We start from the raw sequence: 56,709 nt of genomic DNA, 5'->3' as shown, positions 1-56,709 counted from the left end.
TGGAGTTGGTGCTGGAGCCGAGGCATTCCATCAAGGTTTCGACGGTCTCGACCGGAGTGATGATCGGGTCACCGGAATCGCAGCGGACCGCGACCAGCCCGGGGTAGGACAGTACCTCGTCCTTGAGCTCGGTGCCGATGATGTTCCTGACAGCGTTGTGGTGGTCGTAGGTGTCCGCCAGCAGGCCGACCACGCCGGCTTCCTTGTCTTTCAGCAGCATTCGGAATGCGTCTGTCTCATGCTCAGGGCCGAACGAGGACGTGTTGGAGTGCTCGAGGAACATCGAGGCGCCGGCGGGGGACTTGTCGGCGTTGTAGTAGTACTGGGCCGCGATGAACCCCGCCATGGTGTCGGACTGGTCGAAGTTGACCAAATGGGCCATACCGCCGAGCCCGGCGGATTCCATCGAGTTCGAGCCGCGGGCGCCGTAATCGTGGAGGTAGAGGCGCGCGGTTTCGGCGGGAGAGTCGGAGGTGCGCTCGAGTGCACCGTTGATGGCCTGCCTGGCCTGCCAGCTGATCGTGCCGACGGTGCATGGATACCAGAGGGCCCGCTGCAGTGCACATTCGACGAAGCTGACGAGCCATGCGTACTTCGGGTCGGTGTTGACGACCTGCATCATGACGTTGCGGATCGGCACGACAGTGCCCTCGGGCACTGCTTCGATCTCGAGGGGCAGATAGCCGCCATGGTCCTCGATGAGATCGAGCCACGCCTGCCTGGGGAACCGCGCGTTGTGGCCGGTCACGATCTTCTCGGCGGCCTCGACGTCCTCGATCGTGATCGGATGCGTCAGGTACTCCTTGAGAAACGCCTGCAGGCCGACGAACATCGCGGCGCCGTAGGGGCCGCCTCGCGACTCCAGATACGCCGAGGCGTACTCGGTGCCTTCGGGATACATGTAGTACATCGAGTTCTTGTTGGCGTCGGCATTCACCATGATGTTGCGAAACAGGTTGGAACCACCCATTTTTCTTGCCTTCCTGAGATTCGACGAGCCGGACAGTGCAGTCGACGCAATCGCGTCGGCGTTGTTGCCTTGACGCAGGGTATAGAACCGTTTCTATTCGAGGTCGGATTGACGTTGGACTCCATCGGCCACCGCCGTTTGACTGTTGGGAAGAAGCTAATCGAACCGGGTTACGCCGATGACGTCGATAGGCTTCGATTGCGTTAAATTGCGCCGGCGTGCGTGGTGATCTGGGCCCATTCGGGGGTGTGGAGGCCTTCGGGGCGGGCCGGGTTCGAATTCCGCTCGATCCATGTGGGATCAAGCCGCACAACATCTTCGCGCACTGTTCCGATCCCGTGAAGCCGGAGAATGCCGGCGAGGTATGGCAGTAGTGCAGGATGGGTGACGATCTTGACGCCATCGTCGCCGACGTCGATGACCTCGACCTGGTTGCTGGCTCGGACGTACACGATCATGCCGAACTCCGTTTCGTTTCTGTGGCGTCATCGATGTTCTTCGGGACCGCGCATCGGGCGCGCCGACCGTGGTGGTGAGCTCTGATTCGCATCGTTTCTACTGCCACCATCGACCGCCGCTTGGTGGCCGCGGTCGGTGCGCAGGACGACGGCCTGATCACCTGTCGAGGCAACCCGGATGGAACGGCGATCGGGCGAAGAAACGTTTCTATTGATCCCGTTCCACGCGATGGCGTCGTGATCAAATGGTAGGCACCACTTGCAGGGGCAACAAGTCGAAGCGCGTTTCGAGAATGTAAAACTGTCGACGGCAGCCGCAGGTTGCTTCAACTCTTGCGATGGGCCGCGCGGCAGAGACGCCGAGGCCCGAGCCAAGCCACGCGGAGACAGGAGAGACGGGCTACCGCGTAGCGGGTTTCGGCCTCTTCATGAAGCGATGGTGCTCGGCGCTGGGCAAGTAGTAGTCGCCCACGCCGCCCGCGCGGAGCAGCGGACGCGCACCGGCGGTGTCGAAGGTCTGGTCCTCGGTGAGGAGGTCGGTGGCGATGTGGATCTTGACGACCTCACCCAGCACCATCCAGGTGTCGACGGATTCCCCTGCAGCAGTGCGCAGTTGGAAGGACTGGCTCACCCGGCACTCGAAGCTGACCGGACTCTCGGCGACGCGCGGCGGCGTGACGAGGTCGGAGTCGAGTGGCGTCAGGCCGGCCACGACGAACTCGTCCTCGTCGGCCGGTACCGCGGCGGAGGTGGCGTTCATCTTTTCGCCGAGTTCGTCGGTCGCGAGGTTCCACACGAACTCGCCGGATGTGGTCGCGTTCGCGAGGGTGTCCTTGTATCCGATACTGGCGAAGCCGACGATCGGCGGCGTGTAGTTGAACAGGTTGAAGAAGCTGTACGGCGCAAGATTGCGGACGCCGTCGTCGGAGACGCTCGAGATCCAGCCGATCGGACGGGGCGCGACGATCGCATTGACCGGGTCATGGGACAGTCGGTGGCCCTGCGACGGCTCGTAAGAGTGGTACTGCGTCACCGAGGTCCTCCTGGATGTGGTGGGGGCGGCGAATCCGGCGGGTGATCGCCACGGTACGTCAGCCGCCGTCGGCCGGTGAGAAGGGCGCATGGGTATCGTGATGGGCGCCTCACCACTGCCACACGACGATCGGGAACGGTGTGACACTCTCATCCGACGCTGAGCTCCGGACCTTCGCCAACATTCGCGATCTCGGCGGCATGCCGGTCGCCGGCGGACGTTCCACCGCGCACAACGTCCTGATCCGCAGTGATGCGCCGTACCCCGGCGATGACGCCCCCGACGGGCTGCCGTGGCCGCCCGCCACGGTCGTCGACCTCCGCGACCCCACGGAGTTGGGCAGCATGGCGGTGACCTGGCCCCGCGGCGTGCGCGTCGTTCATCGCCAGGTGTCCTCGGGCGCCCGCATCGACCGCCTGGCGGACACGGCACTCCTCGAGATCTACACCGCGATGATGCGCACGGGCGGGCATCGCCTGACCGCGGCCCTCAATGCGTTCGATCCCACCGGCGCGACACTTGTGCACTGCGCCGCCGGCAAGGACCGAACCGGCGTGATCGTCGCCATCGCGCTGCTGCTCGCCGGCGTCGACGAGTCGTCGGTGATCGCCGACTACCAGCGCACTGAGGAAGGCATCGCGGGCGTCTTCGCACGGCTACGCGAACGCCGGCGGATTCCGGCCGGGACAACCCTCGATGCACCCATCCTGCGAACGCCCCGAGAAGCCATCGAACTGGTCGTCGAGGACGTCACCGGTGCGTCCGGCGGTGCCTGGGGATGGTTCGAGGCCAACGGCGGGGATGCCGAGCACTTCCGTCGGTGGGTGGACGTCTTCACACCGGCGACGGCCGCGGACGGCCGGTGACGGGGATGGGTCACGAGGTTGCCGCGGAGGGATCGTTCCCCGAGGACGTGGTCGCCGCCGTCCTGGCGCACATGAACGACGATCATGCCGACGATTCGTTACTCATCTGCCGAATGCTCGGCGAGCGGCCGGATGCCACCGCTGCGGTGATGACGGGGTTCGACCATGAGGCCGCGATGTTCGAGGCAACGGTGCCGGGCGGCGTCGTCCCCATCCGGATCGGTTGGGGCCGGCCGGTCCGCGACCGCGGAGATGTCCGCGTCGCGGTCGTGGCGATGTTCCGTGCGGCGCAGGAACGTTCGGGAACTGCTCCTTCCTGAGTCGTCACCCTCGGATCTGTGGAGGGGGCTCTCGAAGGTGCTGCGCCGGAGCGCCACGCGTGCCCGGGACAAACCTTTCCTGACATTCCTCGGTTGGTACAGAGGGGCGCTATTCGAGTGGATTCGAGCACTTTCTGATGCAGGTGGTTACTCCTGTGACGAAAACGGTCAGTATCGCACGTGTTTGTCTCACATCCCGAGATTCTGAACCTGCTGTGGCGCAACGGAATCCCTGTGGAGAGTTCTCACCATCGCTCAAATGTTCGGCTACCTTGGAGTCATGCCCGAACTCGCCCACCTCCTCGATTCCCTCATCGAGACGACGCTCCCCGCAGACGACTCCACCGGTCGCGCGACGTTCACCGAGCTGGATACCCTACGGTTGATGCGTAACGCGGTTGAGCACCAGATCGTGGTGCGCGCAGCCGAACTCGCGCGATTGCGCGTGGCTGAACGCAGCCACTCCACCCTGTCGAAACTGTTGATCGAGATGGGATTCGCACCCGCGGTCGCCGCGCGCATCGTGCGGAGCGTCGACGGGCTGGGTGGGTTGCCGAAGGTCGCCGGCCATGCTGCGGACGGGCGCCTGTCCAGCGAGATCGCCGACGCCATCATCCGAGGGATCGCCCACATCGAACATCGGTCCCCACAGATCTTTCCGACGACGAGGTGTCGGTCTTCGAGACCGAACTACTCACCCAGGCCCTGTCTGGGGCCACACCCGCCGAAGTGCTGGCCCGAGCACACACACTCGGCAACATTGTCGCCGACGCCCACGGAGGTATCCCTGCCGCCGAGGACCGCGCACTCAACAGCGTCTCCCACGCCCTCACCGACGACGGCCGCGTCGAGATCAACGCCGACCTCACCCAGGTCATCGGCGAGAAGTTCATCGCCATGATCGACGAACGCTCCACACCCCGACCCGAACCCGACGGCGCCGACGACCGCCGCTCACCCGAACAACGACGCGCCGACGCCTTCGAACTCATCCTCGACCAGGCCGTACTCGGTGCCACCCTCGACACCGCCGGAGCGCCACGCACCCAGCTGATCCTCACCATCCCCGCCGACGCCACAGACATGAGCGCGCTCCCGTGGACCGGCACCATCACCGACGCCACCGCCCGCGCCCTCTCCTGCGACGGGACACTGACCGAAGTCATCATCAACGCCGACACCGTCCCGCTACAGATGGGACACGACAAACGAATCTTCCCGCCTCACCTGCGCAAGGCCGTAGTCATCCGGGACCGATGCTGCATCAAATGCGGTGCACCACCGTCACATACCCAGGTACACCATCTGCGGCATTGGGCCGACGACGGGGAGACGTCCCTGGACAACGGATGTCTGCTCTGCCAGCGTTGCCACACCCAGGTCCACCACAACGGCTGGGACGTCGTCCTCGGCTTCGACCGGAATCCGTGGTTGATCCCACCGGTCGACATCGACCCACAACGCCGACCGCTACCTGCCTACAACCGCCGCACCATGAGACTCGACGACGCCGCCTGACAGACCACACTCTTGCGGCAGTATGAGCCGCATACCGGACCATACTGCCGCAACAAGCGTTCTCGAAAACCGGGACCGCGCACGACCATTGACAACTCCACAGCGTGAAAGAGTGCCCCGGGTATGGAGCCCGGGTCACCAGGTGGATTCGACACGGCTCAACCGGCCCGGGCGCGACCACTACCGCCCGCCGAACCGAGGCCACCTGACCGGCTCCACCGTCTGGGGCGCTTGTTGCTCGCGGCGTTCGTGGCGCACTTCTCCCCGGCATGGTGCAGGCACCGGCAGATCGGTGTGCAACGAGTCAGGCGGTCGTCCGTTCGAAGATCGCTGTGAGTCCTTGTCCGCCACCGATGCACATCGTCTCGAGTCCGAATCGTGCTTCGCGGCGGTCGAGCTCGCGGAGCAGCGTGGTCAGGATGCGGACACCGGTCGCGCCGACGGGATGGCCCAGCGAGATACCGGAACCGTTCACGTTGGTGCGGTCGAAGTCGGCGTCGGTGAACTCCCATTCCCTGGTGACTGCGAGTGCCTGGGCGGCGAACGCCTCGTTCAGCTCGATGAGATCGATGTCGGAGAGTTCCAGCCCGGCCCGCGTCAGCGCCTTGGCCGTCGACGGGACCGGGCCGATGCCCATGACCTCGGGTCCGACACCGGCGACGGCCCAGGTGACCAGCCGTGCCAGCGGCTGGAGTCCCAGCTGTTCGGCAACGGCGCGCGTGGTGACGAGACACGCTGCCGCGCCGTCATTCTGACCGCTGGCGTTGCCCGCGGTGACGGTTGCATCCGGGTCGCTCCTGCCCATGATCGGGCGGAGGCGGGCCAGGGACTCGAATGTGGTGTCGGCACGGGGGTGTTCGTCGCGGTCGATGATCTTGTCGTCACCCTTGCGTTGGGGGACCGGCACCGGAACGATCTCCTCGGCGAACCTGCCGCTCTCGATGGCTGCCACGGCACGACGATGTGACTCCACGGCGAGCTCGTCCTGCTCCTGCCGCGAGATCGAGTACTGGCGCCGCAGGTTCTCCGCGGTCTCGAGCATGCCGCCGGGGACCGGGTGATTCTTGCCGCCCGCGGTGACACGGCCGCGGGCAAGCCGGTCGTGCAGCGCGGCGGGTGCGCCCTTGGCCCCCCAGCGCATCGACTCGGTGTAATACTCTGCGCGACTCATCGATTCGACACCGCCGGCGATCACCACGTCGGCGACGCCGGTCTGGATTCGCATGGCGGCGTCGAGCACGGCCTGCAGACCCGACCCGCACCTGCGGTCGAGCTGCGAGCCTGGCACGGTGACCGGCAGTCCGGCATCGAGCGCGGCGACACGTCCGATGGCGGGCGCCTCACCGTTGGGGTAGCACTGGCCGAAGATGACGTCGTCGATCCGTTCCGGGTCGACCTTGGTGCGCGACAACAATTCGGTGATCACGTGTGCGGCCAGGTCGGTGGCCGGGACGTCGACGAACGAACCGCCGTAACGGCCGACCGGCGTCCGCAGGGGTTCGCACACCACCACGTCGTGGGCGCCGGGGGATGCGATGCTGGAGGTCATTGCGGTAATCCTTTGCGATAGTCCACTTCCTGTCCGGCCCACTGCTGCGCCCAGTCGCGCAGTTCGACGGCCCGGATCTTGGTGCCGTTCCCGCCGACCGTGGTCGGCATCCTCTCGATCACATGCACCGCGGCCGGCACCTTGAAGGCGGCGAGATTGTCTCGACACCAGGCCTTCAGCGCGGTGGCGTCCAGATCAGCGGTCGGATCGACCGGTACGACGAACGCGATGGCCTCGGTGTAACCACCGGGGCCGTTGATTCCGACCACCTTGGCGGTCTGGACCTCGGGATGTTCGGCGAGCCGGTGTTCGATCTCCGCCGGATCTACGAGGAAACCTCTCAGCCGCAACACATCACCCATACGGCACACATACCTGAACCCGCCGTTGTCGAGTGCGCGTGCCAGGTCGCCGCTGCGGAACCAGCCATCGGCGGTGAAGGCCCGTGCGGCCGCATCCGGATTGCCCAGATACGCGTCGACGACGTTGGGGCCGCGGAACTGCAGCTCGCCCTCCTCGCCGACGCCGAGGACGCGGTCGTCGATCGGGTCGGCCACGCGCACCTCGATGGCCTGTTCAACCGGCCGGCCACCCCCGTTCCAGCGCACCGACTCCGGGTCGTCGGACGACCACAGCAGGGCGAGCGCGAAGACCTCCGAGGAACCGAAGACCCCGGTCGTCTGTGCGCCGCCCTCCGCCAATGCCCATCGCGCGATGTCATGCGAGCGGCCGAGGAAGTCGGCGATTCCCAACCAGCGCAGCGACGTCAGGTCTGTACGCGGGCCGGAATGCCACGTGTCATACAGGCGGCCGAAGAGGTCGTCGCCGCCGACGATGTGGGTGACGCCGAGCGCCTCGACGCGCTCGAGTGTGGCCGCAGCGTCGAAGACGGGTTCCATGAGTATCGCGGCGCCGCCGGCGAGTCCGGCCAACGCCGTGCTGAATCCGAACACACCCGACACCGGCAGTACGCCGAGGATCACGTCGCCCCCGCGGACACCCATGATGGTGGCGTCGGCGTATGCGTGACGGGCCACGGCACTGTCCCGGTGCGCGGCGAGTTTGGGCGTACCGGTGGAGCCGGAGGTGGTGAAGGCGACCGCGAGCTCGCTCACATCGGCGGTGATCTGACCGGCAGGGGTGGGCATTGCCGTGACCGGCGTCGCGGGCACAAGACTGCCTGCGGTGTCGCCGCTTCCGGCCACCCAGGCGCCCGCCCCGAGGTCGAAGGCGCTGGGGTCCGAATTGCTCGGCTCGGCAGCAGTTGCTGCTTCGTGTGTACCGGCGGGACCCGGCACAACCGCGACGACGGGCATCGGGTCGGCAGCCGCACTCGCCTCGCGCAATGTGCCGAAGATGTCGAGACCGTGGAAGCTCGCCGGGACCGCGACCACCGCGGGCCGGGCGGCGGTGAGGATGTGGGCGACCTCGCCGACGTTGTAACGGGTGTTCACGCCGATGATGTGCGCACCGAGCGCCGACGCCGCGAACTGCCACACCAGGGCGTCGGACCAGTTGGGCAGGTACACCGCGATGCACTGTCCACGGCGGAGTCCGACGGCGGACAACTCGTCTCGTAGGGACTCGGCGCGGGCGGCGAAGTCGGCACGGGTGGTCGGCACGGTCTGGCCGGCGACGACGTCGTAGACAGCCGGAGCGTCCGGCGACGACTCGACCAGATGGGCCAGCATCCCGGTCAGTGAGTGGTGGGTGGTGGTGGTCATCGGACTGCCTCCGTTGTCGCCGCCCGCAGTGTGCTCAGCCAGTCGTGGGCGCGGGCCCCGAAATCGGGCAGCTCCTCCATCGGGTAGTGCCCGTAGCCCGCCAGTTCGGTGAATTGCGCCGGTGGACCGTCGAGTTGGTCGATCTCCTCGGCCGCACGGCGCGCGGCGTCGACGCTGATCCACGGATCGTCTGCGCCGCAGATCATGTGCAGCGGGCAGGTGAGGTCGCCGATCCGGTCGCGGACATCGTGGCTGCCCCAGCCGATGAGGTCCGACGACGAGATCTCGGGGTCCTCCCGCTTGTGCATGAGTCCGATGAGGTGCGCCTGTGCGGCCGGGACCGAACGACCCACCGAGGCAAGACTTCCCAGATAGGTGCGGTCGGCACGTGCCGGGGCGGCGACATCCTCGAGTTCGCGGCGCAATCCGGCGATCTTGACCCGACCGGGCCCGGCCTCGGCGGCCATCGCGATCGCGCCGGCCAGCGGGTAGTCGGGACGCATCGACAACTCGAGAGCGAGCTTGCCGCCGATCGAACATCCGATGACGTACGGACGCTCGATGTCCAGCCGCCGCAACAGGATCGTCAACCAGTCGGCGTAGTCGACGAGGCTGGTGACCGGTCCGGTGGGGCAGGGTTCGGACCGGCCGTGCCCGGGCAGGTCCGGCACGACGACGCGGTACCCGAGGTCAGCGAGTTGTTGTGCCGCGCGACGCCATTGGACGCCGCTCTGGCCGGCGGTGTGGATGCAGAGCACTGTGGGTGCGTCGGCGTCGGTGTCGGCGTCACCGGTGACGCGGTCGGCGCTGACGAGCTCGACGAATGCCAGTGCGCCCTCGATGTCGAGGTAGCGTGCCTCGATCATGAGTGCGCCTCCTGGGCCATCGCGCGTGCATGGTGGATGATCGCGTGGAGGGGTTTGGTGAGTCGCAGATACTCGTAACCGTTTCCGGACGAGGAGAACTCGCCGCGCAGGGCTCGCCGCATGAAGTCGTCGTCGACACTGAGCATCAGGTCCACCCACGTGTCCGCGGGTGCCTCGAAGGTGAAGGTGGCACCCAGCAGCGTGCGGCGGGTGACGTCGATGACCCGTCCTTTGTAGACCCGCAGGTGCACTTCACGGGCGCCGCAACGCAGGCCGATGGTGCCGTCCCAGGTGGAGACCGACGAGGTGAACGCGTCATCGGCATGCAGCCGATCCCGTAGGGCCGCCGCCCATTCGACGCTGCAGAAGTCCAGCGAGGGAACGGGTTCGACGCGAGTTGCGCTCCGCCAGGTCTCGGTCCCGGACTCGCGCACCTGACCGGCGTCGTCGATGAGTCGGATGTGACGCTCGATGCCGTCGACGGCGACGCGGGTCACGACGGTGGTGACCTGGACGCGATCGACGGTGGTGATCCGGTTGTCCACCGACCAGTTGAGAGTTGTTCGCTCCGCGTCGGGGATCGGGTCGGTGAGCAACCCGGCCAACACGATGCCGAATGACTGGGAGCCGGGGGGAACCGTCAGGCCGTCGCGTTCCAGGACGTCGGCGGCGATCTGGGGGCAGGTGTCGGAGCGATCGCCGACCCGGACTGCTGCGGTGGCGGTGCTCATGAGCCGGTCCGCCCGAGCAGCTCGTCGGAGATGATCCGCATCTGGATCTCGCTGGTGCCCTCGAAGATCTTCGTGAGACGTGCGTCGCGCCAATGCCGTTCGACCTGGAAGTCCGTGGTGTAACCGGCTCCGCCGTGGATCTGGACGGCCTCGCTGGTGACGCGTTCGGCCATCTCGGTGGCGACGAGTTTGCACATCGACGCCTCGAGCGAGCAGCGCCGGCCGGTGTCGATGTCGGTGGCGACGGAGTACATCAGCGCTCGTGCGGCCTCGATGTCGGCGGCCATCGTGGCGATCTTGAAACGCAGGTGCTGGAAGTCGGCGAGCTCATGACCGAACTGCCGGCGGGTGTGCATGTAGGCGAGGGAGTCCTCGAGCGCCGCCCGGGCCAGACCGATGGCGCGGGCGGCGGTGTGCGCACGGCCCACCTCCAGTCCGCTGACCGCGAGGTAGAAGCCCTTGCCCTCCTCGCCGAGCATGCGGTCGGCCGGGATGCGGAAGTTGTCGAAGGACAGTTCCCAGGTGCTCCAGCCGAAGTAGCCGATCTTGCGGACCTTGGTACCCGAGATGCCTTCGGGGAAGACACCGCGTTCCTTCTCGACGAGGAACGCGCTGATCCCGCGGTGCGGTTTGGCAGGGTCCTTGACCGGGTCGGTGCGGGCGAACAGCACGAGGTAGTCGGCCTCGTCGGCGTAGGTGCACCACATCTTGGTGCCGTTGACGACCCAGTCGTCGCCCACACGGGTTGCGCGGCAGGAGATGTTGGCGACGTCGGAGCCGGCTTCGGCCTCCGACAGTGCGTACGCACCGAGATAGTCACCGCGGGCGACGCGGGGCAGGAGTGCGGCTTCCTGTTCGGGGGTGAAGCCGCCGCCCATGCCGTTGCCGCGTGCGAGCAGGCCGGACACGCTCATCCAGGCGCGCGAGAGCTCCTCGGCGACCAGGCAGTACTCGAAGACGCCAAGACCGAGACCGCCGTACTCCTCGGGGATCATGATGCCGAAGAAACCGACCTCGGCCATCGCCTTCTTGAGGGTGTCGGGAATGGTGCCCTGGACCGGGTCGAGCTCGTTGGCGACAGGCAGGACCTGCTTCATCGCGAAATCGCGGGCGAGGTCGCGAATCGCGAGGCGGTCCTCGGTGAGGTAGCGCGGACTGTCGGTACGCGGTTGTGACGGCCGGTGGGTCATGGCCAGCTCCTTGGGACGTGGCGTCGGGACCAGGGCAGAGAGTGGGGTCCCGCTCGGATTAACGCTCGTTCACCATTAGAGCATCGGTCCTGCGTCGGGTCAATGTGTTGGCGCGGGTTCGCGGTATCCGACCAGGTTCAGTGCGTACCCGGCGTAGTCGGCGGCGACCTGCGCGGCCGACCGTGGGCCGTCCGGGCGGAACCACACCGGGATGCCCGCGCACATCAGCAGCACCGCGGTGACCGCCTGGTGTACGCGATCGATGTGAAATAACCCCTGTTCGACTGCGTTTTCGGCGATCTCGATGAACTGGGCTTCCTGGGCATCGCGGGATCCGACGACGCGCTTGCGGTCGATCTCGCCGAGGTAGCGCAACTCGGTGTTGGCGACCAGGCACTCGCGAGGACGTTCTGCGGTGTACAGCGCGTGGGCGTCGACCGCCGCCCGCCACTGCGCCACCGGATCCTTGCCGGCACGGCGGATCGCGTTGCGCGTCGCCGTGAACTGCTCGTCACTGGCCTGACGCAGGATCTCGACGAGCAGATCCGACTTGTTCTCGAAATGGTTGTACACGTTCGCGGCGCTGCAACCAGCACGATTGCCGATTGTGCGCATCGTCGAGCCGTGGAATCCGGCAGTGAAGAACTCGTCCAGCGCGGCGTCGAGGATGCGATCCCGTGAGGCGGTGGTCGCCGAAGGCGATCGGGTGTTCATGTTTACAGCGTAGGGCGGGGAGCTGTCACCAGCAACGACCCGATCCGAGGTGCTGTTGACGGCGGCGATCTGAGGCCTCTATGGTGCGAGTCACATGAACAAGCGTTAATAACCGGTGTGCCTGGCGGGCTGCGAGGCACCGAACATCTTGGAAGGACGTTCATGACTGGCATGGATGCGGACCTCGAGGCGCGGTTGACGCGCCTCGAAGACCTGGAGACGATCCGCGCGCTCGACGCCCGGTACTGCCGTCACCTCGACGACGGGAACTGGGATGACCTGATGACACTGTTCACCGAGGACGGGGAGTTCGACGGGCTGTCGAACCCGCGGGGGAAGGTCGAGATGCGGGCGTTCTTCGCCGGGCTCGCCGAAGGCGGGCTCACCTCGTTCTGGCATTTCATCACCAACCTCGAGATCGACATCGACGGCGACAAGGCCGTCGCGCGCTCGTTCCTCTGGCAGCCGTGCGTCCTCGACGGTGAGGCCTCCATCGCCGCCGGGCGCTACACCGACACCCTCGTCAAACGCGACGGGCAGTGGCTCTACCGAGTGAAGAAGGTTCGGTTCCATTTCTTCGGACCGCTCACCGACGGTTGGGACGAGAATCAGTTCGCGCTGGACTCGGCGCGCGCCGCGGCGGTGAACCCGTGACCGATCTGCACGTGCCGGAGGCTTCCCCGGCGCCATCGACCCAGAAGCCATCGATACCGGTGCGCTGGACCGACATGCTGGCTCTTCCCGAGATCGCCGAACTGCGTCGTCGACGCCGCACGGTCACGCTGGGACTGGGCCTGGCCACCGTCGGCCTGTTCGCCGCCTTCATCATCGGGTTCGCCTACTTCCCGGAGACCCTGGGGGCCACACTGATCGGCGGGATCCCGTTGTCGCTCTGGGTGGTTCTGGTCGAGTTCGTCGGCACCTGGGTGCTGGTGTTCATCTACTTCCGCCTGTCGCGCGGCTATCTGCAGCCCGCGGCCGACGCGGCGAGCACGGCGGTCACCTCCGCCATCGCCGCCTCCGAGCGTGCGGTTCTCTCGAAGGAGCATTCGGCATGAACGGTGACACCGACTTCCTGGCCATCGCCATCTGTGTGGCGGTCATCTCGCTGACCCTGTGGATCACCTTCGCCGTCGCCCGGCGTTCGCGCAGCGCCGACGGCTTCTTCGCCGCGGGTCGTTCCATCTCGAGCTGGCAGAACGGCTTTGCGATCTCCGGCGAGTTCATCTCGGCCGGCAGTTTCCTGGGCACCACCGGCCTGATCTTCTACAAGGGCGTCGACGGCACGGTCATCTTGTTCACCTCCGTGATCTCGTTCATCCCGGTCCTGCTCCTCCTCGCGGAGAAGATGCGCAACATCGGGAAGTACACGATCGGTGACGTGCTGGTGTTCCGCACCGAGGCCCGGCGCGTCCGTGTGGCAGTCGCCTTCAGCACGGTGGCAACCGGAACGTTCGTGTTGCTGGCCCAACTGGTCGCGGCGGGAACACTGCTCCAGGCGATCGCCGGGATCCCGTTCTGGCTGTCGGTCCTCGTCGCCGGAATACTCATGGCCGTCTATGTTTTCGTCGGCGGCATGGTTGCCACCACGTGGGTGCAGATCATCAAATCCTCCATTCTGGCCGTCCTCGCCGCGGTGATCGCGCTGGGTGTGCTCGCGAAATTCGGCTTCAGCCTCCCGCTGCTGTTCTCCTCGGCCACCGACCACGCGGTCGAGGGTGACGCGATCTTCACGCCCGGCGTGATCTTCGGCGACGGCGGGACGATCAACCTGATCTCCTACGCACTCACGTTCGCGCTCGGCACGGCGGGCATGGCGCACATCCTGATCCGATTCTTCACCGTGCCGGAGGCAGGCACTGCGCGTCGCTCGCTGGGCTGGACCGTGGCGCTCTGCAGCATGTTCTATCTGATCGTCGTCCTCATGGGATACGGCGCGGCGGCTGTGCTCGGTGCGAACGGTGCCGAGAAGGTCGGTCCCGGTGGCAATCTCGCGGCCCCAGTGCTGGTGACCGAACTCGGTGGTGGTGCGGGAACCCTCGGCGGTTCGCTGGCACTGGCACTCGTCTCGGCGGTGGCCTTCGCCTCGATCGTCGCCGTGGTCGCCGGCGTGGTGATCAGCGCGGCCGGCACCTTTGCCCGTGATGTCTGGCCGTCGCTGGTCCGATCACGCCGCGGCCCGGCGATCGACGAGGCACATGTCGACGTCGCCGAGGCGGTGGACGAGGATCAGCAGGCGCGCATCGCCCGTTACGGCGCAGTGGTGTTCAGCATCTTCGCCATCGGTCTCACCCTGCTGATCGGCGACGACACCAACATCACCTACTTCATGGGGATGGCGTTCATGGTGGCCGGCAGTGCACACCTCCCGGCGCTGGTGCTCAGCCTGAGCTGGCGACGGTTCACCGCGGCCGGGGCGATGTGGGGAATCCTCACCGGTCTCATCTCGACGATCGTCACCCTGATGCTCACCGACGCGCTCTGGATGGGCAGCGGCGACGCACCCCTGAACATCCAACTGCCGGTGATCATCACGTTGCCGCTGAGTCTGATCGCGTGCGTGGCGGGATCGTTGATCTCGGGCCACAAGAAGGCCGACCCCGGCTACGACGACGAGAAGTTCGCCGAGATGATCGTGCGGGCCGAGACCGGCATCGGCGCCGAAGTCGCGTCGTCGCACTGAGATCGGCCGCACCACGGGGCGGGCCGCACCACGGGGCGGGCCGAACCACGGGGCAGGCCGCACCCCGCGGGGTTCCGCTCGCGCGGCGTGTCGGCGCGAGCGGGACCAGGACTGAGCGATAGTGGCCTGATGTGGAGACAGGTGATCGGGTTCGCCGTGTTCGGTGGAATTGTCGCGACTTTCGGGGCGGCGATGGCCAGGGGGAGCAGTCCGTCCGGGGTTGCCGACTTCGGGATGGTCTGGGGTTCTGGGTATTCCACGAGCTTCGGCGGAGTCTCCGGTGGCGGATCCGCACTGGTTGTCGCGGCCGTCGTCGGTGCCGTCGTCGGACTGCTCGGGGCGTGCCTGCTGTGGGTGGTGGGCCTGAGGGTGACCGCCCCGACCGGCGCCTACATCGGCCGGGTCGTCGCGGCCGGACTGATCGGGGTCGCACTGGGACTGACGCCGACGCTGATCCTGCTGGCCACGTCGTTCGCCGGTGATTCCGGCGGTGACGTACCGTACCTGCTCATCTATGCGATCAGCGCCGTGCTCGGCTACGGGCTCGGGGTCGCCGCCGTCTTCGGTGTCCTCCGCGCATCCGGCGACGGGCTCATACGGGCGACGGTGATCGCCACCGCGATCGTGCTGCCCGTCGGCGGATGCGCGGCAACGTTCGCCGGAGCGGGTGTCGCGGGGTGGCTCGGCTACACGACCACCACGTCCACGTGGGTGGCCACGATCCTCGTCGTCGTGATGGTCCTGGCCGCGACGTTCGCGATCGCCCGGGGGTGGGCGCTGGGCCGTGACCCCGGCCGGCCCGTCGAAATCCCCTGACTTGTCGTCGTCATCGGTAGTGTCCGGCGGAACAGATCGACGACGGCAGCCGCCTGGGCGGCAAGGGGAGTTCGGCAGTGGCGCGTTTGGCAGGCAAGGTCGCGTTCATCACCGGCGTCGCGCGCGGACAGGGACGCGCGCATGCGGTACGACTGGCGAGCGAGGGTGCGCAGATCATCGGCGTCGACCTGGCGGGGCCGCTTCCCGGGGTGCCGTACGACTCGGCCACCGAGGAGGATCTCGCTCAGACGCGACGGCTGGTGGAGGAGCAGGGAGCGAGGGCGATTCTCACCCGATGTGACACCCGTGATCTCGACGGGTTGACCGTTGCGGTGGCCGACGGGGTCGCGGCACTCGGCGGTCTCGACGTGGTGGTGGCCAACGCGGGAATCTGCATCCCCCAGACGTGGGATGAGGTGACCCCACGGAGTTTCGCCGACACCATCGACATCAATGTGACCGGCGTGTGGAACACCGTCACCGCATCGGCGCAGCACCTCATCGCCCGCGGCGGGGGCTCGGTCATCCTGACGAGTTCGCTGGCAGGAAAGAAGCTGCAGCCCTTCATGGTCCACTACACGACCAGCAAGCATGCACTGGTCGGGATGTCGCGGGCTTTCGCAGCGGAACTGGGCCGGCACAACATCCGCGTCAACACCGTCCACCCGGGCGCGGCGATCACCCCGATGGGTTCGGGACAGATGGTCGCGCGCATCGAGCAGACCAATCAGGCCAATCCGCGATTGGCCGGGATGGGCATGACCTTCCTCAACCAGTTCGCCGCCGAGGCCGAGGAGGTGGCGAATGTCGTCGCGTTCCTCGCGTCGGACGAATCGGCGTTCATCACCGCCGAGGAGATCTCCATCGACGGTGGTGCGCAGCACTTCTGAGATCTCCGAACTCACGTACTCCCGCGGACCACGAGTTCGACGGGCAGACGCCGGGATTCGACGTCGCGTCCCGCCGTCAGGTCGAGCAGGCAGCGGACCGCGGTCTCGCCGATCTCGCGGGCGGGGGAGCGGACCGTCGTCAGCGGGACGGGTAGCTGTGCGGCGATCGGGATGTCGTTGTAGCCGATGAGGGCCAGGTCTTCGGGGATGCGCAGGCCGAGATCGCGTGCGACACCGAGGACTCCGACGGCGATGGTGTCCGACACCGCGAAGATCGCCCGCGGGCGGTCCGGCGCGTCGAGCAGGGCGTGGCCGGCCGCGATGCCCCCGTCGACCTCGAAGGTCGAGGGGACGATCCGGTCGTCGGGCAGCGTGATCCCCGCCTGCCGGACCTCCGCGCGGAAACCGGCGAGGCGGTCGGTGGCTGTCGTGGCATGCCCCGGTCCGGCGATGACGGCGAGGTCGGTGTACCCGCGGTCGAGGAGATGGCGGGCGGCGAGGTGTCCGCCGCGCACATCGTCGCCGCCGACGAACGGCAGTCCGGCATCGCCGTGACGGGTCAGGGCGAGCATGGGAATCGCGCCGATCCTCAGCGAGGAGATGAACTCGTGTCCCGGCCGGTGCAACCCGCTCAGCAGCAGGCCGTCGACCTGACGGCCGACGAGCAGCTCGATGGCCCGGCGTTGTGCCTCTGGGTCATCGGGCGGGCTCGACAACAGCACGGAGTACCCGGCACGGGTGGCCTCCTGTTCGATGCCCTGGTAGGTCGTGGCGACCACCCCGTCGGTGAGACGCGTCATCACGACGCCGAGCGTGGTGGTCTTGCGGGTGCGCAGGCTGGCCGCCCAGAAGTTGCGCTGGTAGCCGAGCTCGTCGGCGACCTCGCGGACGCGCAGTGCCGACTCCGACCATCCGTCGGCGGGCTCGGCCTGGCGGAGCACCCGTGATGCCGTCGACACGTGGACACCGGCGCGCTGCGCGATCTCCTTCAGCGTCGGCGTGCGCTGCCCATCGGCCACGCTGTTCCCCTCGCTTGTCTCGCCCCGGTTGTCAGTGCCGTGGTCATGGGTGCCCCGGCTGTCCCTGCCGCGGGTTGTCCCCGCGCATTGACGTCCGGCGTCGGAGCACCTACCTTAGTCCATGCAAACGTTCTCGCAAACGTTCTCACAACGGTTCGTGCCCCGTTCGAGGAAGCGCTCTCGATCGTGCTCGACCTGGTTACGCGCCCGACGCCCCGGAGGTCTTGATGTCTCGCCCCAGTACCCTGCCGCAGCTCTTCGCACTCGACTCGCTGCTCGATCCCGACGAGATCGCCATCCGCGACACCGTGCGGGACTTCGCGACCTCGCGACTGCGGCCGCACATCGCCGACTGGTTCGAGGACGCGAAACTGCCCGCCCGCGAGATCGCCAAGGAACTCGGCAGCCTCGGCGCGCTGGGTATGCATCTGGAGGGCTACGGCTGCCCGGGTATGAGCGCGACCGCGTACGGCCTGGCCTGCCTCGAGCTCGAGGCGGTGGACTCCGGCATCCGCAGTCTCGTGTCCGTGCAGGGATCGCTGGCGATGTTCTCCATCCACCACTGGGGCTCGGAGGAGCAGAAGAACGAGTGGTTGCCGCGGATGGCCGCAGGTGAGGCGATCGGATGCTTCGGCCTGACCGAGCCCGACTTCGGGTCCAATCCGTCGGGGATGCGCACCAACGCCAAGCGCGACGGCGGTGACTGGCTGCTCAACGGCACCAAGATGTGGATAACCAACGGATCGATCGCCGACGTCGCGGTCGTGTGGGCTCAAACCGACCTCGCCGACAGCCCCGCAGGCATCCGCGGCTTCGTGGTCCCCACCGACACTCCGGGATTCTCCGCGCCGGAGATCCACAAGAAGATGTCGCTGCGCGCCTCGGTCACCTCCGAACTGGTCCTGGACAACGTGCGTCTGCCCGAGTCGGCGATGCTGCCGAAGGCGCAGGGGTTGCGCGGCCCGCTGACCGCACTCGGCGAGGCTCGTTTCGGCATCATCTTCGGGGCCATCGGCGCGGCCCGCGACTGCCTCGAGGTCGCCATCGACTACGCCCGGACCCGCGAGGTCTTCGACAAACCGCTCGCCGGCTACCAGATCACCCAGACCAAGATCGCCGACATGGCGCTCGAGGTCGGCAAGGGGCATCTGCTCGCCTACCACCTCGGCCGTCTGAAGGATCGCGGGGAGATCACCCCCGAACAGGTGAGCACCGGCAAGCTCAACAACACGCGCGAAGCCATCAAGATCGCCCGCGAATGCCGGACCATCCTCGGCGCCGCAGGCATCACCCTCGAGTACCCGGTCATCCGGCACGCCAACAACCTGGAGTCGGTCCTCACCTACGAGGGCACCTCCGAGGTTCACCAGCTCACGATCGGTCGCGCGCTGACCGGCCAGGCAGCCTTTCGGTGACTCCTCCCTGCAGCGGTGCCCTCGACGGACTCGTCATCGCGGACTTCGGACGGGTGCTCGCCGGGCCCTACGCGACGATGCTGCTCGCCGATCTCGGCGCCGAGGTGGTCAAGATCGAGCGGCCGGGTGTCGGTGACGACACCCGGTCGTGGGGACCGCCGTGGGTCGGCGAGGCGTCGTCGTACTTCCTCTCGGTCAACCGCAACAAGCGGTCGGTGGCGATCGACCTGTCCGATCCGGTCGGTCTCGAGGCCGCCCGCCGGCTCGTCGACCGCGCCGACGTGGTGGTCGAGAACTTCATGCCCGGCACGATGGACCGTCTCGGACTCGGCTACGACGACGTCGCCGCACTCAACCCCGGCCTCGTCTACTGTTCGGTGACCGGCTTCGGCGGCAACAATCAGCTACCCGGCTACGACCTGCTGATCCAGGCGGTCGGCGGACTGATGAGCATCACCGGGCCCGATCCGCACACCCCGACGAAAGTCGGTGTCGCGGTGGTCGACGTGATCACCGGATTGCATGCGGCCGTGGGCATTCTGTCGGCGCTTCGGCACCGCGACCGGACGGGCGAGGGGCAGCGTGTCGAGGTCAACCTGCTGTCGTCGTTGATCTCCGCGCTCGCCAACCAGTCGTCGGGATATGTCGCCGCCGGAGTCGTGCCGACGGCGATGGGCAATCGGCATCCGAGCATCGCACCTTATGAGGTGTTCAGCACCTCCGACCGGCCGTTCGTGCTGGCGGTGGGCAACGACCGGCAGTTCACCGCGCTGTGCGAGGTGCTCGGCCGGCCCGGACTCGCCGCCGACGCGAAGTACGCGACCAACAGTGCTCGGGTGGCCAATCGTGAAGAGCTGGTACGCATTCTGAACGAAGCCCTGGCCGCGGATACCGCTGACCACTGGTTCGACGCACTGACCGCCAAACGGGTGCCGTGCGGTCCGCTCAACGACATCGCCGATGCCATCGCGCTCGCCGAGCGGCTGGGGCTCGACCCGGTCGTCACGATCGACGACCCGAACCGCGAGGCGCCGGTCAGGCAGGTGGCCAACCCGATCCTGTTCAGCGCGACCCCGCCGACCTACCGGTCGGCACCGCCCCTGCTCGATGAACACGTGGCGACCGGCCCGGTCTGACACCGCCGTCCCGAGCAGATCGCGCGATGGTGGAGACGAGCCGGACGGGCAGATGCGTGCGCACGGCTCCAGGCCGGGTCGGCCCGGTCGGCATCAATCGACTCGGCCGTACAGTCGGCGAGGAGGGGTTACGGTGGGGTTCGGGCCGAGCCGGCACCGGGTGGTGCGGAAAGCGCGGACACGAGAGGAGTGAGGATGAACTCACCGGTCGAGGACGAGGGCGATGTGCACCTGCGTATCGCAGAACTCGCGCGTGAACTGCACAACGGTCAGGGTGCCGACGACCGGCAGATCGCGTCCGCAGTCGTGCAGGCAGCGGTCATGGACATCCCCGGCGCCGAGCATGCCAGTCTGACGGTGGCGAGCAACCGCAGATCCATCGAGTCGTTTGCCTCCACCGATCCGCTCGCACTGCTGCACGATCAGATCCAGTCCGAGGTTCTCGAGGGCCCGTGTATCTCGGCCGCGCTTCATGACCGGATCGTGCGCATCGATGACTTGGAGAGCGAGACCCGGTGGCCGGCCTACCGTGCTCGGGCACTCGCAGAGACCTCGACGCGGTCGACGCTGTCCATCCAGATGTTCACCAGCCAGGGCGCGATCGGCGCGCTCAACCTCTTCGCGGACAAACCGCACGCCTTCGATCTCGAAGCCGAGGACATCGGCGTCGTGTTCGCCACGCATGCCGCGTTGGCGTGGAACTCGATGAGAAAAGACCAGCAGTTCCACAGTGCGCTGGCCAATCGTGACGTGATCGGCCAGGCCAAGGGGATGCTGATGGAACGGTTCGGGATCGACGCCATCGGAGCGTTCGACCTCATGAAGAGGCTCTCGCAGGACTCGAACACCAAGCTTGTCGAGATCGCCCGTAAGATCACCACGAGCAGGTGACTCCGAGCGTCCCGAGAGCTCTTAGTCGGCGTCGGCGAGTTCGACGGTACTTGGCCCGACGCCGTCCTCGGTGAGCGCGCGTTCGGCATCTTCGATCGCCGCATATGTTCGAACAAAGCGTGCCATTCCGCACAGCTCCAGGGGCCGGGTGATGCTGCGACCGCCGACGAGTACCACGGGGATCGCGCGCTTGCCCGCGTCGTCGATGAACGACCGGAGCAGAACGAGTCCGACGGTGCCGAAAAAGCTGATCTTGGAGAAGTCGAGGACGATGCCGTCGACGGTACCGCTGATGACCCGGTCCAGAGCGGCCGCGAAATCGGCTGCCGAATCGCGATCGACGCTTCCCGAAAAGCCCTGCACGCAATAGGATTTCGGCGACACGAGCTGATGCGCATGGGCATCGGAGGCGGAAACGGCTGCGGCGTCGAAGGCTGAGCGGAACGAGGTCGACGAGGAGAGACTCATGATGTTCTCGATTCGGTGAAGTGTATTGGCCGGCCTGTTGGTCGGCGAGAGACCAAAAGCTTTGGCGCCGGGCCGTATCGGCCGGTACCCCAAGTTCACGATCGTCCGCGACGGGAGATTGGCCGTGTGGGTGCTGGATAGCAGAGGAGCCCTGGGCGCCCTACCGCTTCTGATGCAGCTTCTACCTTGAACCGCGTTCATCACCCTACGGGTCCTTGCCTCGGCTCACAAGAGGGGGCCCACCACCGGCGCTGTGTACAGGGTCGACGCCGCCATGCGGCACCGGGGGACCGGCTGGACGTCTCGCGTCGAGCGTGGTTGGCTTGAGCACGATGCATGTTCAGACGCGTGCCTGCATCGATCGATACTGATGCTGCGAAAATCTGCGCATCGGTCTTCATCGAGATTGTAAATGTCTGGTGGTGAGAATGGCGTCACGTGAGCGCGGCGACCACGACGATTACGGCGACGTGGCACCCGCTCTGCGATCCATGCACGACGAACCCGACGACGATCGGCGCGCACAGCTCCGAGACGTGATCATCGAGCGGTGCCTACCGCTCGCCGATCACGTCGCCCGGCGGTTCTCCGAGCGTGGTGAGCCCATCGACGATCTTCGCCAGGTGGCCCGGATCGGATTGATGCACGCGATCGACCGTTTCGACGTCGAGCGCGGAAACAATTTCCTGGCGTTCGCGGTCCCCACGGTGATGGGGGAGGTCAAGCGGTACTTCCGCGACAGCACCTGGTCGATCCGAGTGCCTCGTCGCGCTCAGGAGGCATCGCTGAACATCGCCAAGGCGAGTGAGGAACTGCTGCAGTCGCTGGGGAGGTCGCCGCGACCGAGCGAGCTGGCCGAACACCTGGGGATTCCCGTTGCCGAGGTGATCGAAGGGATGGTCGCCCGCTCGGCGTACACGGCCAGTTCCATCGACGCCGAGACCAGCGCGTCAGCCGACGGCTGGACCCTTGCGGACACTCTCGGCGACGACGACGAACGTCTGGAACTCGTGGAAGAGTTCGTGACCCTGCAGCCCGCGCTCGAACGTCTCACCGACCGTGAACGCACGATCCTCACCCTGCGGTTCTTCAAGTCGATGTCGCAGAGTGAGATCGCACGTCACGTCGGGATCTCGCAGATGCACGTGTCCCGATTACTGACGCGCATCCTCGAGAACCTGCGGGCCGAGGTCGTGGTCGACGAGTCCGAAGAGACCGCCGACGCCTGACTCGCCCACTGGCACTCAGGGTTTCAGAATCACCTTCACGGTGCCGTCGGTCTTGCGCTGGAAGGCCTCATAGGCCTCGGGTGCCTTGTCGAGCGGGAGCTCGTGCGTGGCGAAGGTGTCGACGCCGAGGGGATCGTCGTCGGTGAGCAGCGGCATGATGTCCTCGACCCACCTCTTCACGTTCGCCTGACCCATGTGGAGCCGGATCTGCTTGTCGAACATCGTGAGCATCGGCATCGGATCAGCTGCGCCGCCGTAGACCCCGGACAGCGAGATCGTTCCGCCGCGCTTGACGATGTCGATCGCGGAGTACAGCGCGCCGAGACGGTCGACGCCCACCTCCGACATCGTCTTACGTGCGATCGCGTCCGGGAGAAGACCGACGACGCTCTGCATCGCCTTGTTCAGCGGAGAACCATGGGCCTCCATGCCGACGGCGTCGATGACCGAATCGGTACCCAGGCCGCCGGTGAGGTCACGGATCGCGTCGCCGACGTCATCGACCCCGTCGAGGTTCACCGTCTCGATTCCGCGGACCTCGGCGCGCGCCAGACGTTCGGGGACACGGTCGACGCCGATCACCCGCGCACCCTGGTGCGCCGCGATGCGTGCCGCCATGTCGCCGATCGGTCCGAGGCCGAGCACGGTCACCGTTCCGCCACGCGGGATCTCGGCGTAGGCGACGGCCTGCCATGCCGTCGGCAGGACATCCGACAGGTAGACGTATCGCGAGTCGGGGTTCTCGTGGGGCACTTTGATGTGGGTGAACTGCGCCTGCGGTACGCGCAGGTATTCCGCCTGTCCGCCGGGCACCGAACCGTAGAGCTGGGAGTAGCCGAAGAGTGCTGCGCCGGTTCCCTGTTCGGTGACCCGCGTGGTCTCGCACTGGGTCATGAGTCCGTCGTTGCAGAAAAGGCAAGACCCGCAGGAGATCTGGAAGGGGATGACCACGCGGTCGCCCACGCGGAGATCTCCGGTCTCGGTGCCGACCTCCTCGACGATGCCCATCGGCTCGTGGCCGAGGATGTCACCGGGATCCATGAACGGGCCGAGTACTTCATAGAGATGAAGATCCGAGCCGCAGATATTGGTCGAGGTCACCTTGATGATCGCGTCGGTGGGTTCGATGATCTTCGGATCGGGGACGGTGTCGACCGACACGTGTCGTTTTCCCTGCCACGTCACTGCGCGCATGTTCAGGCCTTCCTGTCGTCGTGTCCGTGGTCGTCGTGTCCGCCGCTGTCGTGTCGTGCGTCCTCACGCCCGCGTTCGTGCTTGCCCGCGTGGTCCACCGGGAAGCCGTGAAAGCGTTCCTCGTAGCGCTCGGCCTCCTCGGCGGTGGTCTCGGGCTGGATCGGATCCTGGTGGGCCCGATCGCCGTCACCGGCTGCGCGTTGACGCAGCAGTACTCGACTGGTGATGAGCAGTCCCACCGCGAGCAGGCCGAAGACCACTGCGGCCACGGCGAGCCACACCGTGCCGTCACGGTCGCTGGCGCCGGCGGCGATCGCTGTGGCGGCGGCGACCAACATCAGTCCCAGGCAGAGGAATCCGAGCAGGCCGAGGGCTTTCAGGCCCCGTGACTTCCGTTCCGGGCGTCGGGCTATGGCCTCGCGTGAGGCCACCTCGCGGTCGGGTGTCAGATCTGGCATGAGTGAACTCCCTGATGCGTCAGTTGCGTATCCGGTCGACGTTGTCGTCCCGACATACGCCGTTCGATGTGCCCGACGGGTACCGCAACGAGCCGTCGGTCAAACGTCGTGCTCGGATGGCGGGGACGAAGGAGGCGTCGATCTCATGGCCTCCGATCGCCGGGGCGTGATTCTGCTACGGTTGCCCTCACGTGTATGGGGGCAAGATCAGCGCGGCACGATCCGGGCCGTGCGTTTGAACAACGGAAGCGCGGGGCACTCATGATCAGACCGGCGAACTTTCACTCCACTACTCAACGGATTAAGAAGACTCATTTGATGACCGACTCCGACGAGACCTCTGATTTGGCAGTCGACGGTGATTCACCGACGGTGTTGCGGGTCCCGGCAGTAACCGATCGTCTGGCGCTGGTGCGTGGACTGGTAGAGACAGCCCTCTACATCGATGACTGGTCTCTCGACGAGGTCATCGACGCGAAGGTGGCTGTGGACGAGATCTGTTCACAGATCATCGCCGCGGCGGCCGACGGCTCGTCGATCGAGATCACTCTTCACCTGTCCGCCGACGGGATTCTCGGTGAGGTCCGGGGTGAGCTCGTCCAGGGCGTGGCACTGAACCAGTCGACCTTCGGGTGGCGGATCGTGCAGACGGTCACCGACACCCACACGATCTCCTACGGCGAACCGCTATCCGGCGCCGGTGACAAGGCCCGCCCCGTGACGATCCGGTTCTCGAAGTTCCGCCGCTGATCATCGGCGGTCAGCCAGTCGTCGGCGGAAGCATCGTAGGCGACGAGTCCCCGGTCGGCGAAGGCGTTCAGCCATCCCTCCATTGGCCATCGGCCCCACCGGCGGTGGAACACCCGTGCGTTGCGCAGGATGTCGGCCAGATGCTCCACGGGCGGGTCCGACACCGGATGATGCTGATGGTAGGCGTGCGCCCCACCCACCCACGCGATCCGAAATCCGTTGTGCGCCGCGGACATCGCAAAGTCGGTGTCCTCGCCCCCGTACCCGCGGTATCCGGGGTGGAATCCGCCGAGCTCGAGCCAGTCGGCAGCCCTGATGGCGAACGAGAGCGACCAGAACAGCGTCATCGCGGTGGACAGCTGTGTCTGTCCCGACCCTGGTGACGGTCGGGCCGGGTGGGGGTCGGTGAACCGGTTCAACTCGCGGGCGTCGAAGACGGTCTGGTCGGCCGGAAGGTACGTCACCGGTCCGCAGTAGAGCAGCCGCAGTTCCTCCGTGGCCGCGCACGACCGCAGATAGCGTTCCAGCATCAGCGGTTCCGGGATGCAGTCGACGTCGAGGAACACCAGTATCGAGGCACCCGCCGCGATGGCGGCGGCCGCACCCGCGTTGCGCGCGTCGGCCAACTGGAGTGTGCCCGGCTCGTCGCACCGGAACGGGACGGCCCGTATCCGGTGAGCGGCAGCCACCTCCTCGACGCCGGGATCGTCCATGGCGACGACGATGTGCACATCGGGACGCACCGTGGAGTGGTCGAATGCATCGAGCTGCCTACCGAGATGGTCATGGCGTCCGGAAGCGATGGTGATCACCGCGACCGTCTCCTGGCGATCGCCGGTCATCGGTGCGCCACGGGGATCGAGCCGAGCACATGAGACCACGCCCGGGCGGTGTGGCGGCTGACGGCCACACACCTGGTCCCCGGGGTCAGGGCCAGGGCCGATTCGAGCCAGGGGGTGGGCGGGGTGTGCAGGGTGGTGAGCATCGGGGTGTCGAGTGCGGGGCCCATCGCCACCGGAAGATGGTGCAGGCTGTGATTGTGGATCACGTCGAAGTCGTCCGGGGTGCGGGTGAACGACAACATCAACGACAGGTACGCGTGGTGCTCCTGCAGAACCGTGAGCGGCGGCATCGAGACGTCGGACCGCGCCGCCGCCGCGAACGGCTGGGCGATGGGGTACCGGCTGGATGCGACGATGGCGATCCGCAGGGACTCACGCATCCATGGCCCGGGTGTAGAGGGCAGCGTGGCGCTCGGCGAGTGACACGCGCTGCGCGCGCCGGTCGGGCCACAGCGCGGCGGTCGGACGGGAGGAATAGGCATCAGCCAGCGCCCGGGCAAGCGAGTCCGGGTCGAATCGATCCTCGGTGAACTCGAAGGTGAAGCAGTCCTGCTGTTGGTGGTAGAAGCCGCAACTCGGGGCGATCACCGGGGTGCCCAGATCGTGGCAGGCCTCGAGCCATCCCGAGTGCGTGCCGAACCGGTACGGAAGTACCGATACCGACAAGCTGCGCATGTAGTCCCACAGTTGCTCCTCGGTGTAGTAGTCATGAACCAGCACGCGGGCATACGGATGGCGGGAGAGTGCGAGTGCTGCGGTGCCGAAATCCGGGTTGTACCAGTGATTTCCAGGGATGAACACCTCGTCGTGCAGATTGATCTGGACGGTCACGTCGGGGTAGTCCGCGGCCGCCTCGAGGAGCGTCATGATGACGGGCAACGGATCCATGTTGGCCCGGATGCTCTTGGCGTGGACGCCCACGACGAACTCGTCGTCACGTGGCTCCCGGGGTGCGAACAGTCCCGGCGGCACCACGTGGGGGTGCGGTAGTACTGTCGCGTCGCGCTGCCAGCGTCGGGAGATCTGTTCGGCGGCACCGGGCGTCAGTGTGATGACCTCCGCGGCTGCCGGCAGGAGGAGGTCGAGTACCTCCTCGTGGGCGCCCGGCTCCGGATGGTGGGGGTTGCGGAGGTCGTGGAGTGTGTACACCAGCGGCTTGCCGTGGCGATCCAGTTCGCCGATCACATCGGACATCACGGCGGGCTCGACGGCGTCGAATCCGAAATGTATGTGGAAGACGTCGAACTCGCTGTGGTGCTCGGCGATCCACGCGGGATCCAGCATCAACGGGGGCCACCAGCCGCCCGGCACCTTGGCACCGTCGGCCGGCACCGGGTCCGGCAACCGGACCACGGACACCGGTCCCGTGTCCAGTGCGCTCACCGATCCGTTCAGCGGTGACAGGTGGCGGACATACACATGCGACTCCGGGACCGAGGCCACCCGGATACGACTGGTGGCCGCGACGCCCGAGCCGACCCGCCGCCCAGCCCCGACGACGTCGAGGCGTGGGGTCGCGTCCGGCCGCACGGCCACTGACGTCCCGGCGGCCTCGAGGGTTGCCGCACCGCTGGGTTGACTGATCGGTCCGCTCACTGTCACATCCGTTCACTCCGTGTCTGAACGGCTGCTTCTCAACCGGGTACAAGCGAGGCCGGCAGCAGCGTCGAAGGGCATGACGACGCGGCGCGTGCTCGCGTGCGCGGGTACCCCGTGACGGTGGCGGCGAAACCCGGAGTGAGTCCGGCGAGGGCCGGACGCAGATCAGTTGTCGGACTGGTGCGCGTTCAAGAGGAGGTGGTCGAAGGACTGACGAACCGGGTCGGGCAGCACGATGTGGGTGTGGACGCCGGAGACGATGCTGCGCGCGAGCTCGTTGACCTTGACGTTGGCCGTCTGTGATCGCCAGCGCATCACCTCGAAGGCGCGATCGGCACTCACCCCGTAGGCGAGCGAGATCATGCCCTTGGCCTGTTCGATTACTCCCTGGTGCTCCCGGAACCTCGCAACATGCTCGTCGACGCGGTCTTTGACGGCTTCTTCGTCGAAGCCGTTCAGGTCGAGGTAGAAGCCCTCGGCGCCGACTGGGGTACCCGCATCGTCGAGGATCTGCTGTGAGACCACCGCGACGTGGTGCACCTGGCCCGACGTGTCGATGATGCGATGACGGCTGGAGAACGGGGTGCGCCGGCTCAGCATCGTCGCGACCATTTCGTCGAAGGCATGACGATCGTCGGGATGCTTGTGGCTTGCGAGCAGTTCGGTGGTCGGGGTGACCTCGCCCGGACGGTAGCCGTGCATCTCGGCCACCTCGTCGGACCACTCCCACTGCTCGGTGTCGAAGAGGAACCGGAAACTACCTACGTGGCGAATACGGGAATCGCCGGCAGTGCGATGGTCGGTGTTCGGCACTATCACCCCTAGAGCTGCGAAAACAACGCGAAATCAACAAGGATGCCAACGGTCTCGGGCAAAGTAGGAGTTTACCTGGCGGCCTGCGCCGGACGTAATCCGTCCACGAGCTCGTCACGAAAGTGAACACGCGCCCCGGCCTGGCCCCGTGCCGCAGGTCACCCCGGGTGTTGGGCGGCGACACCACCCGGGTAGCCGAACGAGCGAGAGTCTCGACGAGAAGCTCGACCAAGAGGTGCCCGACGAGGCACCCTGATCGCCGTGCCCGGTCGTCTCGATCGGGGCGGCCGGGCCGCACGGTTCATGTTTCCCGGCGCCCCTACCCGGGCACCCGTCCTCCCATGAGCGATGAGAATCCCGTGCACGAGCCGACGACCATTCCGTACCCGGGCGAGACCGCCGACATGCCGGATCGGCCTCGCGACGAGATGCGCGACTACCGTGGCCGCGATCTGCTGGCCGGTAAGACCGCGCTGATCACCGGCGGCGATTCCGGGATCGGCCGCGCGGTGGCCGTCGCCTTCGCCAAGGAGGGCGCCGACGTCGCGATCGCCTACCTCGAAGAGGACAACGATGCGCGGCACACCGTCGAGCTGATCGACGCCGAAGGCCGCCAAGCACGTGCCTACCGTGGCGATCTCGCCGATCCGGCACACTGCACCGACATCGTCAAGCGGACCGTCGACGATCTCGGGGCGCTGAACATCCTCGTCAACAATGTGGCCTACCAGGAGGTCGTCGACGACTTCCTCGAGCTCACGCCCGAGCAGTGGCGACGCACCTTCGACGTCAACATCGACAGCTTCTTCCACACGACGCGGGCCGCGGTCCCGCACCTCACCGGCGGCGGCGCGATCATCAACACCTCGTCGATCAACGGGTTGCGCGGTAACGACAGCCTGATCGACTACTCGGCGACCAAAGGTGCGGTGCTCGCATTGACCTACTCGCTGGCGCAGTCGTTGATGAAGAGGAAGATCCGCGTCAACTGTGTCGCGCCCGGCCCGGTGTGGACACCGCTCATCCCGGCGACGATGCCGGCGGAGGCGGTCAAGGATTTCGGAACCCAGGCGCCCATGGGGCGGGCCGCCCAACCGGACGAGATCGCACCGTCGTATGTGTTCTTCGCCGCGGAGCAACTGTCGTCGTACTACACCGGAGAGGTGCTGGCGCCGATCGGCGGAGAGACGCTGCCTGGTTGAGTGATCGCGTGTCGAAGCGGATCACCCCGCCCCCGCGGACACCGACCGCCTTCGTCTCCTACTCTCCCGCACCGTGAATGCACTTCCGGTGAACCGGCCGACCCGGTCGGGCAACGAGCGGGTCGGCGCCGGTGTGGTCATCACCGCGGTCGGGGTGATGGTGGTGGCGGCGAACCTCCGGCCCGCAGTGGTGGCAGTCGGCCCGTTGATCGGGGCGATCTCCGACGATCTGGGGTTCAGCAGCGCGGCAGCAGGCCTGCTGACCGCGTTGCCGGTTCTCTTCTTCGGGATCTCGGCGCTCGTCGCACCACGGCTCGCCAGCCGGTTCGGCATCGAGCGCGTCATCTTCGGTGCGCTGCTCGTGCTGGTCGCCGGGATCGCGGTTCGGTTGTTGCCGTCGTCGCCGGCGCTGTTCGTCGGATCGGCCGTCATCGGCGTCGCCATCGGTACGTGCAACGTGGTGTTGCCTGCGCTGATCAAACGGGACTTCGCCCACCGGTCCGGACTGATGACGGGCCTGTATTCGATGACGTTGTCCGCAGGCGCGGCGGTCGCCTCCGGTGTGAGCGTCCCGATCAGCGACGCGCTGGGCGGGAACTGGCGCCTGGCACTGGCCTCGTGGGCGCTCGTCGCGCTGGTCGCCGTGGTGGTGTGGGTGCCACAGCTCCCGCTGGTTCATCGCGTGACGGCGGCCGCCCCCACCTCGTCGTTGCTGAGAAACCCGATCGCCTGGGCGATCACGGTGTTCATGGGCACCCAGTCGCTGATCTTCTACACCTTTGCGGCCTGGCTCCCGCAGTACCTGGTCGACGACGGGATGACGCCGGTGCGAGCCGGGGCAGTGCTCGCCACCGCACAGGTCGTCGCCCTGATCATGTCTCTCCTCGCGCCGATCGTCGCCGGTCGTTTCGCCGACCAGCGCCTCGTCACCCTGGTGGTGCTCGCCGTCTGCGCCTCGGGATTCGTGGGACTGGTGACCACCGATGTGTGGCCCGGGTTCTGGGCGGCCTGCGTGATGGCCGGGCCCGGCGCCTCCATCAGCCTGGCCCTGCTCTTCATGGTTCTGCGCAGCTCCGGATCCCGGCAGACCGCGCAGGTCTCCGGGATGGCGCAATCGGTCGGCTATCTCACCGCCGCCGCCGGACCGATCCTCATCGGCGGCATCCATGACCTCACCGGTTCGTGGACCCTGGCGATGGCGGTGCTCGGCCTCGTGCTGGTGCCGCAGGCCCTGTCGGCTCTCGTCGCGGCCAAGAACGTCAAGATCACCGGCCCGGTCCCCGCTGCGGACGCGGTCGGCGACGCCCGACCCCGGTCAACCCCCGGCAGCGGTCAGCGCTGACCGCTATCGTGTCCCCATGCATTGCGTGGTCGTGGGTGGGGGACTCGCCGGTCTGGCCTCGGCGGTATGGCTTGCCGAGGCGGGGCAGCGGGTGACACTGCTCGAACGACGCGGCTCGCTCGGCGGCCGCACCATCTCGATGCCGTTGCCCGCGGTCGACGACGTGCCCGACAACGGGCAACACGTCTTCGCGAGCGGGTATGAGCACCTCATGCGCTATCTGGAGAGCGTCGGCACCCGCGAGCACGTCGCATTCCCGGGCCACATGACGTCCCGGATGCCCGGCGGCGCCACCCGCAGGTCGGCATTCGGCGGTCTGGCCGGGCTTCGTGCCGCGGTCGGGGACCTACCCGGCGTCACCGGCCTGGACCGGCTCCGCACCGCTCGCGCGCAGGTCACGCTGATCCGGCAGGCGTTTCGTCAGCCGGCATGGCTCGACGAGATCACCGCCGACGAGTGGTTCCGGCGGATAGGTCTGCCGCAGTCGGCGCGCGCCGCGTTGTGGGACGGCATCGTCATCGGACTCACCGGCGACAAGCCGGACATCTCCTCGGCCAAGGTGCCGGCCGATCTCCTCGTGACCGGGGCCCGCCGAGCGGTACAGACACGGACGCCGATCTCGATCGGCTACCCCACCGTCGACCTCGACACCCTGTTCATCGAGGGTGCCGAGAAGCGTTTCGCCGACGCCGGTGTCCAGGTGCGGCACCGGGCGGTGGTGTCGGCGATCGAGGTCGACGACGGCACTGTCACCGGTGTGCGGCTGGCCGACGGCGAGACCATCTCGGCGGACGCGGTGATCTGCGCGGTCCCGGTATGGGGCGTGAAGGGCCTGCTCGATCAGGTCCCGGGTCACGAACGGATCTACGAGGCCGTCGACAACCTCACCCCGGTACCCATCGTCAGCGTGAATCTCTATCTCGACCGGTCCATCGGGATGACCGACTGGGGCGAAATCCTGTACGGCGGTGAGGGAGTGCTCGAACAGGTGTGGGACCGCCAGCGCATGCACGGTCGTGAACCGCGGGACAACCACTTCTATTCGACGACGGTCTCGGCGTCCTACGATCTCATCGGCAAGACGAACGAGGAGATCACCGACATCCAGATGGACATGCTGCGGAAGTACTACCCGCAGGCCGCCGACGCCCGGGTTGTCCACAGCCATGTCGTCCGCATGCCGAAATCGACTTTCGCGCAACGACCCGGTACCGCGGGCATCCGACCCGACCAGCGCACCGAGGTGGATGGCCTTGCGCTGGCGGGGGATTGGACCAAAACCGATTGGACAACCACCATGGAGGGGGCGTGCCAGAGTGCGGCGCGCGCCGTCGAGGTGATCCTCGAGTACGCCGACGTTCGCAGGGCTGAGGACCGGTGACCCCCGCGCGACGCCGTGACCGCGTCGATGCACTCTGGAGATCATGACCACGACTTCTTCTCTCTTCCACATCGGCGGCCCCGAGGTGATGCTGCGGATCTCCGGCCACTCGATCTCGGCGGAACGCGGACAGGCGCGCACCGAGGGCGGGCCGTGGCTCGCCGACTCGGCGGCCGGGGTGAACCGCGGTGCGCTGGCCGTGGCCCTCGACGATGTCACCGGATACATCGTCGACGCCGGGAGTCCGGCCGGACGCTGGCCGGTCTCCCTCGGGATCCGCGTGGACTTCGTCGCCGACCCGCCCCTCGACGGGTCGCCGTTGCGGGTGACCGGTGAACTCGTCGCACGCGACGAGCGGGGTGCGATGACGACCGGCGCGGTGTTCGACCCCTCCGGTCGTACGATCGCGACGATGATCCAGCGCTCACATCTCGTCGAGGCGCCGACCACCCCGGGGGCTCACGCGACACACGAAGTCCTCGATGCGCCGGACGGACCTGTTCGCGACCAGCTCGGACTCGTCGAGACCGGGCCGAACGAACTCACGATGGCGCCGACCGTCCTGTCGGCGAACGGCATGGGCAGTGTGCACGGTGGAATCCTGGTCTGTGCCTCGGAGCTCGCGGCCACCTCCGCGGTCGGGGCGACGGGGGATCTGCGGACCACCAGCGTCGACATCACCTACGTCCGCCCGTGCGATGCCGCCGACACGACCACATTCACCTCGGAGATCTGCCACCGTGGTCGATCGCTGTCGGTGGTGCGCGTGGTCTCGGCCAATTCCTCGGGCAAGGCGTCGTCGATCGCGACCGTGGTGTTGCAACACATCTGAGCCGGCCGGGTCGGCGCTCTATTTCGATTCGAATTGTCTGCATGCCTCCGGTGGCAACATCACCCCGCTGCAGGAGCCGTTCGGCGGCCGCCGCGTCCGGATCATCTCGCGCACAGGTGATCCGGACGACCCGCGTACCTCGCTCCGGCGAGGAGCGGGCGTGCGAATGTCTCGAAGGGTCAGAACCCGGTAGACGAGCCGAGTTCCGGGGCGGGGCCGCTGAAGTAGTGCTCCCCGTCGAAGATCGCCGGGAGTCCGGCGGCGAGGTACGTGCCGATGCCGGGCTGATCGAGTTCGGCGAACAGCGGATTACTCTGCAGCGCTCCGGATTCGACGACCTCGCCGAAGGTGCGATAGCGCTCGGACAGTACCGACGCCTTCTCGAGGGCAGCTTCGATCTCGGCCGAGGTGTGCCGGGCGAACCAGGCCGCGAACAGCGGCGTGAGCACCCCGCGATGGGCGTAGCGGTCCGCCTCTTTGGTGAAGTCCGCGCCCAGGGCCTGCTCGACGGCAGCCACCGCGTCGCCGACCCCGGTCATGGCCACGAGATCGCGGAAATGGCGGGGTGTCAGCGCGACCAGCATGAAGCGCCCACCGTCGGCGGCGACGAAATCCGTTCCATACGTTCCGTAGACGTCATTGCCGGTGGCGGGGCGGCTGCCGATGCCGAGCTGGGGCTCGGTGAGGTATCCCAGCGTCCCGGCGATCGCCAGCGCGGTGTCCTCGAGCGGAAGCGTGATCTGTGCGCCCGCGCCGGTCTGGTCGCGGCGGCGTACGGCCGCGGTGATGGCCAGTGCCGCATACAGACCGCATGCGACGTCCCAGGCGGGCAGCGCATGGTTGACCACTCCGGCGTAGTCGGTGGGGCCGGTGATCGACGGGAAGCCCAGCGCGGCGTTGACGGTGTAGTCCACGCCGGGTGTGCCGTCGGTGCGGCCGAGGAGCTCCAGGGTGATCACGTCGGAACGTATGGCGGACAGCGTTTCATGACTCATCCATGCCCGGCCGCCGGCGTTGGTGACCAGGATGCCGCCGCCGGGACCGCTCCCGGTGACCAGATCCTGGATGACCTTCTGGCCCGCGGGATCGCGGAAGTCGGCGGTCACCGACTTCTTGCCGCGGTTCAGGCCGCTCCAGTAGATCGAGTTGCCGTCGGCGGTGACCGGCCAGCGGTTGACGTCGGCGGCGCCGCCGATCGGATCGACGCGGATCACCTCCGCGCCGAGCTGGGACAGTGTCAGGCCGCACAGTGGTGAGGCGACGAAGCTCGACACCTCCACGATGCGCAGACCATCGAGCGGGCGGGGGTTCGTGGTCATGCGGGGAAACTCCTTGTCGGAAGCAACATGTGGGCGGTGGCCGGGCGGGGAGGCCATCAGGCCATCAGGACCTGATAGCGCCAGTCGAGGACGTCTCGGCCTTCGCCGTCGCCGTGTGCGACGACCCTGGACCGCAGCCGCAGGACGCCGCCGCCGGTGGCCAGCGGGGTGGCCTCCTCGACGAGGACCTCGGAACTGAGGGTGTCGCCTTCGTGGACCGGCCCGGTGTGGTCGCAGGAGTCCCAGCCCAGAACGGTCACCAGGTTGGGTAGCGCCCGATTCGCCTGGGAGAGAGCCAGTCCGATGGTGTGCCCGCCGTAGACGAGCCGACCGCCCGCGGCCTTGCCCGCGACGCGCTCGTCGTGGTGGGTGGCGGCGATGTTGAGGGAGAGGCGGGCGAGTTCGGGGGCGCTGGACACGACGTCGGCACTCGACCGGTAGACCCGCCCGGCCAGCTCCTCTGAGAAGTGTTGCCCGCCAACCGAGGACCGGTAGGCGTCGAGATCCCACTCCGGAGTGGCCGGTAGCGCATCGTCGCCGGGGCCGATGGCGCTCAGGTCGTCGGCATGCACGACGCGGTCCGGGTCCGCGGCGGGCGAGAGAGGCAGCATCGCGCAGCGGTAGAAGTCGAGGACGGTGGCGCCGTTGTCATCGGTGGTGATCATGTGCAGCGCCGCCAGTCCCGTCGGAGCGCGACCCGGTTTGGACTTGTTCTCCCGCAATCCGACCACCTCGGTGACGGTGGTGAGCGTGTCGCCGATCGCCGGATAGCTCAGGAAGCGCAGCCCGCGGTAGAAGAGGTTCGCCTTCACGTGGTGCGTGGCCAGCGTCGACTGACCGATCGCGATGTCGGTGACCAGGCCGGGGTGGGCGAGAGTGCCCTGGCCGAGAACGCGAGCCGCGAGGCGCGCGTCGAGGGACAGGCGCAGCCGATCGCCCAGGATCGCCTGATGGGAGGCCGCCAGCCCGGACGTCAGTGTCACCGAAGGTGCGTCGTCGAAGACCTGTCCGTGGCGCAGCTCGTCGAAGTACGGGCCGCCGACCGCGACGGGCTCGCTCATTCTGCTGCTCCCTTCGCGAGAATCCGCCGCGCGGAGACGGCCAGCGCCTCGTCGAGCATCCGGCCGTCGAGTTCGGCGGCACCGGCACCGGCAGCGGCGGCCTTCTCGAGGGCTTCCAGCACGCGGCGTGCGTCGTCGATCGCGGCCTGGTCCGGCGTGAAGATCTCGATGGCGCTCGCGAGCTGGGCCGGATGGATGACCCAGGTCCCGTCGAAGCCGAGGTCGCGTACCCACCGTTTGGCGTCGCGGAAACCGTCGTCGTCGGCGATCGTGAGGTGGGGGCCGTCGATCACGTCGACGCCGGCCGCGCGGGCGGCGAGCAGGACGGTCTCCTGGACGACGTGCCAGGTCTGCATGGGCAGTCCCGAGGCGCGGCCGAGGGAGGCGCCGAGATCGGCGTATCCGATCATCACCGCATCGAGCCGGTCCGTTGCGGCGCAGATCGCGCCGGCGTCGCGGATGCCCCGCGGGGTCTCGAGCAGTGCCTGCAGACGCGCGGACGAGTCGCCGAGTTGTGCGTCGGCCGACTGCAGATCGGCGGGGGTGTCGGCCTTGGGCAGCACCACCGAGGTCAAGGCGGACATCTGTGCACAGGCGGCGAGGTCGGCCTGCGCCCACGGGGTGTCGATCGCGTTGATGCGCAACGATACTGCGCGTTCGGCGCCGAACTCGGCGACCAGGTCGGCGGCGGCGGCGCGCGCCGAATCCTTGTTGGCGGGGGTGACCGCGTCCTCGAGATCGAGGACCACTTCGTCGGCGATCGACGCCAGTGCCTTGCGTGCCTTGCGGTCGTCGGAGGCCGGAGCCACCAGAACGCCTCGTCTTCTCTGCACCATCGCTCCAAGTCTCGATTTCAAATGTGCGGCCAAATCACTGCCTCCACGGTTCTATCAGACCTCCACCTCTGATGGGAAGCTTGACAGCGGTGCCGGCCGCCGACAAAATGGCCGTACAAATCAGCTACCTCCGCAGATCGCAGGTGAACCCTTCATGAGCACGCTCTCCGCCGAAGAGTCCTTTCTCGTCGAGACCGTCCGGTCGTTCGTCGACCGCGAGGTCAAGCCCACGATCCAGGAGGTGGAGCACGCCAACGAATACCCCGAGAAGTGGATCGAGCAGATGAAGCAGATCGGGATCTACGGCCTGGCCGTGCCCGAGGAGTTCGGCGGCTCGCCGGTGTCGATGCCCTGCTATGCGCACGTGACCCAGGAGCTCGCTCGGGGCTGGATGAGCCTCGCGGGCGCGATGGGCGGTCACACCGTCGTCGCCAAGCTGCTGACGCTGTACGGCACCGAGGAGCAGAAGCAGACCTATCTCCCGCGGATGGCGACCGGCGAGATGCGGGCGACCATGGCGCTCACCGAACCGGGCGGCGGATCGGACCTGCAGGCGATGTCGACCGTCGCCAAGGAGGACGGCGACGACCTGGTCATCAGCGGCGCCAAGACCTGGATCAGCAACGCCCGGCGCTCCGGACTCATCGCGCTGATGTGCAAGACCGACCCCTCGGCGACCCCCCGGCACAAGGGGATCTCGATCGTTCTCGTCGAGCACGGCCCGGGCCTCACCGTCTCCCGTGACCTTCCGAAACTCGGCTACAAGGGCGTCGAGACCTGCGAACTGTCCTTCGACGGCTACCGCGCGCCCAAGTCGGCCATCCTGGGCGCCGTCCCGGGCAAGGGCTTCGGTCAGATGATGAAGGGCCTCGAGACCGGCCGCATCCAGGTCGCCTGCCGGGCGCTGGGCGTGGCGACCGCCGCGCTCGAGGATTCGCTGGCCTACGCCCAGCAGCGCGAGTCCTTCGGACAACCGATCTGGAAGCATCAGTCGATCGGCAACTACCTCGCCGACATGGCGACCAAGCTCACCGCCGCCCGCCAGCTGACCTGGCACGCCGCCGAGCAGTACGACAAGGGGGAGCGCTGCGACATGGAGGCGGGCATGGCCAAGCTCTACGCCTCGGAGGTCGCCATGGAGATCGCCCTCAACGCGGTCCGCATCCACGGCGGCTACGGTTACTCCACCGAGTTCGACGTCGAGCGGTACTTCCGCGACGCGCCGCTGATGATCGTCGGTGAGGGGACCAACGAGATCCAGCGCAACGTGATCGCGGCGCAGCTGGTCTCGCGCGGTGGGATCTGACGCGCCACGCGGGTGCACCCGGCGAGCTACGGCGCGGGTGCGGGACCGGGCGTGACTGGAGGGGTGCGGGTGAGTGAGGCAGGGCAGTCCGAGCCGGCGTACAAGTCGCTGGCCGCCGAACTGCGGTCACAGATCGTCCAGGGCAGGTACGCCGGGGGTGTGCGACTGCCCACCGAATCCGAACTCTCCCAGGAGTTCGGGCTCAGCAGGCAGACGGTTCGACGCGCGTTCCTGGAACTGGTGACCGAGGGGTCGGTGTATCGGGTGCCGGGTCGCGGGACGTTCGCCACCGACAACGCCGGCCAGTATCTGCGCCAGCTCGGGTCCATCGAGGACCTGATGAACCTGTCCACCGACACCGAGATGAAGGTGCTCGAATCCCCTTCGCGGAGAGTCGATCTCGAGGCCGCCGGCCGATTGCGCCTCGACACCGATGTCGTGTATCGCATCGTGTTCCAGCGGTTTCACGACGGTGTGCCCTTCGTGGTCACCACGGTGTCGTGGCCGGAGGCGGTGGCGCGCCTGGTGATCGACGCCCCCGAGGTCAAGGCGGGCGCGACCAGCGACCACACGATGATCGGCCTGCTCGAACCGCACCTCGCGCACCCGATCGACGAATGCGCGCAATCGATCACGGCCACCACGGCCGACGCCGAGACCGCGGCCCGGCTCGGCTGCCCGGTGGGGCATGCGGTTCTGCGAGTCGATCGGCTCTACACCGATTCACGCGGACGTGCAGTGGAACTCGCGATCAGCTACTTCCTGCCCGAGCATTACACCTACCGGGTCACGTTGCGGCGCAGCGGGCTCTGAGAACTCCGCGCGGGAAGCGGCTGCTCCTCGGGCACATTCGACGCCCCGCTCCTGCTCGGGATGGTGAGTGTGATCGCGACACCGATGAAGGCCGCGGCGGCCGCGATCAGGAAGCACCACGTGAAGGTCGACTCGTCGGGCACCTCGGTGCCGCCGAGGGAGATGGTGGCGCTTGCCAGGATCAGGGCCATCACCGCCGAGGCGATGGTGGTGCCCAGCGACCGCATCAGCCCGTTGAGCCCGACCGCCGCGCCGGCCTCGGCGGGGGGAACCGAACCCATGATCAGCGTCGGCATGGCGGCGTATCCGACACCCACGCCGATGGCGCAGATGATCGAGGCCAGCATCAGCTTCCACGCCGCATCCATGAGGAAGAACGCGAACATGTATCCGCAGCCGAGGATGGTCGCGCCGATGGCGAGGGTGAACTTGGCGCCGATCCGGTTGATCAGCAGACCCGACAGCGGCGCGAAGAACATCATCATCAGGCCGCCGGGCGCCATCCACAGGCCTGCGGCCAGAATGGACTGGCCCAGGCCGTATCCGGTGGCCTCGGGTAGGCGCAGGAGCATCGGCAGGATGATGGCCTGCGCCATCATGCCGAAACCGATTGCGGCTGCCGCGATGTTCGTCAGCAGCACGGCAGGCCGCGCCGAGGTCCGGAGGTCGACCAGGGGGTCGTTCTGGCGGAGCTCGAACACGCCCCACAGGACCAGCACGGCGAGGCCGCCGATGGCCAGGCCGAGCGTGCGACCCGACGTCCAGCCCCAGTCGTTGGCCTTGGACACCGCGATGAGGAAGCTCGAGAGGCCCACGGCCAGCCCGATGGCGCCGGGGATGTCGACGCGTCCGCCGGAGGCGGTGTTCACGCGGGGGAGCAGGACGAGAACGGCGACGACGATGAGCACGCCCAGGCCGGTGGCGACGTAGAACAGGGCGTGCCAGTCCCAGGTCTCGACGATCCATGCCGACAGCGGCAGGCCGATGGCCCCGCCGACGCCCAGGGTCGCGCTCATCGCGGCGACCGCCATCGAGGTGATCCTCGGCGGGGTGATCTCACGGATGAGGCTCATGCCGACCGGGATGAAGCCCATGGCCAGGCCCTGGACGGCGCGACCGGCGATCAGGGGGACCAGCGAGTCTCCCAGTGCGCAGATCAGCGACCCGAGGGTGAGCAGGAGTGCGCTGGCGAGCAGGACGCGCTGCTTGCCGAACATGTCACCGAGGCGTCCGGCGATGGGCATCGCGACGGCCGCGGCCAGCAGCGTGGCGGTGATGACCCACGAGGCGTTGCTGATCGAGGTGCCGAGGAGGCGCGGCAGGTCGGGCTGGATCGGGATGATCAAGGTCTGCATCAGCGAGGCGACGAGGCCGCCGAAGCAGAGGACGATGACGCTTACGACGGCGCCGGCGGGCGCCTTCGCCGCGGCGACAGCTGCCGACTGCGGCACCTGACCGTGTACCTGGCTCATATACGAGACCTCCTTAGAGGTATGCAGCATACATATGTAATGTACATAGGCAAATCGGACAGTAGGTTGGTCCACGTCTAGTGATGGAGGAGTCATGTCAGAGGACCATGCGCCGTGGCAATCGCCGGTGCATCGTGACCTGGCACAGGAACTGCTGCGGATGTCCCGGCGGAAAGGCCTGGTCCATCCGGCGGTCGGACTGGAGCGTTCGGCCTTCGCCATCCTCTGGGTGCTCTCCGACGGTCGCCCGCGCACGCTGCGCGAGCTGACCGCGGCTCTCGGGCTCGAACAGTCGACCGTCAACCGTCAGGTCAACGCGGCGATCAAGAACGGCTACGTCGAGCGGTTCGAGGTCGAGAACTCGCTGTCGAAGATGATCCGTCCCACCGAAGAGGGCGCCGCGGCGTTCCGCCGGGACGGATTGCTGCGCGCCGAGCGGCTCGAGCAGGTCTTCGCCGATCTCGAGCCAGGCACCCCGGAGGCGCTTCTCCACCAACTCCGTGCGTTCAACGATGCGTACGAGCGAACCCAGCACCGGCACGGTGCGAGTGTGGACCACGAAGGAAAACAGAAGGGGTTGGGATGAACGCAGGCGGTACTTATGTGGTGACCGGGTCGGCGTCGGGGATGGGCGCGGCAGTCGCCGAGTCCCTGAAAGCGGCCGGGCACAAGGTGATCGGCGTCGATCTGCGCGACGCCGATGTCGTCGCGGATCTGTCGACCACGCACGGTCGGCGTACCGCGACCGAGGAGGTCCTGAACTTGTCCGGCGGCCACCTCGACGGCGCGGTCCTCGCCGCGGGGATGGGACCGGCCAAGGGGCGCGAGCGGATGATCGTCGAGGTCAATGTCCTCGGTGTCACGCAGTTGCTGACCGCCTGGCGCCCGGCGCTTGCGGCCGCGGACAAGGCCAAAGTGGTTGTGTTCGGCTCCAATTCGACCACGGTGACGCCGCTGGTGCCGCGCGGTGCGATCCGGCGACTCATCAACGGCGACACCGCGGGTGCTACTCGGCAGATCCTCCGACGACGCGGCGTCACCGCGCCGGTCGCCTACGCGGCGTCGAAGATCGCGGTCACCCAGTGGGCCCGCTGGCAGGGCACCAAGCCGGAGTGGGCGGGCGAGGGCATCCGGATCAACGTGATCGCGCCTGGCCCGGTGATGACACCCCTGCTGCAATCCCAGCTCGACAGCCCGCAGGCCAAGAGCGTGAAGTCCTTCCCGGTTCCGGTGCGCGAGTTCGGAACACCGGAACAGCTCGCCGCGTGGGTGATGACCATGCTGTCGCCTGCCGCCGACTTCATGGCCGGCACGGTCATCACCGTCGACGGCGGGACCGAGGCCCTGATGCGTACTCGGGACTGGCCGAAGCCGCTGCCGGTGCGCGGGATCCCGAAGCTGGTGTGGAAGATGTACCGCGCACCCAAAGACGGGCAGGTCGCCCAGTACTGAAGGGGCCCAGTACTGAAGGGGCCCAGTACTGAAGGGGCCCAGTACTGACGGGCGCCAGTACTGAAGGGCACGACTGCCTATAGTCCGACGCGCTCGAGCGCCTCGTCGAATTCCTCGGAGGCCTGCTTCTCGCTCTTGCCGTCGGCCAGTGCCTGCCGGTAGACGGCGAACAGCTCGGTGCCGTGTGCGGAGTAGGCGCGCGTCCAGCGTTCGCTGTCCAGGCGCCAGTAGCCGATGACGTCGTAGTGGTCACGGGCCCATCGGAGTTCGGAGCGGAGGTGCTTGCGCACCGCCCGTGACTCTGCGGCCTCGCCGGCGAACCAGCAGTAACCGCCGGTCGTCGGGATCTGCAGTTCCCGTACGGTCTCCGCGAGGCGACTCGGGGTGCGCGCGTTGCCGCCGATGATCGTGATCAGTTCGATGTCGCGATCGGGGAGGTAGTTCAGCTCGGACGGGGCGGGAACCTCGACGACGGCGGTCACCCCGTCGGTCGAGGGCAGCTCGTCGATGATGCGGGCGAGGGCGGGAAGGCCGGCCAGGTCGGCGACCAGGATCAGCCGTTCGGTGTCCGGGGGTGGCGCCAGCCAGCTCCGGGCGTGCGTCAGGACCACCTCGTGGCCGGGTTCGGTGCGCTGGGCCCACAGTGTGGCCGGTCCGGCGGCGTGGATGACGAAGTCGATGTCCACGGTGCCTGCGGCGTGGTCGGCAGCCCGGATCGAGTAGTTGCGTCCCTCGGGTGCGGGGTCGGTGCCGAAGTAGCCCCAGGTGCCCTCGCGACACTCCATGTCCGGTGTGGAACGCTCGGAGTCGTGCGGGAAATAGATGCCCACCGCCTCGTCGGCGACCCCCGGGAGGTCGAGGCCGGGAAGGTCGGTGACATCGAGGACGACGCGACGCAGGTTGGGCGTCAGGTCGGAGACATGCCGGACGCGTGCTCTGGAGTAGCCCATGAGGTGACCCTAACCTCACATGTCTGAGTCGGACCACAGGGCTGGACCAGAGTTACTAGGATATGCAACCATCTGTAGGAAGTCTGTCGGTGTGGAGAGGAGTTCGGCGTGTCGGAACCATCGGTGCTGGTCCCATCTGTCTTGACGGAGGAGAACGGGACGGCACGATCGCTGATCCTGAACCGGCCGAAGTCCATCAACGCGATCGACCACGAGATGGTCACCGAGATGGCGGAGCGACTCCACACGTGGGCCGCCGACGACACCGTCGATGCGGTCATCCTCTCCGGTGCCGGTGAGCGCGGATTGTGCGCGGGCGGCGACATCGTCGCCATCCATCGCGACGCCGCCGCACTGAGCGGGAACGCCGACTCGACCGATGTCGACGCCGAGCAGTCGCCGTCGGCGAAGTTCTGGTTCGACGAATACCGGCTCAACGCAACGATCTCCGGCTATCCGAAGAAGTACGTCGCGATCATGGACGGCATCGTGATGGGAGGCGGGGTCGGGGTGTCCGCGCACGGCGACGTCCGCGTCGTCACCGACCGCACCAAACTCGCGATGCCCGAGGTCGGCATCGGCTTCGTTCCCGATGTCGGTGGTACGCACCTGCTTTCGCGGGTCCCCGACGGGCTCGGTACCTACGCCGGCCTCACCGCGGGACATCTCCGTGGGGCCGACGCCATCGCGATGGGCCTCGCCGACCACTTCGTGCCCGCAGAGTCGCTGTCGGCCTTCATCGCGGCGGTCGGGGACGTCGGGGTCGACGCCGCGGTGGCCGAGTACGCGGTCGCAGCGCCGGCGTCGGAGCTGGCCGAGGGGCGCGACTGGATCGCCGAGGCCTTTGCCGCCGACACGGTCTCGGAGATCATCGAACGGTGCCGCGCGGTCGGTACCCCGGCCTCGGACAAGGCGGCCGACACCATTGCCGCGAAGAGCCCGACGGCCCTGGCGGTCACACTGCGCTCACTGCGGGAGGCCGCAGGCGATGCGACTCTCGAGGACACCCTGATCCGTGAGTACCGCGTCTCACTGCGGTGCCTGCTTCACCCCGACATGGCCGAGGGTATTCGCGCACAGGTCATCGACAAGGACCGGAACCCCAAGTGGGCGAGCTACTCCGACGACGCGGTCGATGCTTTCTTCGCCCCGCTCCCGCACGACCTCACCTTCGAGGACTAGCTCGACGCCCTCCCGTACAGACACTTTCGCGCCCGAGGAACCCGCGCGAACAATCGAACCGAAAGAGGACACATCGTGACCGAGTACCAGACCATTCTCGTCGAGACCAGTGGCCGCGTCGGCATCATCACGCTGAACCGGCCGAAGGCCCTCAACGCGCTGAACACCGAGCTGATGAACGAAGTGGTCGGCGCCGTCAAGGAATTCGACGTCGATGCCGGAATCGGCGCCATCGTGATCGCCGGCTCGGAGAAGGCTTTCGCCGCCGGGGCCGACATCAAGGAGATGTCGTCGAAGACCTACGCCGACGTCATCACCGAACAGTTCTTCGGGGCCTGGGATGAGCTGTCCCGCGCGCGGACCCCGATCATCGCCGCGGTCACCGGTTACGCACTCGGCGGCGGCTGCGAACTCGCGATGCTGTGCGACACCATCATCGCCGGCGACAACGCCGTCTTCGGCCAGCCCGAGATCAACCTCGGCGTCATCCCGGGTATCGGCGGTTCGCAGCGCCTCACGCGCGCGATCGGCAAGGCCAAGGCGATGGACATGGTTCTCACCGGGCGCAACATGAAGGTCGACGAGGCCGAGCGCATGGGCCTGGTCTCGCGCGTCGTCCCCAAGGAGGACTGCCGCGCGACGGCGATCGAGGTCGCCGAGGTCATCGCCTCCAAGTCGCTCATCGCTTCCGCGCTGGCCAAGGACGCCGTCAACCGCGCCTTCGAGTCGAGCCTGACCGAGGGCGTCCGCGCCGAGCGCGCCCTGTTCTACTCGACCTTCGCCACCGACGATCAGACCGAGGGCATGGCCGCCTTCGTCGAGAAGCGGGACCCGAACTTCACGCACCGCTGATCTCTGAAACATCGGCACACCCACGTTCTTTCGCCATCTCCACCCCCTTTGCGGGCGGTGGATCTGGGAGAAGGGGGTGGGTGTGCGGCGTTCACGGGAGCGTCCGCAGCACCGCCACCGCCCGGTCGATGAGAGGGGTGCGCCGTGCGACGGCGAATGCGACCGCCAGGTCGACGTGGTCGATCGGCGCGGCCAGCGGCCGGTATTCGACGCCCGCGACACCGAGAGCGGATGTCGGCTCCGGCACGACCGCGACGCCGAGCCCGGCCGCGACGAGCGTGACTAGGGTCGACGTCTCCTCGACCTCGTGCCGGATGCGCGGCATGAAGCCCGCGCGCTCACAGGCGGCGGCCAGAACCCCGCTGATGACGGACCTCCCGCCGCCCACGTGTGCGATGAAGTCCTCGCCGCGGAGTTGAGCGATGTCCACGGCCTGTTGCGCGGGCGTCTCGGTGAGCGGGTGGTCGGCAGGCAGCGCGACGATCAGTCGATCCTTCCGGATCGACTCGACGTGCAGACCCCGTGTCTCGACCGGCATGCGCAGCAGGGCCAGGTCGATGTCACCCGACACCAGTGCGGCCATCTGCTCGGGTGCCAGCATCTCGCCGCGGACGCTGACATCCACGTCGGGTAGCTCGTTGCGGAGCGCCCGCACGAAGCGGGGCAGCAACGAGTAGGTCGCGGAACCGACGCAGCCGATCGCCAGGTTGCCCTGCCGCCCTTCGGCGATGCGCTGTGCCCGTCGACCCGCGGCGTCCACCGAATCGAGGATCGCCACCGTCTGCCGCAGGTAGTCCTCGCCCGCGGCGGTCAGCTCGACGCGACGCGTCGATCGGACGAGGAGAGCGAGGCCCAGTTCGTCCTCGAGCTGGCGGATCTGCTGAGACAGCGGCGGCTGCGCCATGTGCAGGCGTTGTGCCGCCCGGCCGAAGTGCAGTTCCTCGGCAACGGCCCGAAAGTAGCGCAGATGTCGCAGCTCCATGGAGCCGATCCTACTGATTGATATTCAGAACATCTCAAAGGTGGTCAAATGGATACTTCTCCATATCGGTCCTGGTACTTAGGCTGGACGCATGGCTTCATCACGTATCGCGGACACCGACATCGTTCTCTGTTCACCTCTGCGCACACCCGTCGGGCGGATGGGTGGGGCGCTGTCCTCGGTGCCGGTCACGCGTCTGGCCACCGATCTCCTCCGCGAGCTGACCAGCCGGACGGGACTCGGGGAGGGCGACGTCGACGACGTCATCCTCGGGCAGGGCTACGCCAACGGCGAGTCACCCGCGATCGGCCGGATCGCCGCGCTTGACGCCGGGCTCGGGACCGGTGTGCCGGGCATGCAGGTCGACCGCCGGTGCGGTTCCGGACTCCAGGCGATCCTGACCGGCGCGTCCGCGGTCGCCACCGGCGGAGCGCGACTCGTCATCGCCGGCGGCGCCGAGTCGATGTCGACCGTCGAGCATTACGCCCTGGGGCTTCGTACGGGGGTCAAGCAGGGCGGCGTCGAACTGATGGACCGCCTCGACCGGGGACGCCTCACCGCCGGCGGCGAATCGCATCCCGTGCCGGGCGGCATGATCGAGACCGCCGAGAACCTGCGGGCGAAGTACACGATCTCGCGGACCGAGCAGGACGAGTACGCGGCGCGCTCGCATGAGCGGGCCATCGCGGCCCACGAGAACGGCAAGTTCGACGACGAGCTCGTCCCGGTCACGATTCCCGGACGCCGCGGCAAGCCCGACACCGTCGTCGACCGCGACGAACACCCGCGCGCCGACGCCACCGCCGAATCCCTTGGCGCCCTGCGTCCCATCCGGCTGAAGTTCGACGCCGACTCGACCGTCACGGCGGGCAACGCCTCCGGCCAGAACGACGGCGCGGCCATGTGCGTGGTCACCACGCGTGCCGAGGCGCATCGTCGTGGGCTCGAACCCCTACTCGCGCTACGATCCTGGGCCGTCACCGGTTGTGCCCCGGAGACGATGGGCATCGGACCGGTCGGTGCCACCGCGGCCGCCCTCGAGCGAGCGGACCTCACCCTCGACGAGATCGACCTGATCGAACTCAACGAGGCGTTCGCCGCACAGGTGCTCGCCTGCCTGGCCGAATGGAAGGTCGACCCGCTCGATGAACGGTTGAACCCCAACGGTTCCGGCATCTCCCTCGGCCACCCCATCGGGGCGACCGGCGCCCGCATCCTGGCCACCGCGGCGCACGAGGCGCGGCGCCGCGAGGCCCGGTACGTGCTCGAGACCATGTGCATCGGTGGGGGACAGGGACTCGCCGCGATCTTCGAGGCAATCCGATGAGCGTGCAGGTTCACTCCCTCGTCACCGGCCGCACGGACGGACCCGCGGTGGTCCTGTCGAACTCCCTGGGTTCGACGCACCGCATGTGGGATGCGCAGCTCCCCGCGCTCGAGGAACGGTTCACCGTCGTGCGCTATGACACCCGCGGCCACGGCGAGTCGCCGGTGCCTCAGGGGCCGTACACGATCGACGACCTCGCCGACGACGTCATCGCACTGCTCGACCGGCTCGACATCGAACGAGCGCATCTGGTGGGTCTTTCCCTGGGCGGCATGACCATGATGCGGGTCGCCGCACGCAACCCCGAACGCGTCCGTCGCCTCGCCGTGCTCTGCACGGGGGCACAGCTCCCGCCGAGACAAGCCTGGCTCGACCGCGCCGCCACGGTGCGCGCGAACGGCACCGGTGCCGTCGCCGAGGCCGTTGTCCAGCGCTGGTTCACACCCGAATACCTGGCCACACAAGAGAGTTCGCGGAAGTACCACGAGGACATGGTCGCCGCCACCCCGGCCGAGGGTTACGCGGCCTGCTGCGAGGTCATCGCCGAGATGGACCTCCGGGGAGACCTCCGGTCGATCGCCGCACCGACCCTGGCGATCGCCGGGACCGACGACCCGGCAACGCCTCCGTCGAAGCTGCGGGAGATCGCCGACAACGTCGCCGACGGTCGCCTGCTCGAGGTCCCGGACTCGGCTCACCTCGCCAACGCCCAGCAGCCCGACATCATCACCCCCGCACTGATCGAACACCTGGAGCAACAATGAGTATCGACAAGATCGCCGCGTCGGCCGCGGATGCCGTCGCCGACATCCCCGACGGCGCAAGCATCGCGGTCGGCGGTTTCGGTCTGGCGGGCATTCCCGGGTTCCTCATCGACGCACTGCTCGAACAGGGCGCCGAGAACCTGACGATCGTGTCCAACAACTGCGGCGTCGACGGCGCGGGCCTCGGCCTGCTGCTCGAGGCGCGCCGGATCGACAAGGTGATCGCCTCCTACATCGGTGAGAACAAGGAATTCGGGCGCCAGTTCCTGGCCGGTGAGGTGACCGTCGAACTGACCCCGCAGGGCACCCTCGCCGAGCGCCTGCGTGCCGGCGGGAGCGGTATCGGTGCGTTCTTCACGCCCACCGGTGTCGGCACCCTGGTCGAAGAGGGCGGCCTGCCATGGCGTTACAACGCCGACGGCACGGTCGCGCAGGCGTCGGCCCCCAAGGAGGTACGCACCTTCAACGGGAAACAGATGGTTCTCGAAGAGGCCATCGTCACCGACTACGGCCTGATCCGGGCCGCGGTGGTCGACAAGGCGGGCAACTGCCGATTCCACGCCGCCGCACGCAATTTCAATCCGCCAGCCGCGATGGCAGGCCGGACCACCATCGTCGAGGCGGAAAAGGTCGTCGAGGTCGGTGAACTCGGACCCGACGAGATCCACCTGCCCGGCATCTTCGTCAAACGGATCGTCGAGCTCACCCCGGAGCAGGCCGCGCGCAAGGGGATCGAGAAGCGCACCATCCGCGAACGCCCGATTTCGTCGGCGTCGAGCACGGCACACCCAGCCTAGGAGGCCTGTCATGACCTGGACCCGCACCGAGATGGCCGCACGCGCAGCGCAGGAGCTGACCCGCGGCGACTACGTCAACCTGGGGATCGGCCTGCCGACCTTGATCCCCGACCACATGCCCGACGACTCCGGGATCTACCTGCACGCCGAGAACGGCATCCTCGGTGTGGGCCCGTTCCCCTATGACGACGAGGTCGACCCCGACCTGATCAATGCGGGCAAGCAGACCGTGTCGGTGTTGCCCGGCGCGTCGTACTTCGACTCCGCCACCAGCTTTGCGATGATCCGCGGCGGACACGTCGACGTCGCCGTCCTCGGCGGCATGCAGGTCGCCACGAACGGTGACCTCGCCAACTGGATGGTCCCCGGCGCCCTGGTCAAGGGCATCGGCGGCGCCATGGATCTGGTCAACGGGGCGGGCAAGGTCATCGTGCTGATGGAGCACGTCACCAAGAAGGGCGAGCCGAAGCTGCTCGAGACCTGCGCCCTGCCCCTGACCGGACGCGGTGTGGTGAGTCGCATCATCACCGACCTGGGCGTGTTCGACGCCGCCGGAACATGCTACGAGGCGGTCGAACTCGCGCCCGGCGTCGATCTCGGGATCGTCGAGGCCAAGACCGGTGCGCCGGTGGTCGACCGTAGGCAGTCGCAGGTCCCGGCGTAGCGGCGTGGCCACGCCGGCGCCTCAGCGCCGGGAGGCCGCCAGCTCCGCGCGCGAGCGCAACCCGAGCTTGGCGTAGATCCGGGTCAGGTGATACTGCACCGTCTTCGGCGAGATGAACAGCTCGGCCGCCACCTCGCGGTTGGCGAGTCCGCGGGCGACGAGCGTCGCGACCGCCTCCTCCTGCGGGGTCAGTTCCGGGCCGGAATCCCTGGCGGAACCGTGATTGTCGGAGCGTGAATCGATGCGCGAACTCGCCAGACCGCCGGCCTTCAGTTCACGGTCGCAGCGTTCTACATAGGTGGTCGCGCCGAGCGCCAGATACAGGTCGCGCGCGGTTCCGATCACGGCATCGGCGGCACGGCGTTTGCCTGCGCGGCGCAACGTCTGACCGTACGCGAAATTGACGCGCGCCTGGTCGTACCGCATCCCGAGGCCGTCCAGCAGCTCGATGCCTTCTTCGAAAGTCCTTCGCGCGCCGTGAATGTCGCCGGTCGCACCCAGGTGGCGCCCGCGTGCACTCTTCAGCCGGGCAGCCGACGACCGGTGCCCGCGTTCGGCCGCCCGCTCCTCGTAGGTGCGGAGCAATCTGTCCGCGGCGTCGTACTGACCTTCGATGACCTGCGCATTCGCGAGTGCATCGACCCACGGCCACAAACCGGGTTCGGACAGCGCGGGAACGGTTTCGGCCATCTTCTCCAGCGGCCCGAGGATTCGTCGCACCTTGCCGTAATCGGCTCCGGCCTCGGCGAGTTGGGCTCGTGCGAGTAGTTCGGGGATGCGCATGATCTCGTAATCGCCGATCGACGTGGTGCTCTGCGCCACGCTGCGGTGCGCGTCCTCCCAGTCTCCCCGAAGTGAAAAGATCTGGCTCGCAGTCCAATTCAACAGCGGCGTGGCCAGGGCGATGCCGCTGCTGCGTGCCAGCCGCCGGCCTTCGTCGACGCTGCGCATCGCCTCGTCCCAGTCGCCGGTGAGGAACTGCACCCTCGCCAGCCAGGCCAGCGCCCACAACGAGATCCGGGTGGACCCGCCGAGTTGCGCCATCGACACCGCGGACTCCAGATTGGTTCGTGCGGCGTCGATCTCGTCGAGCCCGAGCTGTAACCACCCGCGTCCCATGATGGCCCGCTGGGCCTGCGCGCCGAACCTGATCCGCTCGGACACGGACTCGTATTCGGCGCGGGCCGCATCCGGATGACCCGACCACGCCAGGCCGAGCCCGCGGATGACCGCGGCCTCCACGCGCGCCGCCGACCCGGATTCGGCCATGTCCATGGCGCGGTCGGCCCACGTGACCAGCTCGGCGCCCTGGCATCGGACCAGGTTGTGCAACACATGACGTTGGGCGATGAGGGCGGCGACCTCTGGTTCACGTTCGACGCTCACGATTCCCCACGCGCGGTCGAGGCGCAGCTGCGCCTCCGCCGACCGTCCGCGCAGGATGGCGAGGTAGGCCAGCGTGGCATTTCGCAGTGGGGTCTCCCGCAGGCTCTCCACGGTCGGGACCAGAGCCCCCGCGCCGACACAATCGCCCGCGGCCAGAAGCGAATCCACCGCGAGGGTCACCCGCGTGTCACGCTGCAGCGGTTCCGGCGTGAGCCTGCCGGACTGGCGGTAGAGTCCCGCTGCCTCCGCCCACGCGCCATCGGCGCCACGGGTACGGGCCAGCTCCGCGAGTGCGTCGGCGAGGTCGGCGTCTGCGGTGGGGGTCGCGGCGACACGATGGTGCAGGCGGCGCGCGGGGTCGGCGACCACCTCCGCGGCACGCCGATGCGCCTCACCCACGGCCTTCATCCCCAAGACCTCCAGGACTGCGGCACGCACCATCGGGGTGACGATCCGCGGCTGTGCCTCGGCAGGTGTCAGCGCGCCTTCGGCGGTCACCAGACCGGTGCGCCGGGCCGCGTCGAGCGCATCCAGCGGATCGTCGATGCCGGCGAGTTCGACTGCGGTGGACAATGGTTCGGCATCGTCGAGGATGGCCAGGGCCTCGATGAGCGCGCGGTCCGGGGTTCTGCTCTCCGGCAGCGACATTCGTACGTTCTCGACGATGTATCGCGGAGCCGGGAGCTGCGTGCCGCTGCGCGCCCAGGTGCTCGCGGGAACCTCGTCGAGAAGTGCCACGATGTCGCGCGGGTTGCCCGCGGTGTGGCGCGTCAGTTCCTGTCGCATGGCGGGGTGGAGCACGATGCCGCGTTGCGCGGCGATGTCGGCGGTACCTTCCGGGCCGACGCCCGCGAGTCGCAGCTCGTCGAACGTCAGTCCGGCGAGCCCCGCGCCGGGGCGCGTCGTCGTCACGACGATCAGCAGACGCCTCGCGCGATGGTCCCGCGTCAGGGTGACCAGCGCCCGGATCGACTCCTCATCGGCCAGGTCGGCGTCGTCGATCGCCACGAGTGTCGTTGCATCCGTGTCACATCGCACCGCGGCGTCGAGCATGCCGACCAGATCGTCATCCTCGGTGGACGATTCGCGGGCGTCTCCGACGTGCTGGACGAGTTGCCGGACCAGTGAGCCGGAAACCTCGGCCTGCCACGGTGTCACCCGCGCCCACAGCGTCGGGCCGGACTCCGCCGACGCCAGCCGCCGCCGGACCAGATGGTCGAGCAGCGTGGACTTTCCGCTGCCCGGATCCCCGGTGACGGCGAGGAACTCCGCACTCGCCACCGACCGCAGCCGCGAGAACAACACCTCGATCTCGCGGTCGCGGCCGACACACGCGGCGGTGACCATCATCGCTCCATACTAGGGCCAGGTCCGCTCAGCCCTGATCGCCTCCGGCTGTCCAACCCTGATCGCCTCCGGCTGTCCAACCCTGATCGCCTCCGGCTGTCCAACCCTGATCGCCTCCGGCTGTCTAACCCTGATCGCCTCCGGCTACCGGCAGCACACTTCCGGTGATGTACGACGCCTCATCCGAAGCGAGGAAGCAGATGGCGGCGGCCTGCTCGTCGAGCGTGCCGTACCGGTTCATCAGCGACGACGACACCGTCTGGTCGATGTGCGCCTGGAACCACTGCGCCTCGGTCTCGTTGCGCGGCTCGGGAGTGCCGCGGGATATCCGGCGTGGTGGTGCCTCGGTTCCGCCCGGTGCGGTGGCAACCACCCGGATGCCGTCGTCGGCATACTCCATGGCCAAAGAGGCGGTCATCGCGTTGACGGCCCCCTTCGCCGCCGAATACGGCACGCGGTGGATGCCGCGGGTGGCGGCGGAGGACACGTTGACGATCACCCCGCCGCCGTTGCGGGTCATCGACGGCAACACCGCCCGGCACGCGTACAAGGTGGTCATCAGCGAGCGGTCGATCTCGGCGCGGATCTGCTCCGCGGAGAACTCGGTGAACGGTTTGAAGTTGATCGCGCCGCCCACGTTGTTGATCAGGACATCCACACGACCGTACGACGCGACCGCACGGCGGACGACGGACTCGGCGCCGTCATAGGTCTCGAGGTCGGCGATGGCCGACACCGCACCCGGACCGGACAACTCGAGATCGCGGGCAACCTCGTCGACGAGCTCGGACCGGTCGGCGAGAACGACCTTGCCGCCCTCCGCACTGATCCGGCGCGCCGCGTGCTCGCCGATACCCTGTGCGGCACCGGTGATCACGACGACCTTACCGGCGAAACGTCCCGGGGTGACGAAACGCGGACGGCGCGCAGCCATCTCGTCGGCCATCGCCCGACGCATCGTCTGCTTGGACCGGTCGGCGTGGGCGGAGATCAGGGCGCGTGCCGCGTCGTGGTCGCCACTCTCGAAGGCCGACACGATGTCGAGGTGATCCTGCGCGCACAGGGGGTGGCACCACGTGGCGTTCCGCAACACCTCGCTCATCCGGCCCTTCACACCCAGGGCCTTGTACGCCTCGAGGAGGTGGTCGTTGCCGGTGAGGGTGAACAGATAGTCGTGGAATGCGGCGTTGGTCTCGGTGTACTGGGCCGCGTCGACGAACCGATCTCCGTCCACGTAGGGGACCGTGGCGTCGGCGAGCAACCGGTAACCGGTGAGCTGCTGACTGGACAGCCGGCCGAAAGTCAGTTCCAGAGCGCCGAGTTCGAGAGCGGCACGGGCCTCGAAGAGTGCATCGGATTCGTGGATCGCGGGATGCTCCTCGCCGATCTGGTAGCCCTGCGACCCGACGACGGTGGGGGCAGCCTCCCCGTCTGCGACCTCCCCGCCTGTGACCTCACCGTGTGCGGCCGCGACGGCAACCGGGGCAGGGTTGTGGAGCTGGGCGATGTCCGCCGCAGCGAAGATCTCCTGACCGGCGATCGAGCGCGCCGGCCCCGACGGTTGCGACGCCGTGGGCTGGAGAGCACCGGCGTCGGGGTCGAGATCCCGTTCGCCGATGTCACCGCGCCACAGGCGTTGCCCGGCGATCCGCACCAGTGAATCGTCCTCTGCCGCGGCGGTCCGCGTACCCGACCACACGCCGAGGTCGGCGGGCGGAAAGACCGTCTGGCCGGCGATCGCACGGGCGTCGGCAGCCATGAGGACGGGCTCGTCGGCGTCGGCAGGGGTCGACCCGGGCGATACGACGACCGAGGCGGCCTGGCCGGAGGTGTGCTGGGCGGAGATGTCTGTCGCGGAGGTGTCCTCGGCGATGGCCTCTTCGCTGAGGACCTCGGTGTTCTCGACGCTGCCGGCCTCGGCCCGGGCCGCCGGGGGTTGCGCGGCCAGAGCGAACTTCTCGTAGTAGAAACCGGTGGGCTCGATGCCGGCTTCCGCGACGTGCTTGCGCACGGCCTCCACCATCGGCGGCGGGCCGCACAGGTAGATCGCGACATCGCCGTCGTAGAGGTGCGCCGGTTCGATCAGGCTCGTCACGTAGCCCTTGTTGACCGCGGTGCTCGCCGGATCGGAGACACAGTGGTCCCAGGTGAATCCGGGCAGCTGGTCGGCGAGGTACTCGATCTCGTCTATCGCCACCAGATCGGTGTCGGAGGAGACGCCGTAGATCAGGTGGGCCCTGCGAGGGCTCTTGTCGGCGTGCAACTTTCGCAGCATCGACAGGATCGGGGCCAGTCCGGTTCCGCCGGCCAGCAACAGGATCGGACGCGTGGCCTCCCGCAGGAAGAACGAGCCGTGCGGGCCCGTGAAGGTGACCTCCTCACCGCGTACCGCTCGTTCGGTCAGGTAGGTCGACATCGCTCCGCCCGGAGTGAGCTTGATCAGGAAGATCAGCCGATCCTCGTGCGGTTCGTTGGCGAACGAATACGAGCGGTTCACCGGCGCTCCGGAACCGTCGTCGGTGCCGGGGATCGCGATGTTCACGTACTGCCCTGGCAGGAAGGCCAACTGGCCGCGGTTCTCGATGCGGATTCCCAGGCGCATCGTCGACTCGGAGAGACGTTCCAGTTCGACGACGGTGCCGGTGAAACTCGAGGCCTGGGTCTTCGCGATCTCCGAGGTCGCCGAGATCTGCAGCACCAGATCCGATTTGGGCTTCATGCAGCAGGGGAGTGCATAACCTTCGGCGGACTCGTCCTCGGAGAGCGCATCGTCGATGTAGGTGCCGCCGTCGTAATCGCCCGACTCGCAGAACGCCTTACAGGTTCCGCAGGCTCCGTCCCGACAGTCGAGCGGGATGTTGATGCGCTGCCGGTACGACGCGTCGGCGACGGTCTGGTCCTCGCGGCAGGTGATGAACCGGGTGACCCCGTCCTCGAAGGACAGCGCCACCTGGTGGGTGTTCGCGTCGGTGTGGGCGGTGGTGCCGGCACCCGCGTCGGTGATGACAGTCATGGACGGGTCCTCGTGGTCGATCGTCTCGGTGGGTTCCGGGGCAGATGGTCGGACAGAAATACGGTCAGACGGGCACGGGGTCAGAAGTGATACACGTCCACCACGTGGTGGATGTAGTCGTTCTTCAGCACGATCGTCTTGCGCCGGATCAGGGGTTGCGCGCCGGAGAAGTCGATCGTGTAGAACGATGTGCCGTAGTACGGGTCGATGGTGTTGTAGCGGAAATACATCGTGTGCCAGTTGAATCGGACGTCGACCAGATCCCCGCGACGTTCGATGACCTCGACGTTGCTGATGTTGTGACTCGTCCGGGCCTCCGGCAGCGATGTCGCCGAGGACCGTTCGGTCCGGATACGGAAGACCCGGTCCTCGAGGCCGCCCTTGTTGCCGTAGTAGATGAGCGAGATCTCGCGCTGCGGGTCCTCGGTGAGACGGTCGGCGTCGTCCCACGACGGCATCCAGTAGACGACGTCGTCGGCATAACACTCGAGCCACTTCTCGAACTCACGGTCGTCGAGGTAGCGCGCCTCGCGGTAGAGGAACTGCTCGATCATGTTCTGGGTGATCAGTTTTCCGCCGGCGCCGGATTCGGTGCCCGCCGCCGTGGCATGTGCGTCTGTGGTGGGATTCGTGTCTGCGGTGGTCATCGTCTTCCCTTTGGGTCTGATCCGGCTCAGTGCCGGTCGGCGATCGCTGCTTCTTCGGCGGCAGCGGCGGCGCGCATGGTCTCCAGCCAGTAGCCGTGCTGAACGGGGTACAGGCCCTCGTCCTCGTTCTTGACGCCCGCCGAGATGACGCCGGTCATGCCGAGCGTCTTGGCGACGTCGTCGGGCCCGGTCAGCCAGTGCTGCGCTCCGCGGCTCATGTCGTTCCACGGAGCTGCCTGCGCCCGGAACGTGAGCTGGCAGGAGCGGAACTCCTCCAGATCATCGGGGGTGGCCATGCCGGAGGCGTTGAAGAAGTCCTCGTACTGACGGATGCGGTGTGCGCGAGCCGAATCGCTCTCGCCCTTGGGTGCGATGCAGTAGATCGTCACCTCGGTCTTGTCCGGCGCGATCGGCCGGAAGTGGCGGATCTGCGTGGAGAACTGATCCATCAGATACACATTCGGGTACAGGCAGAGGTTGCGCGAACCCTTCACCATGAACTCGCCCTTGGCATCGCCGAACTTGTCCTTCAGCTCGTCCATCTTGTCCCAGAGGGGCCGGTCCTGCGGGTTGGCCGCCCAGGTCCACAGGCACAGATGGCCATTGGGGTACGACCAGTAGCCGCCGCCTGATTTTCCCCACCCACCGGCGTCGAGCGCCTTGGTGTCGTTCTTCGACTCACCCGTGCCACGCCGCGACGTGGTGGCCGCATAGTTCCAGTGCGTGGCGGTGACGTGATAACCGTCGGCACCGTTCTCCGCCTGGACCTTCCAGTTGCCGTCGTAGGTGTAGGTCGATGCTCCGCGCAGCACTTCGAGGCCATCGGGGGACTGGTCGACGAGCATGTCGATGACGATGCGGGTGTCACCGAGGTGGTCCTCGAGCGAGGTCACGTCGTCGTTCAGGCTGCCGAACAGAAAACCGCGGTAGCTGTCGAAGCGGGCGACCTTGGTCATGTTGTGCGAGCCGTCGACGTCGAAGGTGTCCGGGTAGCCGGCGCCGTCGGGGTCCTTGACCTTCAGGAGGGTGCCGTCGTTGCGGAACGTCCAGCCGTGGAAGGGGCAGGTGAGGGTCATCCGGTTGTCGGTCTTGCGACGGCAGACCATGGCGCCGCGGTGGGCGCAGGCATTGATCAGGCAGTGCAGCTCGCCGCTCTTGTCGCGGGTGATGACCACCGGCTGCCGGCCGATGTAGGTGGTGAAGTAGTCGCCCGGATCGGGAAGCTGGCTCTCGTGGGCCAGGTAGATCCAGTTGCCCTCGAAGATGTGCTTCATCTCCAGCTCGAAGATGTCCTCGTCGGTGAAGATCCTTCGGTTGGCACGGTAGACGCCGGATTCCTTGTCGTCGACGACCGCGTCGCCGAGGACAGAGTTCACGTGGTGCAGGTGTTCCGTTACGGACGCGGTCATGTCTTGTACCTCCAGATGTGGGTGCTCTTTGCACTCTCGCATCACGTGTCGGCGATCACACTAGGCAAATCACCAGTCCTGACCCAGTACCTCATTGATAACCAGAATCCATGAATAAGTACAAATTGTGTCATTGTCATGTATGTATCTCTGGCCTTACCGTAGAGGCGTGGTCCCGGTCACATGCCGGGTCCCAATCGCGTACGGGTACCAGATAAGGCCAGGTCATGG

The 56,709-nt window shown here is 67.4% G+C and carries 53 protein-coding genes and 3 pseudogenes (2 of these 56 only partly in view); 29 read left to right on the top strand and 27 right to left on the bottom strand.

What is annotated here, in order from left to right; genetic code table 11:
* From H1R19_RS20260 to H1R19_RS20250, 3 genes are all read right to left on the bottom strand, one after another.
* Nucleotides 1–970 carry the 5' portion of a nicotinate phosphoribosyltransferase gene (locus H1R19_RS20260; protein ID WP_219849975.1) on the bottom strand. 479 nt of this gene lie to the left of the window's left edge, so the window shows 970 of its 1,449 coding nt (coding positions 1–970); the start codon lies at nt 968–970; the stop codon falls past the left edge of the window.
* Nucleotides 971–1,173: 203 nt separating this feature from the next.
* A complete protein-coding gene (locus H1R19_RS20255; protein WP_219849973.1) occupies nt 1,174–1,428 on the bottom strand; it encodes a hypothetical protein in 255 nt (84 codons plus the stop codon).
* Nucleotides 1,429–1,828: 400 nt separating this feature from the next.
* Nucleotides 1,829–2,461: a flavin reductase family protein gene (locus tag H1R19_RS20250; RefSeq protein WP_219849972.1), complete on the bottom strand. Its 633-nt coding sequence runs from the start codon at nt 2,459–2,461 to the stop codon at nt 1,829–1,831.
* 140 nt (nt 2,462–2,601) lie between these two features.
* On the opposite strand from H1R19_RS20250, the gene H1R19_RS20245 reads away from it, so the two are divergent.
* From H1R19_RS20245 to H1R19_RS20235, 3 genes and pseudogenes are all read left to right on the top strand, one after another.
* Nucleotides 2,602–3,327, top strand: coding sequence for a tyrosine-protein phosphatase (locus H1R19_RS20245; protein ID WP_219849970.1), 726 nt, complete (start codon nt 2,602–2,604; stop codon nt 3,325–3,327).
* A 5-nt stretch (nt 3,328–3,332) separates the two neighbouring features.
* Nucleotides 3,333–3,647, top strand: coding sequence for a DUF2470 domain-containing protein (locus tag H1R19_RS20240; RefSeq protein WP_188331381.1), 315 nt, complete (start codon nt 3,333–3,335; stop codon nt 3,645–3,647).
* Between the two features lie 259 nt (nt 3,648–3,906).
* Nucleotides 3,907–5,165: pseudogene (locus H1R19_RS20235) on the top strand (HNH endonuclease).
* A 304-nt stretch (nt 5,166–5,469) separates the two neighbouring features.
* Here H1R19_RS20235 and H1R19_RS20230 read toward each other — a convergent pair.
* The 6 genes from H1R19_RS20230 to H1R19_RS20205 all read right to left on the bottom strand — a co-directional run bounded on the left by H1R19_RS20230 (nt 5,470) and on the right by H1R19_RS20205 (nt 11,939).
* Nucleotides 5,470–6,714: an acetyl-CoA C-acetyltransferase gene (locus H1R19_RS20230; protein ID WP_219849969.1), complete on the bottom strand. Its 1,245-nt coding sequence runs from the start codon at nt 6,712–6,714 to the stop codon at nt 5,470–5,472.
* Nucleotides 6,711–8,438, bottom strand: coding sequence for an AMP-binding protein (locus tag H1R19_RS20225; protein WP_219849968.1), 1,728 nt, complete (start codon nt 8,436–8,438; stop codon nt 6,711–6,713). The genes H1R19_RS20230 and H1R19_RS20225 overlap by 4 nt, the downstream gene beginning before the upstream one ends.
* A complete protein-coding gene (locus H1R19_RS20220) occupies nt 8,435–9,304 on the bottom strand; it encodes an alpha/beta fold hydrolase (protein ID WP_219849966.1) in 870 nt (289 codons plus the stop codon). Before H1R19_RS20220 ends, H1R19_RS20225 begins: the two co-directional genes overlap by 4 nt.
* Entirely contained in the window at nt 9,301–10,035 is a 735-nt protein-coding gene (locus tag H1R19_RS20215; RefSeq protein ID WP_219849964.1) for a hypothetical protein, read from the bottom strand. The genes H1R19_RS20220 and H1R19_RS20215 overlap by 4 nt, the downstream gene beginning before the upstream one ends.
* Entirely contained in the window at nt 10,032–11,225 is a 1,194-nt protein-coding gene (locus H1R19_RS20210) for an acyl-CoA dehydrogenase family protein (RefSeq protein WP_219849962.1), read from the bottom strand. The genes H1R19_RS20215 and H1R19_RS20210 overlap by 4 nt, the downstream gene beginning before the upstream one ends.
* 99 nt (nt 11,226–11,324) lie before the next feature.
* Entirely contained in the window at nt 11,325–11,939 is a 615-nt protein-coding gene (locus H1R19_RS20205) for a TetR/AcrR family transcriptional regulator (RefSeq protein WP_219849960.1), read from the bottom strand.
* A 162-nt stretch (nt 11,940–12,101) separates the two neighbouring features.
* Between H1R19_RS20205 and H1R19_RS20200 the strand changes: the two genes are divergently transcribed.
* From H1R19_RS20200 to H1R19_RS20180, 5 genes are all read left to right on the top strand, one after another.
* Complete coding sequence (locus H1R19_RS20200; protein WP_219849959.1) at nt 12,102–12,593, top strand: nuclear transport factor 2 family protein; 492 nt, start codon at nt 12,102–12,104, stop codon at nt 12,591–12,593.
* A 74-nt stretch (nt 12,594–12,667) separates the two neighbouring features.
* Entirely contained in the window at nt 12,668–12,997 is a 330-nt protein-coding gene (locus H1R19_RS20195) for a DUF485 domain-containing protein (RefSeq protein ID WP_219851802.1), read from the top strand.
* On the top strand, nt 12,994–14,622 hold the full coding sequence (locus H1R19_RS20190) for a solute symporter family protein (RefSeq protein ID WP_219849957.1): 1,629 nt from the start codon (nt 12,994–12,996) through the stop codon (nt 14,620–14,622). Before H1R19_RS20195 ends, H1R19_RS20190 begins: the two co-directional genes overlap by 4 nt.
* A 129-nt stretch (nt 14,623–14,751) precedes the next feature.
* A complete protein-coding gene (locus H1R19_RS20185; protein ID WP_219849956.1) occupies nt 14,752–15,438 on the top strand; it encodes a hypothetical protein in 687 nt (228 codons plus the stop codon).
* 77 nt (nt 15,439–15,515) lie between these two features.
* A complete protein-coding gene (locus H1R19_RS20180) occupies nt 15,516–16,328 on the top strand; it encodes a mycofactocin-coupled SDR family oxidoreductase (protein ID WP_219849954.1) in 813 nt (270 codons plus the stop codon).
* 11 nt (nt 16,329–16,339) lie between these two features.
* On the opposite strand, the gene H1R19_RS20175 is transcribed toward H1R19_RS20180, so the two are convergent.
* Nucleotides 16,340–17,347: a LacI family DNA-binding transcriptional regulator gene (locus tag H1R19_RS20175; RefSeq protein ID WP_219849953.1), complete on the bottom strand. Its 1,008-nt coding sequence runs from the start codon at nt 17,345–17,347 to the stop codon at nt 16,340–16,342.
* A gap of 227 nt (nt 17,348–17,574) precedes the next feature.
* On the opposite strand from H1R19_RS20175, the gene H1R19_RS20170 reads away from it, so the two are divergent.
* The 3 genes from H1R19_RS20170 (at nt 17,575) to H1R19_RS20160 (ending at nt 20,789) form a co-directional block, all read left to right on the top strand.
* Complete coding sequence (locus H1R19_RS20170; protein WP_219849951.1) at nt 17,575–18,762, top strand: acyl-CoA dehydrogenase family protein; 1,188 nt, start codon at nt 17,575–17,577, stop codon at nt 18,760–18,762.
* Nucleotides 18,759–19,898: a CaiB/BaiF CoA transferase family protein gene (locus H1R19_RS20165; RefSeq protein WP_219849949.1), complete on the top strand. Its 1,140-nt coding sequence runs from the start codon at nt 18,759–18,761 to the stop codon at nt 19,896–19,898. The genes H1R19_RS20170 and H1R19_RS20165 overlap by 4 nt, the downstream gene beginning before the upstream one ends.
* A 195-nt stretch (nt 19,899–20,093) precedes the next feature.
* A complete protein-coding gene (locus H1R19_RS20160; RefSeq protein ID WP_188331366.1) occupies nt 20,094–20,789 on the top strand; it encodes a GAF and ANTAR domain-containing protein in 696 nt (231 codons plus the stop codon).
* A 21-nt stretch (nt 20,790–20,810) separates the two neighbouring features.
* Here H1R19_RS20160 and H1R19_RS20155 read toward each other — a convergent pair whose 3' ends face one another.
* On the bottom strand, nt 20,811–21,257 hold the full coding sequence (locus H1R19_RS20155) for an STAS domain-containing protein (protein WP_219849947.1): 447 nt from the start codon (nt 21,255–21,257) through the stop codon (nt 20,811–20,813).
* 428 nt (nt 21,258–21,685) lie between these two features.
* Between H1R19_RS20155 and H1R19_RS20150 the strand changes: the two genes are divergently transcribed.
* The gene (locus H1R19_RS20150; RefSeq protein WP_188331364.1) at nt 21,686–22,486 is read left to right on the top strand and encodes a SigB/SigF/SigG family RNA polymerase sigma factor; all 801 of its coding nucleotides are present in this window, start codon (nt 21,686–21,688) and stop codon (nt 22,484–22,486) included.
* Between the two features lie 15 nt (nt 22,487–22,501).
* Here the strand turns inward: H1R19_RS20150 and H1R19_RS20145 are convergent, their stop codons facing one another.
* Together H1R19_RS20145 and H1R19_RS20140 are read right to left on the bottom strand one after the other, a co-directional pair.
* Nucleotides 22,502–23,680 (bottom strand): zinc-dependent alcohol dehydrogenase, encoded by a 1,179-nt coding sequence (locus H1R19_RS20145; protein WP_219849945.1) that lies wholly within the window; start codon nt 23,678–23,680, stop codon nt 22,502–22,504.
* A 2-nt stretch (nt 23,681–23,682) separates the two neighbouring features.
* Nucleotides 23,683–24,138: a hypothetical protein gene (locus H1R19_RS20140; RefSeq protein WP_188331362.1), complete on the bottom strand. Its 456-nt coding sequence runs from the start codon at nt 24,136–24,138 to the stop codon at nt 23,683–23,685.
* Between the two features lie 318 nt (nt 24,139–24,456).
* Here H1R19_RS20140 and H1R19_RS20135 point away from each other — a divergent pair, with 318 nt between their 5' ends.
* Entirely contained in the window at nt 24,457–24,888 is a 432-nt protein-coding gene (locus H1R19_RS20135; protein WP_188331361.1) for an anti-sigma factor, read from the top strand.
* Here H1R19_RS20135 and H1R19_RS20130 read toward each other — a convergent pair.
* The 4 genes and pseudogenes from H1R19_RS20130 to H1R19_RS20115 form a co-directional block, all read right to left on the bottom strand.
* Nucleotides 24,813–25,730: a glycosyltransferase gene (locus H1R19_RS20130; protein ID WP_188331360.1), complete on the bottom strand. Its 918-nt coding sequence runs from the start codon at nt 25,728–25,730 to the stop codon at nt 24,813–24,815. The two genes, H1R19_RS20135 and H1R19_RS20130, sit on opposite strands and share 76 nt — an antisense overlap.
* 2 nt (nt 25,731–25,732) lie before the next feature.
* Nucleotides 25,733–26,110, bottom strand: a pseudogene (locus tag H1R19_RS20125) (glycosyltransferase family 4 protein); the annotation flags it as partial.
* Nucleotides 26,103–27,179, bottom strand: coding sequence for a glycosyltransferase family protein (locus tag H1R19_RS20120; protein WP_244971015.1), 1,077 nt, complete (start codon nt 27,177–27,179; stop codon nt 26,103–26,105). The gene H1R19_RS20120 and the pseudogene H1R19_RS20125, both read right to left, overlap by 8 nt.
* A 315-nt stretch (nt 27,180–27,494) precedes the next feature.
* Nucleotides 27,495–28,142, bottom strand: a complete 648-nt coding sequence (locus tag H1R19_RS20115) for a PAS and ANTAR domain-containing protein (RefSeq protein WP_188331359.1) — start codon at nt 28,140–28,142, stop codon at nt 27,495–27,497.
* 341 nt (nt 28,143–28,483) lie between these two features.
* On the opposite strand from H1R19_RS20115, the gene H1R19_RS20110 reads away from it, so the two are divergent.
* From H1R19_RS20110 to H1R19_RS23320, 5 genes and pseudogenes are all read left to right on the top strand, one after another.
* The gene (locus tag H1R19_RS20110; RefSeq protein WP_188331358.1) at nt 28,484–29,344 is read left to right on the top strand and encodes an SDR family oxidoreductase; all 861 of its coding nucleotides are present in this window, start codon (nt 28,484–28,486) and stop codon (nt 29,342–29,344) included.
* A gap of 157 nt (nt 29,345–29,501) precedes the next feature.
* Nucleotides 29,502–30,686 (top strand): CynX/NimT family MFS transporter, encoded by a 1,185-nt coding sequence (locus tag H1R19_RS20105; RefSeq protein ID WP_219851798.1) that lies wholly within the window; start codon nt 29,502–29,504, stop codon nt 30,684–30,686.
* A gap of 16 nt (nt 30,687–30,702) precedes the next feature.
* On the top strand, nt 30,703–32,067 hold the full coding sequence (locus H1R19_RS20100) for a hydroxysqualene dehydroxylase (protein ID WP_188331357.1): 1,365 nt from the start codon (nt 30,703–30,705) through the stop codon (nt 32,065–32,067).
* 43 nt (nt 32,068–32,110) lie between these two features.
* Entirely contained in the window at nt 32,111–32,899 is a 789-nt protein-coding gene (locus tag H1R19_RS20095; RefSeq protein ID WP_188331356.1) for a PaaI family thioesterase, read from the top strand.
* 1 nt (nt 32,900) lies between these two features.
* Nucleotides 32,901–33,019 (top strand): annotated as a pseudogene (locus H1R19_RS23320) (ectoine hydroxylase); the annotation flags it as partial.
* A gap of 59 nt (nt 33,020–33,078) precedes the next feature.
* Here the strand turns inward: H1R19_RS23320 and H1R19_RS20090 are convergent.
* Genes H1R19_RS20090 through H1R19_RS20080 form a run of 3 tightly spaced genes read right to left on the bottom strand, consistent with a single transcriptional unit; the run spans nt 33,079 to nt 36,088 of the window.
* Nucleotides 33,079–34,218 (bottom strand): CoA transferase, encoded by a 1,140-nt coding sequence (locus tag H1R19_RS20090; protein WP_188331355.1) that lies wholly within the window; start codon nt 34,216–34,218, stop codon nt 33,079–33,081.
* A gap of 56 nt (nt 34,219–34,274) precedes the next feature.
* Entirely contained in the window at nt 34,275–35,279 is a 1,005-nt protein-coding gene (locus H1R19_RS20085; protein WP_219849943.1) for a MaoC family dehydratase, read from the bottom strand.
* Entirely contained in the window at nt 35,276–36,088 is an 813-nt protein-coding gene (locus tag H1R19_RS20080) for an HpcH/HpaI aldolase/citrate lyase family protein (RefSeq protein WP_219849941.1), read from the bottom strand. Before H1R19_RS20080 ends, H1R19_RS20085 begins: the two co-directional genes overlap by 4 nt.
* 181 nt (nt 36,089–36,269) lie before the next feature.
* Here H1R19_RS20080 and H1R19_RS20075 point away from each other — a divergent pair, with 181 nt between their 5' ends.
* Together H1R19_RS20075 and H1R19_RS20070 are read left to right on the top strand one after the other, a co-directional pair.
* On the top strand, nt 36,270–37,421 hold the full coding sequence (locus tag H1R19_RS20075) for an acyl-CoA dehydrogenase family protein (protein ID WP_188331352.1): 1,152 nt from the start codon (nt 36,270–36,272) through the stop codon (nt 37,419–37,421).
* 69 nt (nt 37,422–37,490) lie between these two features.
* Nucleotides 37,491–38,234 carry a GntR family transcriptional regulator gene (locus tag H1R19_RS20070; RefSeq protein ID WP_219849939.1) on the top strand — a complete coding sequence of 248 codons (744 nt, stop codon included), beginning with the start codon at nt 37,491–37,493 and terminating at the stop codon, nt 38,232–38,234.
* Here H1R19_RS20070 and H1R19_RS20065 read toward each other — a convergent pair.
* On the bottom strand, nt 38,201–39,706 hold the full coding sequence (locus H1R19_RS20065) for an MFS transporter (RefSeq protein ID WP_188331350.1): 1,506 nt from the start codon (nt 39,704–39,706) through the stop codon (nt 38,201–38,203). The two genes, H1R19_RS20070 and H1R19_RS20065, sit on opposite strands and share 34 nt — an antisense overlap.
* Before the next feature lie 94 nt (nt 39,707–39,800).
* On the opposite strand from H1R19_RS20065, the gene H1R19_RS20060 reads away from it, so the two are divergent.
* Together H1R19_RS20060 and H1R19_RS20055 are read left to right on the top strand one after the other, a co-directional pair.
* Nucleotides 39,801–40,292 (top strand): MarR family winged helix-turn-helix transcriptional regulator, encoded by a 492-nt coding sequence (locus H1R19_RS20060; protein ID WP_188331349.1) that lies wholly within the window; start codon nt 39,801–39,803, stop codon nt 40,290–40,292.
* Entirely contained in the window at nt 40,289–41,158 is an 870-nt protein-coding gene (locus H1R19_RS20055; RefSeq protein ID WP_188331348.1) for an SDR family oxidoreductase, read from the top strand. The genes H1R19_RS20060 and H1R19_RS20055 overlap by 4 nt, the downstream gene beginning before the upstream one ends.
* 77 nt (nt 41,159–41,235) lie before the next feature.
* Here H1R19_RS20055 and H1R19_RS20050 read toward each other — a convergent pair whose 3' ends face one another.
* Nucleotides 41,236–42,108, bottom strand: a complete 873-nt coding sequence (locus tag H1R19_RS20050; RefSeq protein ID WP_219849938.1) for a siderophore-interacting protein — start codon at nt 42,106–42,108, stop codon at nt 41,236–41,238.
* Nucleotides 42,109–42,216: 108 nt separating this feature from the next.
* On the opposite strand from H1R19_RS20050, the gene H1R19_RS20045 reads away from it, so the two are divergent.
* Together H1R19_RS20045 and H1R19_RS20040 are read left to right on the top strand one after the other, a co-directional pair.
* Complete coding sequence (locus H1R19_RS20045; RefSeq protein ID WP_188331346.1) at nt 42,217–43,290, top strand: enoyl-CoA hydratase/isomerase family protein; 1,074 nt, start codon at nt 42,217–42,219, stop codon at nt 43,288–43,290.
* Between the two features lie 75 nt (nt 43,291–43,365).
* Nucleotides 43,366–44,142, top strand: a complete 777-nt coding sequence (locus H1R19_RS20040; protein ID WP_219849936.1) for an enoyl-CoA hydratase — start codon at nt 43,366–43,368, stop codon at nt 44,140–44,142.
* A gap of 91 nt (nt 44,143–44,233) precedes the next feature.
* Here the strand turns inward: H1R19_RS20040 and H1R19_RS20035 are convergent, their stop codons facing one another.
* A complete protein-coding gene (locus H1R19_RS20035; protein WP_188331344.1) occupies nt 44,234–45,124 on the bottom strand; it encodes a LysR substrate-binding domain-containing protein in 891 nt (296 codons plus the stop codon).
* 91 nt (nt 45,125–45,215) lie between these two features.
* On the opposite strand from H1R19_RS20035, the gene H1R19_RS20030 reads away from it, so the two are divergent.
* From H1R19_RS20030 to H1R19_RS20015, 4 genes are read left to right on the top strand one after another with little or no spacing between them, the layout of a single operon-like run.
* Entirely contained in the window at nt 45,216–46,451 is a 1,236-nt protein-coding gene (locus H1R19_RS20030) for an acetyl-CoA C-acetyltransferase (protein ID WP_188331343.1), read from the top strand.
* Nucleotides 46,448–47,215 carry a 3-oxoadipate enol-lactonase gene (gene pcaD, locus H1R19_RS20025; RefSeq protein WP_188331342.1) on the top strand — a complete coding sequence of 256 codons (768 nt, stop codon included), beginning with the start codon at nt 46,448–46,450 and terminating at the stop codon, nt 47,213–47,215. The genes H1R19_RS20030 and pcaD overlap by 4 nt, the downstream gene beginning before the upstream one ends.
* Nucleotides 47,212–48,012 (top strand): CoA transferase subunit A, encoded by an 801-nt coding sequence (locus tag H1R19_RS20020; protein WP_188331341.1) that lies wholly within the window; start codon nt 47,212–47,214, stop codon nt 48,010–48,012. The genes pcaD and H1R19_RS20020 overlap by 4 nt, the downstream gene beginning before the upstream one ends.
* A 10-nt stretch (nt 48,013–48,022) precedes the next feature.
* Complete coding sequence (locus H1R19_RS20015; protein WP_219849934.1) at nt 48,023–48,676, top strand: 3-oxoacid CoA-transferase subunit B; 654 nt, start codon at nt 48,023–48,025, stop codon at nt 48,674–48,676.
* Between the two features lie 21 nt (nt 48,677–48,697).
* Here H1R19_RS20015 and H1R19_RS20010 read toward each other — a convergent pair whose 3' ends face one another.
* The 4 genes from H1R19_RS20010 to benA form a co-directional block, all read right to left on the bottom strand.
* Nucleotides 48,698–51,412 carry a helix-turn-helix transcriptional regulator gene (locus H1R19_RS20010; RefSeq protein ID WP_219849932.1) on the bottom strand — a complete coding sequence of 905 codons (2,715 nt, stop codon included), beginning with the start codon at nt 51,410–51,412 and terminating at the stop codon, nt 48,698–48,700.
* Between the two features lie 121 nt (nt 51,413–51,533).
* Complete coding sequence (benC, locus tag H1R19_RS20005) at nt 51,534–54,422, bottom strand: benzoate 1,2-dioxygenase electron transfer component BenC (protein ID WP_219849930.1); 2,889 nt, start codon at nt 54,420–54,422, stop codon at nt 51,534–51,536.
* An 80-nt stretch (nt 54,423–54,502) separates the two neighbouring features.
* Nucleotides 54,503–55,069 (bottom strand): benzoate 1,2-dioxygenase small subunit, encoded by a 567-nt coding sequence (gene benB / locus H1R19_RS20000; protein ID WP_188331337.1) that lies wholly within the window; start codon nt 55,067–55,069, stop codon nt 54,503–54,505.
* A 26-nt stretch (nt 55,070–55,095) separates the two neighbouring features.
* Nucleotides 55,096–56,478, bottom strand: a complete 1,383-nt coding sequence (gene benA / locus H1R19_RS19995) for a benzoate 1,2-dioxygenase large subunit (protein ID WP_219849928.1) — start codon at nt 56,476–56,478, stop codon at nt 55,096–55,098.
* A gap of 227 nt (nt 56,479–56,705) precedes the next feature.
* Between benA and H1R19_RS19990 the strand changes: the two genes are divergently transcribed.
* A protein-coding gene (locus tag H1R19_RS19990; RefSeq protein ID WP_244970774.1) for a LysR family transcriptional regulator crosses the window boundary here: on the top strand, nt 56,706–56,709 show its 5' portion. Its footprint extends 968 nt past the window's final position; 4 of the gene's 972 nt are visible here — the first part of the coding sequence; its start codon is at nt 56,706–56,708; the stop codon falls past the right edge of the window.

It is taken from the genome of Gordonia jinghuaiqii (genome assembly GCF_014041935.1).
GTDB lineage: Bacteria > Actinomycetota > Actinomycetes > Mycobacteriales > Mycobacteriaceae > Gordonia > Gordonia jinghuaiqii.
Note: the sequence above shows the minus strand (reverse complement) of the source record. Positions and strands in the feature narration are given on the sequence as shown.

Bases quoted from the DNA above. Each gene is read 5' to 3' on its own strand.
- H1R19_RS20055 (WP_188331348.1), top strand. From the start codon at position 40,289: ATGAACGCAGGCGGTACTTATGTGGTGACCGGGTCGGCGTCGGGGATG.
- H1R19_RS20090 (WP_188331355.1), bottom strand. From the start codon at position 34,218: ATGACCACGAACCCCCGCCCGCTCGATGGTCTGCGCATCGTGGAGGTG.
- H1R19_RS20205 (WP_219849960.1), bottom strand. From the start codon at position 11,939: ATGAACACCCGATCGCCTTCGGCGACCACCGCCTCACGGGATCGCATC.
- H1R19_RS20100 (WP_188331357.1), top strand. From the start codon at position 30,703: ATGCATTGCGTGGTCGTGGGTGGGGGACTCGCCGGTCTGGCCTCGGCG.
- H1R19_RS20050 (WP_219849938.1), bottom strand. From the start codon at position 42,108: ATGGGCTACTCCAGAGCACGCGTCCGGCATGTCTCCGACCTGACGCCC.
- H1R19_RS20220 (WP_219849966.1), bottom strand. From the start codon at position 9,304: ATGATCGAGGCACGCTACCTCGACATCGAGGGCGCACTGGCATTCGTC.
- H1R19_RS20240 (WP_188331381.1), top strand. From the start codon at position 3,333: ATGGGTCACGAGGTTGCCGCGGAGGGATCGTTCCCCGAGGACGTGGTC.
- H1R19_RS20215 (WP_219849964.1), bottom strand. From the start codon at position 10,035: ATGAGCACCGCCACCGCAGCAGTCCGGGTCGGCGATCGCTCCGACACC.
- H1R19_RS20225 (WP_219849968.1), bottom strand. From the start codon at position 8,438: ATGACCACCACCACCCACCACTCACTGACCGGGATGCTGGCCCATCTG.
- H1R19_RS20015 (WP_219849934.1), top strand. From the start codon at position 48,023: ATGACCTGGACCCGCACCGAGATGGCCGCACGCGCAGCGCAGGAGCTG.
- H1R19_RS20170 (WP_219849951.1), top strand. From the start codon at position 17,575: ATGTCTCGCCCCAGTACCCTGCCGCAGCTCTTCGCACTCGACTCGCTG.
- H1R19_RS20140 (WP_188331362.1), bottom strand. From the start codon at position 24,138: ATGCCAGATCTGACACCCGACCGCGAGGTGGCCTCACGCGAGGCCATA.
- H1R19_RS20200 (WP_219849959.1), top strand. From the start codon at position 12,102: ATGACTGGCATGGATGCGGACCTCGAGGCGCGGTTGACGCGCCTCGAA.
- H1R19_RS20110 (WP_188331358.1), top strand. From the start codon at position 28,484: ATGAGCGATGAGAATCCCGTGCACGAGCCGACGACCATTCCGTACCCG.
- H1R19_RS20095 (WP_188331356.1), top strand. From the start codon at position 32,111: ATGACCACGACTTCTTCTCTCTTCCACATCGGCGGCCCCGAGGTGATG.
- H1R19_RS20020 (WP_188331341.1), top strand. From the start codon at position 47,212: ATGAGTATCGACAAGATCGCCGCGTCGGCCGCGGATGCCGTCGCCGAC.
- H1R19_RS20150 (WP_188331364.1), top strand. From the start codon at position 21,686: ATGGCGTCACGTGAGCGCGGCGACCACGACGATTACGGCGACGTGGCA.
- benC (WP_219849930.1), bottom strand. From the start codon at position 54,422: ATGACTGTCATCACCGACGCGGGTGCCGGCACCACCGCCCACACCGAC.
- H1R19_RS20195 (WP_219851802.1), top strand. From the start codon at position 12,668: ATGCTGGCTCTTCCCGAGATCGCCGAACTGCGTCGTCGACGCCGCACG.
- pcaD (WP_188331342.1), top strand. From the start codon at position 46,448: ATGAGCGTGCAGGTTCACTCCCTCGTCACCGGCCGCACGGACGGACCC.
- H1R19_RS20010 (WP_219849932.1), bottom strand. From the start codon at position 51,412: ATGATGGTCACCGCCGCGTGTGTCGGCCGCGACCGCGAGATCGAGGTG.
- H1R19_RS20190 (WP_219849957.1), top strand. From the start codon at position 12,994: ATGAACGGTGACACCGACTTCCTGGCCATCGCCATCTGTGTGGCGGTC.
- H1R19_RS20085 (WP_219849943.1), bottom strand. From the start codon at position 35,279: ATGAGCGAGCCCGTCGCGGTCGGCGGCCCGTACTTCGACGAGCTGCGC.
- H1R19_RS20075 (WP_188331352.1), top strand. From the start codon at position 36,270: ATGAGCACGCTCTCCGCCGAAGAGTCCTTTCTCGTCGAGACCGTCCGG.
- H1R19_RS20035 (WP_188331344.1), bottom strand. From the start codon at position 45,124: ATGGAGCTGCGACATCTGCGCTACTTTCGGGCCGTTGCCGAGGAACTG.
- H1R19_RS20145 (WP_219849945.1), bottom strand. From the start codon at position 23,680: ATGCGCGCAGTGACGTGGCAGGGAAAACGACACGTGTCGGTCGACACC.
- H1R19_RS20130 (WP_188331360.1), bottom strand. From the start codon at position 25,730: ATGACCGGCGATCGCCAGGAGACGGTCGCGGTGATCACCATCGCTTCC.
- H1R19_RS20185 (WP_219849956.1), top strand. From the start codon at position 14,752: ATGTGGAGACAGGTGATCGGGTTCGCCGTGTTCGGTGGAATTGTCGCG.
- H1R19_RS20160 (WP_188331366.1), top strand. From the start codon at position 20,094: ATGAACTCACCGGTCGAGGACGAGGGCGATGTGCACCTGCGTATCGCA.
- H1R19_RS20255 (WP_219849973.1), bottom strand. From the start codon at position 1,428: ATGATCGTGTACGTCCGAGCCAGCAACCAGGTCGAGGTCATCGACGTC.
- H1R19_RS20230 (WP_219849969.1), bottom strand. From the start codon at position 6,714: ATGACCTCCAGCATCGCATCCCCCGGCGCCCACGACGTGGTGGTGTGC.
- H1R19_RS20210 (WP_219849962.1), bottom strand. From the start codon at position 11,225: ATGACCCACCGGCCGTCACAACCGCGTACCGACAGTCCGCGCTACCTC.
- H1R19_RS20060 (WP_188331349.1), top strand. From the start codon at position 39,801: ATGTCAGAGGACCATGCGCCGTGGCAATCGCCGGTGCATCGTGACCTG.
- H1R19_RS20105 (WP_219851798.1), top strand. From the start codon at position 29,502: ATGGTGGTGGCGGCGAACCTCCGGCCCGCAGTGGTGGCAGTCGGCCCG.
- H1R19_RS20065 (WP_188331350.1), bottom strand. From the start codon at position 39,706: ATGAGCCAGGTACACGGTCAGGTGCCGCAGTCGGCAGCTGTCGCCGCG.
- H1R19_RS20135 (WP_188331361.1), top strand. From the start codon at position 24,457: ATGACCGACTCCGACGAGACCTCTGATTTGGCAGTCGACGGTGATTCA.
- benA (WP_219849928.1), bottom strand. From the start codon at position 56,478: ATGACCGCGTCCGTAACGGAACACCTGCACCACGTGAACTCTGTCCTC.
- benB (WP_188331337.1), bottom strand. From the start codon at position 55,069: ATGACCACCGCAGACACGAATCCCACCACAGACGCACATGCCACGGCG.
- H1R19_RS20155 (WP_219849947.1), bottom strand. From the start codon at position 21,257: ATGAGTCTCTCCTCGTCGACCTCGTTCCGCTCAGCCTTCGACGCCGCA.
- H1R19_RS20030 (WP_188331343.1), top strand. From the start codon at position 45,216: ATGGCTTCATCACGTATCGCGGACACCGACATCGTTCTCTGTTCACCT.